Raw genomic sequence first — 56,915 nt, forward strand, 5'->3', positions numbered from 1 at the left:
GGATTGAAGAAAAAACCGGCATTCAGGCCGCCTCGAAGGTCCGGTCGACCCGGGGGCTGATGGTGCATGTGTTCGGACGCTTCGCCGCCGCGATGCTCCTGCTCGCCTTCAACTCCTGATTCGCATTACAATCGCGTGTGTAGTCTCAGAGCGGCCTCAGATCCTGTGCCAATTGCCCAAAACACGGAAGCCCTGATGAGAACCGGCCACCGCCGCCATCCAACGCCACCCTTCTTCGGAAAAGTAGACGTGACGCAGCAGGACCCCGTCAGGTGCAAGGAATGGTTATACAGCCATTCAGTGGGGGCTACACATACAGGCCCCCGATCTCAACGATTCTCAACGATGGTCTCGCCGCCTTCAATCATCTCCATGGCTGGCAGAAGCGTTTGCCTGAGAATCGTTCACGCTGGTTGGAGGTATTTCCACATGTCACCCAGATCACTTTCGGAGGTAAACCGTGTCGATCGAGCAGGTTTAAGAAATCACTGTCCTTGCTCATCACGATAACGTTCGCGTCCCGCACGGCTTGAAATATCTTCTCGTCTTCGGCATCGCGCAAACCAACGGCCTGAACGGATTGGGCGTTGATATCATCGTACGTGCGGTTGATCCAAGCGGCAAGCGCCGGAGAGAGCTGCGCGTCGATCCAGATCTTGGTCATGCCGCCAACACAGGATGATCAACGCGACGACTCGCGTAGCGAAGCGCGGCTTCGATGTCGTTCTCTTCCAGGTCGGGCAATTCTTCCAGCACCTGCTCGCGCGAAAGACCAGCGGTCAACAAGTCCAACACGTCCAACACGCGAATACGCATCCCGCGGATGCAGGGCCGTCCACCGCACTGCTTTGGGTTGATCGTGATTCGTTCTTTCCAGTCTATGGCTCAAGGCAGGTTGGTAGCTGATCACTCTGGAAAAACTAACGGATCAACCCGAAGAATACTTCCGCAGCTACATAACGACGAAGCTCAGGCGCGATCCACTTCCAACTTACAAACGAAGCGCGGGAGACGCTATCCTGTGGAGCGAGCAAGACGGCAAGGTGGCTCGTCGCCTGCAGTCCGGGGTTATGCAGAGGCCTTACGCGGGTCAGTGCGGCACGCGCCCCTTGAATACCACCGCTGCCTCCGTTCTGTCTACTTTGATGACGTGCAGCGGCATCACCGACATCCGGCATGGGCCGAGATCTGGCAATTTTCCGATTTCTACAATCAGCGCGTCAGACTGAGCGGACACGCCCTTAATCGCTTCGGCAAAGAACGAGCACCCGGCGTAGCCATTGTCGCCCCAGAAGACGGCAATCAACATGTTCTCGGCGAAGTTGACCTCCGGCGGGGCAATCTGCTCGCCGTCGGCATTGATTTGCGTTACGTGCTCCTCCCAGAATGTTGTCCAAGTCGCTTCGCCTTTGAAAACGGCGGTCTGGGCGTTCTGAACTTTGAGCGGTTCGGCATCCTCTACGTTTTGAAACACAAGCGGCTCTCCATTTTCGCTCCCGAACAGGTCACAGGAGGCAAGGAGCAAAGCGCCAGATAAGAAGAGCAAAGCGATGCTGTTTCTCATGGCGAACCTCAAGCATTATTTCCGCTTCTGCATAACGTCATAGCTCTGGCGTGAAGGGCACTTCCAATCTACGAAGAAACTTCCGGAGACGCCAACCTCGGAAAACCGGCGTCGGCCCTTCGTCGCCAGCAGCGATTTGTTATGTGCCGTGACAGGGTTAGTGCTTCCCATTCAAATTCATGGCGGCATCGTGAAGTTTACCAAGCTGTTTGTTCGTCTCTTTCAGCGTTTTCGACATCTCGTTCAGGAGCGTTGACACGGACTTCGGCTGCATCATTTGATGCTTCATCAGTGTCAGCCCAACCGAGTAGGATTCCCGGTACTTCTTTCCATCGGCGTCTTTATAGGAAACTGTCGCGATCGTTCGAACCGAAGGCTCCTCCTGATCCAGCCTGTAAACCGTGGTCGTCACCATGCCTCGAACTTCACGACCAGGAGGCATAAAAGACTGCTGCAGAACATTGCGGTACTCAAATCGTGAATCGCCGATCTTGTCAAGCTCCGGATCAAACTCCACTTCCACATTGAGAGCCGCTCGAGCGCCACAGTTCTTTACCACAGCATGAATGGACACACCGTCCGTTTCGAAGCTCGCAACAACGTACGGCCGGACGTGCTCAGTTAGGGCGTCAGCCGCATGACGTAAGGCACTGGCCTGATCACCGAGCAACTCAGCTTGGTACTGCATTTCTTTCTGCTGCTTCGACAACGCTTCGGTGTTGCGTTTCAACTCCTCCCCCTGCTGAAAATAGGCAATGATAAACCAGACGAAGGCCAGCGGAGCTACCATGCCAGCCACGTAGTCTCCGACGACGCTGAGCTTGACGGGTCCAGACTGGATATTGAACCATATCACAGCAGCAAGCCCCAACCACACGGTGGTGAAGATCACACCTGCAGCAAGCCGAACGGAGCTTCGAGTCATAATCGAATGCTGGAAGTCAGTACGGAAGGCACATAACGATTGAACTCTGCCGCGAAGGGCAACGAAAAGTTGCGAACACAGCAACTGAAGCGTTTTCGCGGAAATCTGGCCACAGCCCTTCGTCGGCAGCAGTGGTGGGTTATGCCTTGTTCTCTCAAGTAGGCATGGCCCCGAGCTGCATCATGAGTCCGAAGTTGTCGACGATCCCCTGCTCCTGCTGAATCTTTCCATCGGCGACCTGATACCTCGTCATGCCTGTCACCTCGACCGACTGACCCGACGCCTCCACCCCAAACATTTCGCCTTCCTGGAACGTGCCGCGATACCTCCAGTGGACAACGGCCTGGTCGCCATCTGCCACCACCTCATCGATTTCGATGGTGAGGTCGGGAAAGTACCGGTGGGTCTGCGACAGCATCTTCTTGAACTCCTCGGGCCCGTGGAAGGGCTCCGGAAAATGCGTGTAGGAAACAGTCAGGTTGTCGGCAGCGAGCTCGTCGACAACATGCAGATGACCGGCATTCCACGCCTGGATGAACTGGCGGGCGATGTCTTCCGTCTTCGCGCTACTCATGATCTGGTATCTCGTCGATTAGCAGATTGAGAGAAGTACGAGAAGGCATAACGTTTGTAGCAGGGGCGCGACGTCAGGAGCGTCTCTTGCCTGCACTTGTTATACTTGCCCCAAGACACAATCGATCTCCGTCTCTACGAGCCAGTCCGGATTGATGAAGCGACTCACTTCAACAAATGTGCATGCAGGCTTTATTTCAGAAAATTGCTCACCATGTGCTTTGGCTGCTTCCTCCCAACGAGATATGTCAGTAAGCATGATACGAGTTCTGATTATATCTGTCGGTTTTCCACCAGCTTCCTCAATAGCCCGAATGGACAATTCAAGGCAATACTTGGTCTGCCCATAAACATCCCCGACGCAAGTGGTTTCACCATTTTTTATGGGTGCCGTGCCGGAGACTGAAATCATATTCCCAACTCTGCATGCTCTGGAAAACCCAATTGGTTCTTCCAGAGGTGAGCCTGAACTTACCAGTTTTCTCATGTACTCCTCCTTGAGGTATAACGGACCGAGCTTAGCAGCGCAGGCGTTACCTGTGAATTGGAGCAAAACGTGACGCGGCAGCACCCACGGCTGGATAGAGCGCCCGAGCCCTGCGTCTGCTACAGCGTATTGTTATGCGTACCATAGTCCCTCTAAAACCTGTCCCATCTGCTTCTTCGAGACACAATGTATTTGTCTGGAGCGTCTTTGAAGAGAATTGTGTGCTCCCCTTTGTGCTCTACCACATAATCCCACCTACTGGCCACTCTCTCAATATATTTACGAGTTGAGCCAGGTGGAAGACCTAACTCCTTATCCACTTCGTCATATGTGATTGCACGAGTATTAAGACGAGCGTCTCTGCTTCCCATCCAAGACTGGAGGAGTGCAAGGATATCAGCTTCGCTAAGGTCTTTTGCAGCTGTTTCTTCTACCTCGTCAGGCGTAGGCAAAACACCGAGACTGTCCAGCACTGAACGGAGCCGATTGCATGCAGGACCAAGAGCAGCCTGAAGGTTTTTGTCCCGCCTGTTTGGGTTATACTGAAGAGGAGTCAGACCGAGCAAATCCGAAGGGAGTTGCAGGTCCGTATTTCCTTTAGGCATTACGATAAAACTTCTGTCTCGGCCAAGCCGACCGATAAAGACTCCCAATTCAAACAGGACATTATCGCGTACAGCTTGCTTTTCTTCACCCCTCATTGTCACCACATCATCAGGTGTGAATACGAACACACCAAAGTCAGAGCCTTCAAGTATTTCGATGATGCTTTCGAGGGTGAACTTGCTTGGCTCGAAGGCACCTTGGCTCCAAACAGTTACCTCGGCATCGTGATCTAAGTTGGTTTGTATGGCATATGCCACATCCAACCCTTCAGCTGAGGACCCTACGAAAATTCGCGGTTTCATCTAATTTCTTGGGTTAATTGTACGCATAACGGCAAAGCTCTGTGGCGAAGGTTGGCAATAACTTATCAATGCGGCACCAGAAACGCCACCCGTTCGGGCCTACCGAAAAGCCCTGTGCCCTTCGTCCGCAGCAGCGAAGGGTTATACTGGGCATAGCACAGGACCCCACGCGAGAGCGCAGGACGAGACGCCCGTTCGGGACCGGCAGCGTGAACCAGCAGCACCCGGCGAGGCATCGACCGCAGCAATTGCATGTCAACGGCGTTCACGCATGATGCCCATACGGCCTTCAGACCTTCACAACTCCTCGATGGCCACGATCCGTATCGTCGGCCCAATTTCAGCAACCGTCAGCGCAGGTTCTTCTACAGCCTCCACGCGGACGCGGATACCCTCCCTCTGGTAGCGCTCGTCAAGCTCGACAGGTTCATAACTCTGCCCGTCTTCTGCTCTGATTACGTAATCGGCTATGGCGTCAGGGAATGCGATGACTTCACCGCTAAAAGTGTAGTCCACTTCCTCTGTGTTCTGATCGCATCCAGCAAGCATGACCATCAATGCAAGTAACAAAAGACCAAGTAGGTTGATACGATACATGGCGTTGAAGCAGTTTGCGAAAGGGTTGTGAGCTCGTAGACTGGAGAGCGCAACAAGTCGTATAACGGCAAAGCTCTGTGGCGAAGGCATCAGTAACCTATCAAGCAAGCACCAGAAGCGCCACCCGTTCGGGCACACCGAGAATCCCTGTGCCCTTCGTCCGCAGCAGCGTAGGGTTATACCGCACCTTGACTGGATGCTAACCGCGCTTCGGATAAATATGGTACTCGTATGTCGAAATCCGCTCTATCACCACCTTGTCGCCATCGCTGATTTTGTGAGCGTCGTAGAAATTTTTCGCCCAGCTACGCTCGCGGAAAATTTTTTTGTCACCAGCAATATCAGAACGAACTGGATTCCCAGCACCCCAGAAGATTTTGACTTTCCACTCAGCGGATTTGCCACGATTAGCACCACCAATTGCGTCATTCGGAAAGAAGTTCAGAATGCTGCCCACGGAAAAATAATTGTGGGAGATAGCTCCCTCAGTGATCGTGACCACACGATAGTCATAATTCATGCTGACGACATCAACTGGTGGAGTGCAGTATAACGATCTGGATGCGAACTGCTTCAACGTACGAACGAGGCGATTGAGGCGCTAGCCATACCAGAGCGAGTGAAACGGCAGGCTCGCCTGCAGCGCTGTGTTATTCCACACTTTGGGGCACAGCGTAATTCTGTTGGAGAGCCCACCAACCAGCTGCTCCTCCCGAAATGAAGGAAGTGAGAGCAAAAATAGTTTCTGCCCACTGAGGCTCAAAGTATTCCGGCTTTATGATAATAGACCCGACATATACACCCTGAAACAAGAGATAAAGTCCGATAATCAAGAAAATGAAGGCGCGATTGAATCGAGGCAACACCCACAATGCTGGCAGTAGAAATGCCCATGGTTCCGCTGCTCGTGCAAAGCACTCGGCGAAGAAAGCGGTGCCGGGATTACTGAAACGAATGAGTCCTTGAACAAGTACTGTGGCTGCTAAACCTACGGGGACGAAGGCAATCCAGCGTACCGGTACTGGCCAAGAGCAATCATTCCAAACTCCTCGCCGGTTATTCATGACACTGGTGATTGTGTGGCATAACAAGTAACATGGAAAAAAGGACACCTGCGGCGCTATTCTGGGAGTAGCCTCTCCGTTGAATTTGTCCACAATCGTACTCAGACTACAGCATACCTCGGTTTCGATTTACATGAAACTGCTTGCCGACCAAATGAAAGAGGAAAACACAATTCAGCGGCACCGGGTTGACCCAAGGTACAAAAGCCAGAAAATCAGTTTCGGAATGGTGCGCCGATGAGAAAAGATCAGCTCCGACTTGATAATATCCTTCTTAAAACGGCTATACTGCATCTTATCGGATAGCAGCTTCAGCAAAGGATCTGTTTGGAACCTCTCGAAGCGCTTGTATCGACGAGTAATCTACTCTTTCCTCAAAGTACATTTCAGACATTCGTTCCAGCGACTTCTGTAAACGATCAATCTGCATTTCGTCCAACTTCGGCAACGTCTCCTGAACGAGCGCAAGCCACGAGTGAAGAAATTGGTACTCGAACCACCTGTAGGGAAGCGAAGTGTTGACAAAACGCTCCATAGGATTCATAAAGTAGAGCGTAGCAACAATCGTTTTGTCTTCGGAACCTGCTTCTCCTTTTGTGCAGCCAATTGGTTGACTACAAACTGCCATGACATCGGTTTGATGATTTAGTTCGATGCGAGAGAGCTTCCGGATAGATTCCAGCAGTTGCCTTTGCACGTGCGTTTGGTTTACGTCGTTAGGATCGATTATGTGCAGCATCTTCGCTGCAAAGCAAAGAATCATTCGGACGTGCTCAACGGACTTCATACCTGGATGCTTTTGCTCAAATGTGACCTTGTATCGTAATCCATCCGGCGAGCTAATTGTCGCTTCGAGCAACGGCATCTTGTCGGATCTCCGGTAGAAGTACCATGCAACGAGAGCACCAACAATTAGGAGAATCCAAATCCACCAACTCATAGCTCTGATTTTCGTGTGAGGCTGATGCGGCATAACGGCAAAGCTCTGCGGCGAAGGCGGGCAGCAACCTACCAACGAGGCACGAAAAGCGCCACCCGTGTCGGGCCTACCGAGCCCCCTGCACCCTTCGTCCGCAGCAGCGTAGGGTTATACCGTACCATGAACGGATTGCAGGAATTGCTGCAATTCTGGCTGCCACTTCTCGTATCTGAAATACTGAGAAGGATGCTTCATCGCGTGGTGAGGAAGTGAATCTGGCAGTTCAGGAAGACGCCTTTCAACCTCAATTCCGAGAACGACAATTGCATCAGGAGACGTCTTCTCAATCGTGATAGGAAGTGCTTCTTGAGCTTCCTGCCACATCGCGTCTGTCGGACGCTTCCGGGATTCCGCATCTTCTGCGACAAACGTCTGAATGTAGTTGGCGAACGCCACTCGATCCCAGAAGTCCGCGCGCTTCGAGTTGCTGATGTAACTGCTGCCAAGTCCAAGGACAGCCTTAGCGGTCGTGGTGAAAAACCGGTGCCTGTTCTTTTGTCCCCACTTTCTCACCACGTGACGTGTGAAGCCTGGGCGCTCAGTTCCTTCCTCTCCGTAATGCGACTCGCCCAAGATTAGCAGGTTCAATCCATTCAGTCCTTCGTTTCGATACTTATCACCAATCCAAGGTTCGAAGGTAAGAGACATCGTTTAAAGCTTCTTTGTGCGGTATAACCTATACTTATATCAACACACGTGACATAGCACGCATCCATAATTCCCGCTAACCGACAGAAAATCAGCTGTTAGGTGCAAAGCGGGGTGGAGCTATATCAACTGAGTTGACATAGCACACGGTGCGACAGGATTGGGATGCGTGAAGCGGGTGTCAACATGCGAATGCAGTATATCCAACGGTCCGTCCAAGCGCAAGGAGCAGACTGGAACGAACGATCAGGCGTCCGGGCCCATGAGGGTGAGCATGAGCGTGCGGGGGCCGCCCTGGTTGCGGTGTTCGCACAGGTAGAGGCCCTGCCACGTGCCCAGCGCCAGCGCGCCGTCTTGCACGGGCAGCCACAGGCCCGGACCGATCAGGACGGCTTTGATGTGGGCGGGCATGTCGTCGGGGCCCTCAAGGGTGTGCTGGTAATGGGGCTGCTCCTCGGGCACCATCTTGTTAAGGTGGCGCTCCAGGTCGCCGCGCACGTCGGGGCTGGCGGCTTCGTTGAGGGCGAGCGAGGCGGAGGTGTGCTGGATGAAGACGTGCAGCATCCCCTGGGAGCACGCCTCCAGTTCGGGCACGGCCCCGGTCACGGTGTCGGTGATGAGGTGGACGCCGCGAGGATGCGGGTCGAGCGTAAGCGTGCGTTGCGTCCAGTGCATGCGACGGTTGGTGTGAATGCGGAATGAGAATGGGCGATGGGTCTGCGGGAGCCCACACGAAACGAGCCAACGGCGTGGGCATGGGGGCACGGACTGGGCGCGCTGCATCGGGATGATGGAAGCGGAGCCGCCGACCTCTGGTTTTCCCCTGACTAAACCTCTGACTACATGTGAGATGGCCTGGGAAGGTGCCGCACGTCGAACGGGGGCTGTTCGACGCAGGAAAAAAGCAGATTAGGGCAAGGTGGTTACTCGGTGCCGGGGGGGCGGATGTCGATCCAGACGGGGAAGTGGTCGCTGGCCCGGACGGCGCCGGGATCGAGTGGACGCCAGATGCCGCTGTCTTCGACATCGAGCGAGCGGGCGGGCAGCACGTAGTCCACGCGGCGCTCCCACTCGGCGGTGTGGCCGGGCGAGAGGTCGGGGAAGGCACGCTGCCCTTCGGGCGTGGCCATGGGCGTAACGGCGTTGATGCGCACGTGGTCGAGCACCTGTTCGATGGCCCCATCAACGCTGCCGCCGCCATTGGGATCGGCGTTTTGGTCGCCCATGAGTACGAAGTGGGCATCGCTGGAGAGGCCGCCGGTCTGGGTCGAGTCGTCGTAGATGTAGGGCGCCTGGTCGAGGTAGTCGGCCCAGAAGCGAATCTCGTCGTAGTTGCGGAGTCCGTTGCGGTTTTCGGGGCCGTCGAAGCCGGGCGGCGTGGGGTGGCTGGCCAGGATGTGCACCACGCTGCTATCGGGCAGCATGACAGGAACGTCCCAGTGACTTTTGGAGCTGAGGCGCATGTCGGCCCAGGTGTCGTCGTCGTACCACGAGAGGCCGGTTTCGGGCGTGGTGGGGCGCCGCGCGCCGGGCATGTCGCTCCACTTGAAGAGGCGGAAGGTGCGCACGTCATCGGTCTGGATGTGCAGATCGCTCCGCACGAGCAAGGCCATGCCGTACTGTCCGGGGAAGGTGCCAAAGCCCCAGGCATCTCCGCCGTAGGCGCGTCCGGCGTCGTTCTGCGGGGGCATGGCGGTGTCGGAGGGCGCGGGCGGGATGTCGGGGACCGTGGTGACGGCAGTGCCGTCGTTGTTGAGGTCGCGTCCGCTGGCGATGCCGGTGTTAGTGGGCGCCATGAACGCGGTCATGGAGACGGCCTGTAGCGAGTCGGCCTGTGGGGTGGCCAGGTAGTTTTCGGCGAAGCGGCGGGCGTTCTGTCCGGGGGCGTCGCCGTCTTCGTAGCCGGGGTCGCCGGGCTGGTCGTAGGTGATCTCTTGCAGCATCAGGATATCGGGCTGCAGGTGCTGAATGATGGCAGCAGCACGCTGCATGCGGGCATGGTCGGCGCGCTTCAGATCGCTGGTGCGAATGTCTTCGACGTTGTAGGTCATCACCCGAATGGGCTCAGGTGCCTCGGGCGAACTGGAGCAGCCGCCCACGGCGAGCAGTCCGAAGCAGAACAGGCACAGGCCAGCGAAACGAAGCGGGGAGCACATAGACAATGGGAACCAAGAGACTACAATGAGCAACGGCGCAGGGCCGCTGCGTAGCGGAATAAGCAGTTAGGCGGTGGCGTGGGCGGATTCGGTGCGCTCGCTGGTGTACCAGAGTCCGACGAAGCCAAGCAGGATGAGGCCGACGGAGATGACCTCGGCCTGCGTGACGATGAGGCCGAGCAGGTCGAACTCCACATTCACGCGAATCTGCTCGATAAGCAGCCGCTCAGCGCCGCTGAACACAAGGTAGAGCGAGAACAGCCACCCGGCTTGGAACGGATGCTTACGCAGCATCCACAGCACGGCAGCGAGCACGCTGGCCATGGCCAGTTCGTAGAGCGGGGTGGGATGTACCGGCTCGGGCGGCGCACCAATGATCGCGTTCGGATACGTCTCGGCCCAGAGCCACATCGGGAGCCAGTCGGGCTTGGCCGCAAGGTCGGCAGCAATGCCCCAGTCGCCATCGCCCGCCAGGTGGCAGCCAATGCGCCCGATACCGTAGGCCGCCATGATGCCCGGCGCGCCGGCGTCGGCGAAGCGGGCCGGCGGCAGGTCGTAGCGGCGCAGGTACCACACAATGGCCACGCCCGCCACGATGAATCCGCCGTAGAAGGTGAGTCCGCCTGTGGCGAAGAGCATTCCACTCGGATCCAGCCAGAAGCGGTCCAGGTTTTCGAGGATGTGGAAGATCTTTGCTCCTACGATGCCCGCCACGACCACGATAATCGCGATGGTGCCGAGCAGGACCGACGGGGAGACTTCTTTGCTACGGCGTCGCCCTTCCTGAGGCATCTGCACGCCGGGGATGATGCCTGTGTTGTACAGGCGATCGATTTCGCGTCCGGTCAGCCAGATGGCAAAGAGCACCGCCACGGCGACCATGGCGCCAAACGAGTAGATGGGGAACGGGAGTTGGATCCCGAACAGATCAGCAAAGATGTCGCTGAGGCGAGGGTACATACCGGCAGAGGCGTTGGAGACACAATTGCGGGGTTACGCAGCAGGCGGGGTCGACAGGTAGTCGGCCAGGTCGTCGAACGACACGGCGGTCTGCTCGCCGGTGGCCATGGTTTTGACCTGGGCAGAGCCGTCGGCCAGTTCGTTGCCGCCAATGATGACGGTGTACGGAGCGTCCTGGCGGTTGGCCTCGCGCATCTGGGCTTTCAGCGAGCGGCCTTTCAGATCGTGGGCGGCGTGAATGCCCTGCTGGCGCAGGTCGTGTACCGTTTTGAAGACCCAGGCTTCGGCGTCTTCGCCCAGGGCCGCGAAGAACACACGGGGCGTTTCGGGGGCGGGGTAGTCGTAGTCGATCGCATCAAGCGCGAGGAAGAGCCGCTCCATGCCCGCGGCAAATCCGCACGCAGGCAGCGGACCGTCGTGGCCGAGGGCCGGGGCGAGGCCGTCATAGCGTCCGCCTCCTGCCAGGGCACTCTGTGCACCGAGCGCGTCGTGCTCCAGCTCGAAGGCGGTGTGCGAGTAATAATCAAGCCCGCGCACGAGCATCGGATCCTCTTCGAACGCAATGTCGAGGCTCTTCAGGAGTTGCTTTACGGCGTCGTAGTGCGCAAGGGCTTCGGCATCCACATGATCAAGCAGGGTGGGCGCATCGTTGAGCAGAGCGCGCTCGTGTTCGACCTTGGTGTCGAGGATGCGGAGCGGATTCGTGTCGAGGCGGCGCTGGCTCGTTTCTGAGAGTTCGTCCTTATACGGAGTGAGGTAATCGACGAGCGCATCGCGGAAGGCAGCGCGGTGCTCCGGTTCGCCGAGCGTGTTGATGCGCAGGCGAGCGCCGGTGAGTCCAAACGCCCGGTACACCGCAATCATGGTGGCGATGGTCTCCGCATCCGCCCGCGGGTCGCTGGCCCCGATGATTTCGACACCGAACTGGTGGAACTGCCGGTAGCGCCCTTTCTGTGGCTGTTCGGCGCGGAAGCACGGCCCGATGTAGAACAGTTTCTGGACGCCGCCGCGCTGCTCCAGGTGGTGTTCCAGGAAGGCGCGCGTAACGGGAGCCGTGATTTCGGGACGCAGCACGTAGTGGGTGCCGCGCCGCTCAAAGGCGAACATCTCTTTGCTCACAATGTCGGTGTGCTCGCCCACGCCGCGCGCCACCAGCTCGGTGGGTTCCAGCATAGGCGTGCGAATCTCCTCCAGGTTGTGGCGGGTCATCACCTCGTGTAGCACCGTTTCAACATGCCGCCACTCGTGCGAGGCTGCAATGCGCGTGTCGCCGATGGTGTACGCATCGGGCAGGATGTCGAAGGTGCCTTTAATGTGCTGAAAAGTGCTCACAGGAGAAAACGGAAGATTCGGAAACGAACAAGAATGTAGCGGAGCGCCAGTCAAGTCTGGCTATAGGCCAGCACCGCACGCAGACGGCAATGGGTTTCAGATGCACGGGCCGTGGGCTCGGCATCCCGGCGCAAGTAGTCAGATATCGGGGGTGGAATACCGGGCCACCGGCAGTTACAGGGTGGCTTCGGCGCGTTGCAGAGTATCAACGACGGCCTCGGGCGTATCGGCACGTGTGAGAGCATCGCGCAGGGGCACCTGGTGCACCAGCCGTGAGATGCGCCCCAGCACCTTGATATGCAGCGACGCCTCCGACTCGGGCCCTACGAGCAGCAGCAGCAACTCGACAGGACTGCTGTCAATGGCATCGAATTCGACGGGAGGATGCAGCGTTGCAAGTGCAGCGATCGTCTCTGTTGCCGCATCGGTCTTTGCGTGGGGCAAGCCCAGCCCGTGTCCGACTCCTGTCGACATGGTCGATTCGCGTTCGAAGACGGCGCTTCGCACGTCAGAGAGCGAGGTGATCGCCGGATGATTGGCCAGAAGGTCAACCATCGTGTTGATCGCATCGGCTTTGGTCGCACTCGACAGTCCGAGCCGGATGCGATCGGGATGCAGCAGGGTGTGTAAGGTGGGGGTAGGCACGAAACGGAGCGAACGCGTGGGGGCAAGGAGACAGTGAACAAGGGAACGCAACACCCTCGTATGCATCGACCCGCGTCGGGTTCAACAGCGGGGGATGCAGCCGAAAGCTGCATGGTGTGCCCCTATGCAGTTTGAAAGGTGGCCAGGCGCGGGGGGAGCGGTTTTAGGTGGTTGGGGTGCACTGCATTGATGAGTGCCCGCGCCAAGATCTCTGCCGGATCGATGAGGGGCACCAGATCCATGTCGGCTGCGAGGGGAGCCAGGGGAAGTTCGGTACAGCCCAGCACGACAGCATCGGCCCCACGGTCAATGAGATGCTGAATGGCATCCAACAAATTCTGCTTAGCCTGCGGCGTGGCCGGATGGCTCTGCGCTTTGAGTCCGAACGAGGCATCGAAGATTGTGGTATTCACCAACTCGCGCATCACCGGATCGGGCGTAACGACCGAGAACCCGGCATCTTCGAGTGGGGTGCGGTGCAACTTGAGTTCGTACACGGCCTGTGTAGAGAGCGTGCCGACGGTTTGGATGTGCGGCATGGTCGCCTGCATGAACTGGACCGTCTCCTCAATCATGTGTAAAAGCTGCACCTCGTGGCCGGTGCGGGCCGTTTCCTGCACGATGGTGTCGAAGATAGCCGGCGCGTGCGCAGTGTTGCACGGCATGCCTGCGACCACGGCCCCAGCGTCGTCGAGGCGGCGCAGGATATCGGCCAAGGCGTAGGCCGGATTCGTGTCGATCTCTCCAAACAAGAACGTACTGCGATCAACGAGGCGCTCCGGATATGAAAGCAACGCCACCGGCACGTGCTCCTGGTCGGTGGATGCATCGGTCTGCGCGATGATTTTGTCGACCAGGTCGACACCAGCGTGAGGGCCCATGCCCCCCAGAACACCGATGACTTGCTTTTCAGAAACAGGCATGCCACAGATAAGGTCGTACGAACGTACCGCGAACGCGCGCTCATACGGCGGCATGGAGCGAATGTGCCATGCCCGCATGCAGTCCGGCACACAGCCACGGCATGGGCATCTGCTGCGTTTTGGGCTCCGCCTGGTTCTTCCCCTACCCCGATTCCCATAGACCTGGCCTACTCGGTCCCACTCTGTGTGGAGGTGCGCAGCGATTCGAGGGCTGATAGATCAATTGCCTGAAGGGCCCGGTCGAGCGCTTCATTTGATGTATTTCGCCCTGACACTTTGACAACGAACCGGTTATCCACGAGCACCACTTTCTCGCCGCGTCCGTTTGTTTCTTCGAATTTTTCGTACAGGCGATGATCCTGGTAGGTGCCCGTGCGCTCGAATCCTGTTGAAGACTCCCGGTCAATGTCCATGGCTACCATGCCCATTCCCAACACAGACAGGCCGGGTGCTCCACCAATATCGATGATCTCAATTTCCAGGTGCTCCCGGTTGGTGCCTTCGAACTGGGCTGAAGCCTGCACGAGCGTAAACCCGCCCATGGAATTGCGAGCGCCTTCGCGGTCAATTTCTTCGAGTCCGTTAAGACTGGATGGGATCAGGTCACGCAACGCCCGGAAGTCGACCGGCTCAACGGGCTCGGCATTGTTGTTCTGCATGGCCTGCAGGGAGCGTCCCATCTCTTCGGCGCCTTGCTGCATCTGCTGGGCGTTCTGGGTAAGCTGGGAGATCGATTGCTTTGTGCTTTCGTCGAGGCAACCGGCAGCCAAGAGCGCGCAGGCAAGAATGACAACTGGCAGAGCGATTTGATACACGACTCCACGAAATCCTATTGTACAAGTAATCATCACATCAGAAGAAAAAACAAGGGGAACGCGAAAGAAGGCACACCAAAACACTGCCATGCACGAGATACGGCCGCACAAGGAGTGCGCTTGTATTGCAATCCGTCTATGGTATGCATAGCGTATAGAAAGCCCTGAACCGGTCATCTTGGCATTGCAAGATCGGCCTCACTGGAGATGTCCGCGCCGAGTAGCTCGATCCAGAGACCGCTCATTACAGGAAAAGTTGCTATCAGGAGAGTCGTGACTCGAAGGCCATTCCCTCCCCTGAAAGAAATAGAAGAACTGCTGAACAGCGAACCAAGAGCCGCGCTCTATGTTGTTTTTTACCGAGGCACCCGCTACCATGAGCGACGCACATCTTATTACGTTACTTCTTACATATTGCCCGGTCGTCTAATGGCAGGACAGCGGTTTTTGGGGCCGTGAGTGGGGGTTCGAATCCTCCCCGGGCAACTGCGCTTCGCTACAGCGCCTCGCATCCTGCACATACCTTCTGTGCAGGATGTTTGTATGTGGTCTCACCTGGCAGTGCACAACCCCGTCTGCTACTGTGCACTCTTGCCTGTGCACGTTCACCTGTTTCCCCTCGCACTCCTAATTGCATGACCACCGCTCCTCAGGAAAACCCCGTCGCCATCTATGGCGGTCGATCCAATCCCGCTCTGGCCCGCAGCATTGCCGAAAGCTACGGCACGTCGCTGGGCGAGCTCACCATCCAAGAGTTTGCCGATGGCGAGATCTACGTGCGCTACGAGTCCTCGATTCGAGGTGCTGATCTGTTCATCATCCAGAGCACCTGCCCCAGTGCCGAAAACTGGATCGAGCTACTCATGCTCATCGACGCTGCACAGCGCGCCTCGGCGGCCCGCGTCACGGCCGTCGTTCCGTACTTCGGCTACGCCCGCCAGGATCGCAAAGACCAGCCGCGCGTGTCCATTGCCTCCAAGCTGATGGCGAACGTGCTCACCACCGCCGGGGTCGACCGCATCCTGACGATGGAACTGCACGCGCCGCAGATCCAGGGATTTTTCGATGTTCCTGTTGACCACCTCTACGGCTCGGGCGTGCTTATCGACTACCTGGAGGCGCTCAATATGGACAATTACATGCTCGTAGCGCCCGATGTGGGGGCCCTGAAGATGGTGCGCGCCTACGCTAAAAAGCTGGGCACGAGCATCGCGCTGATCGACAAGCGGCGCCCGCGTCCCAACGAAGCGCGCGTCATGAATATTATTGGCGATGTGGAAGACAAAAACGTGATTCTGATTGACGACATCGTCGACACCGCAGGTACACTGACCCGCGCCGCCGAGGCGCTGCGTGAAGAGGGCGCGCTCGACGTGATGGCTGCGTGCACGCACGGGCTGCTCTCCGGGCCGGCGTACGACCGCATCGAAGCCTCGCCCATCGAGCAGCTCATCATTACCGACACCATCCCCCTGGAGCGCACCTCCGACTCCATCGAAGTGGTGAGCGTGGCCCCGCTCTTCGCTAAGGCCATCCGCCACATCTACACCGACAAGTCCGTCTCGACCCTGTTCAAAGACTGAACGTTTCGGTAGTAGATGGAAGTTGAGTGATAGCTCTCCTGATAAAAACGTTGACTGAGGCGAACGGTCCCCCGTTCGCTCTCGTCAGCCACGCCGGAGACGTCCGCGCCGGGCGGCGCTCCCAGTCTCCGGCTACTGGTATATTTCTTCCATCACTTAGCGTTGAACCGCTACCAACGTTTCAACATATGTGTAGCGCTTGTCGGCATTATCGGCACAAGCCACGCCGTTTTAACAGCCCTTTAGCGGAAGCGGAGGAACCCGAAGCCCCCACCATGGCTTTCCATTCCTCTGCACACACCGCTCGCCGCTTTCTGTTGTGACGCGGTGCGCGTCTCGCCTGATTTACGATTTGTACGGTATTACGCTCCTTCGACACATGGATGCCCCAACCCTTAACGCTGAGCCTCGCGACACCGGAAAGAAAGCGACGCGGGCCGTGCGTAACAGTAACAACGTGCCCTGCATTCTGTATGGACGCGACACTGACCCGGTGCCGTTTCAGGTGAGTGTGCACGACCTCAACCGCCTCATCTACTCACGTCAGACCAGTGTGGTCGACGTGTCGATGAACGGCGACACCTGGTCGTGCGTCCTTAAAGACTTCGATCTACATCCGATTTCGGATGTGCCGGAGCATGCTGACTTCCAGGTCCTCAAAGAGGGCCGCCGCGTTACGCTTACCGTGCCGGTAAGCTACGAAGGCATTCCGGAAGGTCAGAAGAACGGAGGCGATACGCAGATTCTGGTGCGTGAAATTACCATCTCCTGCCTCCCTGAAAACATTCCGTCCGAAATCAGCGTCGATATTTCGGACCTGGAGATTGGCGATGCTATCCACCTGTATGATCTCGACCAAGAGGCGTACAGCTACAAGATGGCGCAAGGCCAAACGCTCGTTACCGTTGTGGCGCCGCACCTCGAAGCCCTCGCTACCGAAGACGAAGAGGAAGAAGAGGAGCTCGAAGAAGGCGAACTGCCCGAAGGCGAAGAAGGCGAACTGGCCGAGGGCGAAGAAGGCGAGGTCGAAGACGAAGAGGCCGACGCCTAATCTATCATACACTTGCATGCGCACCATCCGCCCGCACTGCCCCGCGCAGTGGGGGCGGGTGTCGTTTAGGGCATGGCGACCTCCCGTTCATAGCCCACCTTTCGCTTCGTCGGTCTCGCATCTACTTGCTCCTGTACTCACATGGCTTCTCCTGATCTGCTCGTTGTCGGACTCGGCAATCCGGGTCCTTCGTACGCCAACACGCGACACAATATCGGTTTTCAGGTGGTGGAGGCGCTGTCCGGACGTCTGGGCGCTGCATTGCGTCCGCTAAGCGGGCTGGATGCACGGGCCGGGCACGGGCCGCACAAGGACCAGGTGATTGCCCTGGCCCAGCCGCTCACGTACATGAATCGAAGCGGACACGCCGTCGCTGCCTTGCTCGACCACTTCGAAACCCCCGTAGAGCGCCTGCTCGTCATTGTCGACGATTTGCACTTGGATACTGGCCAGCTACGGCTACGCCCCGGCGGGAGTAGTGGCGGGCACAACGGGCTTGCCGATATTGCCGAGGCCCTGGATACGAGGAACTTTCCGCGGCTGCGTATCGGGATTGGGCAGGATTATGCACACGGCGAGCAGGCCGATTATGTGCTGAGCCCGTTCTCGGCCCAGCAGCAGCCTGTCATCGAAGACGCCCGCATTCGCGCTTGTAACGCTGTGCTGCGTATGGCTACTGACTCGCTGGATGCCGCGATGAACCGGTACAATGGCTAATCCCATTGCCGAGGCGACCCGCCCTGCGCATCCCCTGAGACAGGGCCGATAACAGGGATCACGTAAGCTAATAGAGCATGTACGCACCTAATTTTGTTGAATCATTGCAAGAAATGACGGGCGCCGTTGTTTGTGGACGGCGCGTCCGCTACATTAGAAGCACTACACGAACCGGTGCGTATCTGTAACACGGCGTGGCGCCCCCGTGGCAGCGCTTCCAGTATGCAGAAACACGCCCCTCCATCGACTCCCAGATGCTGAATAGCTGCACTCCGATATGGCGAAGGTAGACGTCTCGATGCCCAAAATGGGCGAGAGCATTACAGAAGGTACGGTCATTGTCTGGCATAAACAGCCCGGCGACGAGGTTGAGCAGGACGAAACGCTCCTCGAAATTGGCACCGACAAGGTGGATACGGAGGTGCCCTCGCCCGCCGCGGGGGTGCTCGATGAGATCCTCGTGGAAGAGGGCGATACCGTAGAGGTGGGCACCATCATTGCCCGTCTCGAAACCGAAGCCGAAGCGGCCAGCGAAGCGGACGCCGCCTCGCCTGCCCCTGAGTCCAGCGCCGACGATGCAGACGCGGGGGCCTCCTCCGATGCCAGCGAAGCGGATACATCTACAGAAGCCGTCGCCGAACCCGACACGCCGTCGGGCAACGGGGCTGCTGATGAAGCCGCTACCGACAGTGCACCGGCCGATGAAGCCGCCATCGAGGATATGGAGGTGGTGATGCCCAAGATGGGCGAAAGCATCACGGAAGGCACCATCATTGCCTGGTTCAAGGACGTCGGCGATCCGATTGACCTTGACGAAACGCTCCTCGAAATTGGCACCGACAAGGTGGACACAGAAGTCCCCTCGCCCGCTGCAGGTGTGCTCAAAGAGCGCCTCGTGGAAGAGGGCGACACCGTTGAAGTTGGTACCGTCATTGCGATCGTAGGCGCAGAAGCATCGGCAGGCGCGGCAGCGGATGCCCCCGCCGACAGCGGCGACGCCGCGCCCGCAAGCGAATCCGAAGCCCCGCAGCCCGATCCGGCTCCCCAGCCTGTGGCCGATGACGGGCGTCCGATTGCACGTCGGGGCGAAGACGGACAGTTCTTCTCGCCGCTGGTGCGGTCCATCGCTGAAACCGAAGGACTGAGCATGAGCGAGCTGGAGTCTATCGATGGCTCTGGGCGCGAGGGGCGCGTCACCAAAGAAGACGTGCTCAGCTATCTCGAAACGCGCACGGCCCCGCCCGAACCGACCGAAGCGAAGCCCGAACCGGCTGCCGACAGCGGCGACACCGCTCCCACGCGCGAGTCGGCCCCCGCACAGCCCACACCCGCTCCGCAGGCGCCGGCGTCTCGCGCCCCGCAGCGCGGCAGTTACACCGTCGAAGCCGGGCCGAGCGAGGAAGAACTGAAGCAGCAGTACGGCGATCGCATCGAAGTGGTCGAAATGGACCGCATGCGCAAGATCACCGCCGAGCACATGGTGCGCTCGAAGGCGACCTCGGCGCACGTCACCTCGTTTGCTGAGGCCGATGTGACCGGACTCGTCAAGTTTCGCGAACGCCACAAGGAGGCGTTCCAGGAGCGCGAGGGAGTCAAGCTCACGTTCACGCCGTTCTTTGTGCAGGCTGCGGTCGAAGCCCTGCGCGATCATCCCACACTGAACGCGTCGGTGGAGGGCGACAAGATCGTGCAGAAGAAAAACTACCACATTGGCATTGCCGTTGCGATTGGACAGAAGGGCCTGCTGGCACCAGTCATCCGCAACGCCGGCGACCTGAACGTGTCGGGACTGGCGCGCAAGATGGCGGACACGGCCAAGCGCGCCCGTTCGAAGCAGCTACAGCCTGACGAACTGCAGGGCGGGACCTTCACCGTCACCAACATCGGTTCGCTGGGCTCGCTGATGGGCACGCCCGTCATCAACCAGCCGCAGGTGGGCATCCTGGCAACCGGCGCAATCAAGAAGCGTCCGGTGGTGGTGGAAGACCCCGACATGGGCGATGTGATTGCGGTGCGCCACATGATGTACCTCTCGCTCTCGTACGACCACCGCGTGGTTGACGGCGCGCTCGGCTCCAGCTTCCTGCACCGCTGCGTGGAGGTGCTTGAATCGTACTCTGCCGACGACGAACTGTAGACGCGCGACCGGTGTCTGTTGCAGCCTGCGCCGCTCCGTGTAGGCTGCGTGGGATGCCGTAGCCACGACAATTTATACCGCCCGGTGCCTTCCTTGCGATGCAGGGAGGGCATCGGTTGTTTGAGGCAACCCTATGGGAGGCGCATCCCTGTCCGTATCCCCCCAAACAGGTTCTTAAACGCGAGAATCTCCCCTGGGCTGGAATGGCATTCCGAGTGCATTCGAGGGATTGCCCTCATATTGATGGTAGCCGTTCATCATGGTCCATTCGGGGCGCTCATCGCCATGCATCCCTACGTGCAATGATGCGTTAGCGACACCCGTCGTGTCTGTGCCTTTTCTTAGAATCTGCCCATGCCGCCTTCTGCTTCTGATGCGCCGCTCGAACTCTCGCTCCGCGAGCTGCGCCGCCACCTCGACGCCTTTCTGACCGAGTACCTGAGCGACAAGAGCGATGAAACGGTGGGCACCTACCGGCGCTCACTCAACACCTTTCAGAAGTGGTTTATTCAGCGGCAGGGGCGCTTTCAGTTTACCGAAGACGATGTGCGCGCCTACAAGCAGTATCTGATGGAGGAGCGCGAGCTCAGCCAGGTCTCGGTGTCTACCTACCTGACGGCGGTGCGGCGGCTCTGCCAGTACCTGGTGGATGCAGGCCATCTGAACGAGAATCCGGCCAAGGCCGTGAAGGGCAACCGGCGCCCCGACACGCACACGCGCAAGGTGCTCACCGAATCCGACATTGAAGCGCTGCTCGACGCGATGGACGACGCCACGCCCATTGACAAGCGGGATGTGGCCATTGTGTACTGCATGCTCTACGCCGGGATGAGCGAGATTGAGCTGGTGCGCGCCGACGTGGGCGACTTCGAGCACACGCTCATGGGCGATGTGTTGCGCGTGCAGGGCAAGGGCCGCACCGTAAAAGACGAGCAAGTACCGCTCGATCCGCCCGTGGTGGAGCGCATCGAAGCCTACCTGCAAGCACGCGAACGTCCGAACCCCGACAAGCCGCTCTTTATCTCGCATGGGCGCCGATCCAAAGGCAAGCGGCTCAAGACGCGCTCCATTCGCGGACGCATCAACCAGCACATGAAAGCCGCCGAGATCAAGCGGCCCGGCATCACGCCGCACAGCCTTACGCACACCGCCGCGCTCATCTGGCTGAACCGCGGCATGCCGCTGGAGCAGGTCAAAGAGCGCATGCGCCACGGCACCCTCGACACCACCATGATCTACTACAAAAAGCAGGGCCTCTTGAAGCGCGATCCCGAGGAGCTCGACGACATGGAGCTGTAGATGAACCGGATAGGAGTAAAGGATTTAGGGGAAAAGTAAAGCTCCCTGCTTCGGGCGCTATCGGGTCCGGATTCCGCCCACTGGTCCGTCAGTTCGAGGCCAGCATGCCTCCGTGCCTGTTCGGTGCATCCACACTACGTTTCGCAAGCGCCAACGTACGGGGCACACGTCTCCAAATTAGCGCTTGTCCCCAGCGCCATGTGGCAGCCTACAACGAATTGATAGTCGGAGCCCGCTCGCGTCCCCGGCAGCCTATTCACCACCGACTTGAGAGATGTATTCTCCGCATCCTGCTTGCCCTGGACACCGATCCAGGGTCACGTGTTTAGCAACTTGTAGCCCGGGACTGGTATTCCGACAGCGGTCGGAAGGACGTCCCGGGCGGTTATTGAACCGCACGTAGCCGTCTCCGAGGGCGTGTCGCAGCGCTCCACTCACGGCTCCAGTTGCAAGCTAATCTGGTGCAGCCCACCGAACGACGACCACGATGTAAACGCATAGTCGGCGCGGAGCGGGCCCAGATCGATGCCAAAGCCGCCCCCGAATCCGGCCCAGTCCAGGCGGTCGTTCAGCACCAGTTCGCGGCTGCGGCGGTGGTTGTAGCCGCCGCGCACATCGAGCACTTCGCCCAGTTCCAGTTCCAGTCCCAGCGTCAGGTGCGCCAGCGCCTGCCCCAAGGGGGGCTCATCCTCCAGCGCGGTGCCAAAGTTGTGCAGGTCGTACCCGGTGACGGAGACCTGGAGCGGCAGATAGGCCAGCTCCTTCGCCACGCCAATGCGCCAATCCACGGGCAGATCGGTCGATGCGGTGCCAAAATCGCTCAGCGTGCGCCCCAGGTGGTGCACCGACGCCGCCACCGACCACTGCTGCTCGGGCCAGTGCGCCTGGATGCCTGCATCCACAGCCGCCGCGGTGGCACGGGCCGACTCGATGGCGGAGTACACGAGATGCACATTCGCACCATAGCGAATGCGTTCGGTGAGTGCGGTCGCCAGTCCCACCGTAAGTGCCACATCGCGTGCTGCAAAGTCGCCGGTGGGCACGCCCTGGGCATCGCGTCCATCGAACGAGCCCCAGTCTACGTAGCGCACCCCGGCGCCTACCGTAGCCAGCCCGTCGATGTGATGGCTATATGCTACGGTGCCCACCTGGCTGTCAGCAATAAAGTTGGTATACGAGGCCATCACCTGATTGCTTGTGGCCTGCGTGCCCAGCGCCGGGTTGTAGTAGAACGCGGCGGCATCGGTGCTGGGGGCAGCGGTAAGGCTGCTGCCCAGGGCCGCACTACGCGCTGATGTATCCAGCCGCAAGAAGCCAAACTCCGACAGCGAACCGCCCAGCTGGCCGTGTGCTGCCGGGGGGCCTATGAGCAGGCCGAGTAGCAGGCTCAGCATCCATCCAACACGAAGCATCATAACACACCAGGAAGTCAGCAGTACAAATCAACATCGTATACCTACATGCTACCGTGCGGTTTGGTTGAGTCCCCTTCCCTGCAGCAATCCATCGGGGAACGGACAAGTGTTGGTTGCGTGCCACACACGGCGCATCAGCCCGACGGCTCTATTGTGTTCGAGCCTGCTCGACCACCCCAGTGCCGCGGGCCCGTTCCATTCGTTACTGCACTCGTTTTTCCTTCCCTCTATGTTTGAGTGGCTCAAGAACCTGTTTGGCGATCCGAATGAGCGTAGGCTGAAGAAGATTTGGCCTGTCGTTGATGAGATCAACGAGATTTACGATACGCTTCAGGATCTGACCGACGACGAGCTCCGCGCCAAGACCGAGGCGTTTCGGGAGCAGCTCCACGAGGCGGTCGCAGACATCGAGGCGCGTCAAGACGAGATCAACGAGCGCTTGCGTCGTGCCCCCAGCGCCGCCACCGCTGAGCTGATCGAAGAGGCCGATGTTGGCGGCGACGGCCAACCTGGCACGGACCCGCGGGCTGATTTTGATCCAATTACGCTGGAAGAACGCGAGGATCTGTACGACGAGCTCGATGAGCTGGAGGAAGACTGGCTCGCCATCACGGAAGAAGAGATGGACGCGCTCTTGCCCGAGGCCTTCGCTGTCATGAAGGAAACCTGCCGCCGTATGCTCGGCGAAACGTGGCAGGCGGGCGGTGCCCAGATCGAATGGGATATGATCCCGTACGATGTGCAGCTTCTGGGCGGCGTGGTGCTGCATCACGGCAACATCGCCGAGATGAAAACGGGCGAAGGGAAAACGCTGGTCGCGATCCTGCCGCTCTACCTGAACGCACTGGCCGACCGCGGCTGTCACCTCGTAACGGTGAACCCGTACCTGGCCGAGCGCGATGCCGAATGGATGAAGCCGCTCTTCGAGTTCCACGGCCTCAGCGTCGACGTCATCGACCGCTACGACCCGCACTCCGAAGAGCGCCGCGCCGCGTATCAGTCCGACGTCACCTACGGCACCAACAACGAGTTTGGGTTCGACTACCTGCGCGACAACTCATTCGTCGTGCGCCCCAGCCAGTTGCAGCAGCGGGGGCATCACTTCGCGATTATTGACGAGATTGACTCGGTGCTGATTGACGAGGCCCGCACGCCCCTCATCATCAGCGGGCCCGTGCCCGACCAGGAGAACGATCAGTACCAGGAGTGGCGCGATCCGGTGCAGAAGGTCGTGCAAGCGCAGAAGCGCCTCGTTAAGAAGCTGACGCGCGAAGCCAAGGACCTGCTTGAAGCGCGCGATGAAGCGCAAGAAGCAGGCAACAAGAGCGAGGCCAACGAGCTGGAAGAAGAGGCCGGACTGTCGCTCCTGCGCGCCTCGCGCGGCTACCCGCGCCTGGATGCGCTCAAGTCGCTCTTGCAAGAGCAGGGCGTAGAACGGCTCCGCCAGAAAACGGAGTACTTCTACCTGCAGGAAAACGCGAAGAACATGCCCTTCGTGGATCAGGAGCTCTACTTCGCGCTCGATGAGAAGCAGCGCACAGTCGAACTCACCGCGAAAGGGCGCGAGTATATCGCCCAGATTCGCGGCGAAACCGAAGACCTCTTTGTCCTGCCGGAAGTCGGCCAAGAGATTGCCGAGCTGGAAGATGAGCACGCTGAGCGTGTGGCCGAACTCGAAGCCGATCTCCGCGGTCGCAGCGACCTGTCGAGCGAGGAGCGCGACGAGCGCCTCGTGGAGCAGAAGCAGGAGCTGCAGATGGAACTGCAGGAGCAGAAACGCAGCATCTACAACACGTACTCCGAACGAGCCGGGGTGCTGCACGCCATTGAGCAGCTGCTGAAAGCATTCACGCTGTACGAGCGCGACATGGAGTACATCGTGCAGGATGGCAAGGTGCAGATCGTTGACGAGCATACCGGACGTGTGCTCGACGGACGACGCTATTCGCAGGGCCTTCACCAGGCTATCGAGGCCAAGGAAGAGGTCGAGGTGCAGTCGGCCACGCAGACGTACGCGTCGGTCACGCTGCAGAACTACTTCCGCATGTACGACAAGCTCTCGGGCATGACCGGTACCGCCGAGACCGAGGCCGAAGAGTTTGGCGAAATCTATAACCTCGATGTGGTCGTGGTGCCAACCAACGAGCCCATCCGCCGCGACGATAAAGACGACCTGGTCTTCCGCACGCGCCACGAGAAGTACGACGCCGTCGTCAACAAAGTCAAGGAATACAACGAGAACGGACAGCCTGTCCTGGTGGGGAGTGCCTCCGTCGAGGTCTCCGAACAGATCAGCCGCATGCTCAAGCGCGAGGGGCTGCGCCACAACGTACTCAACGCCAAGCAAGACCGCGCAAAGCAAGAATCGCAGGTCGTGGCCGAGGCCGGGCAGAAAGGCGCCATCACCATCGCTACAAACATGGCCGGGCGGGGTACCGACATCAAAATTAGTGACGAGGTGCGCGAGCTCGGCGGCCTCGCCATCATCGGCTCCGAGCGTCACGAAAGCCGACGCATCGACCTGCAGCTTCGCGGGCGTGCCGGACGCCAGGGCGATCCGGGCGAGAGCCAGTTCTACGTCTCGCTCGAAGACGACCTCATGCGCATGTTTGGCTCCGACCGCGTAGCCAAGATCATGGACCGCATGAACTGGGAGGAGGGCGTCCCAATTACCCACAAGTACATCAACAAGAGCATTAAGCGGGCGCAGAGCAAAGTCGAGCAGAACAACTACGCGATTCGTAAGCGCCAGCTCGAATATGACGATGTGCTGAACGCACAGCGCGAGGTCATCTACAAACGTCGCCGCCAAGCGCTCACCGGCGAACGGTTCCACGGACAGATGCTCTCCATGCTGCACGAGCTCTGTGAAGCCATCGTCGCCGAGTACTACGGCGACGGCAACATTGCCGGGCTCCGCGAAGAGCTGCTGCGCGTGTTGGCGTTCGACTTCGAGATCGACCGCGAAACGTTCGTGCAACTTGGCGAAGACGGCGTGGCCATGCGCGTCTTCGAGGAAGCCAGCGAGCACTATCACCAGAAACGCCAGGCGCTGGCCCAGCCGTTCTACGAGCGCCTCAACGGCCTCAAAGAAGAGCGTGGCGAGGATACACCTAACCAGGTGTACGTCGACTTTACCGACGGCCAGCGCCTCTTGCGCGCCGTGGCCGATGTCGAAGCCGCTCTCGAAACCGACGGCCAAGAGATCAACGACGCCCTCGAACGCAACGCCATGCTGTCCACCATCGACAGCAAATGGACCGACCACCTGCGCGAGCTCGACGAGCTCAAAGAAGGTATTGGCCTGCGCTCCTATGGGCGCAAAGACCCCGTCGTCGAGTACAAGATGGAGGCGTTCGACCTCTTTGCCGACATGATGGAAGAGATCGGCAACGACGTGGTCTCGCTCGCCTTCCGGTCGGGCCCCGTCGTCAACGATGCCACTCCGCAAGACAGCACCAGCGAGCCCAAGAGCCGCCTGGACCGCCGCCGCGCCAAAACGCAGCACGACAGCGCCGAACCCTCATACGGCGTGCAAGCCGGACAGGGCGAGGGCGGAGACGGGGCCGCCGAGCGCGACCCAAGCGTCGACAAGCAAGCCCCTGTCACCGTAGCCGACGAGCCCGGGCGCAACGACTACGTCAAAGTCCGCAACAACAGCACCGGCGAAACGGCAGAGATGAAGTATAAACACGCCAAGAAGAAAATCAAGCAGGGCTGGTCGCTCGTTTCATAAGCCGCCCCAGGCAGCCATGCCGGGTCGTCCAGGTGCTTCATCTGCAACGGCCCCGTGATTGCGTCCGAAATATGTTGTAGGTTGGAAGCAAAGGGCCGCCGCTGGGCCCCTCCGTATCGTCCGCTCCCCGCTTGGCTGCGCGCTGCGTGCAGCTCCGGGCGTCTCGGAGGTCCAGGGTGCGTGCCCCCTCCCGTGTGGATTCCTGATTCCAATGCTGCCCCGGTCCTATGCTTCGATCCTTATACGTCAAGGATTACGCGCTCATCGAAGAGCTTGAGGTCACCTTCGACAGCGGGCTCAACATCATCACCGGCGAAACCGGCGCAGGCAAATCCATCTTGATGGGCGCACTCAGCATGATCCTGGGCGATCGTGCTTCCACCGACCGCCTCCGGGAAGGCGCTAAGAAAGCCATCATCGAGGGCATCTTCGACGAGGCCGACACCCCGCGCATCCGCAAGCTCCTTACCGAGCACACCATCGACACCGAGCCGCTGCCGCGCATCATCTTGCGCCGTCAGCTCACCGAATACGGAAGCCGAGGCTTTATCAACGACACCCCGGCCACGCTCGACGTGATGCGCGGCGTGGCCGCCGAACTTATCGACCTGCACGGCCAGCATGAGCACCAGTCGCTGCTCAAGGTCGAAACGCACCGCGCCATGATCGACAGCTTTGGCGGACTGGGTGGGCTCATTGACCAGTACGAGGCGCGCTACCACGAGGTGGACCAGCTTATTCAGGAGCGCACCGAAATGGCCGAGCGCAAGCGCGAGCTTAGCCAGCAGCGCGAGCTGTACGAGTTCCAGATCAAAGAAATCGACGAGGTCGACCCCCAGCCCGGCGAGGAAGACGACCTGAAGGCCGAACGCCGCGTGCTTGAAAACGCGGAGCACCTCTACGCCTCCACCTCGCGCCTGTACGACATGCTCTATACCGATGAGCACGCCGTACACGACAAGATTGTGGTGGCGCGCAATACACTGCAAGACCTGGCGCGCATCGACCAGACGTTCGAGGAGCAGCTTGACGAAATCAAGTCGGTGCAGATTGTGGTGAGCGAGCTGGCCAGCTTTCTGCAGGACTACAACGCGCACGTCGAGTTCGACCCCGACCGGCTGCAGCGGATTCGCGAGCGCATTGCTGAGCTGGAGCGCCTGAAGCGCAAGTACGGCGGCACGCTCCAGGCGGTGCTGGAGCATCGCGAGGAGATCGGCGAGAAGTACGCGCTGGCCAACGACTTCTCAGGAGCGCTGGAGCGTCTCACCGAGCAGATCAACGATGCCCGCGCCCGCCTCTCCGATGCCGCTCAGCGCCTCTCTGACAAGCGCAAGGAAGTGGCCGAACGCGTCGAAGAGGCTGTCGAACGTGAGCTGGAGGCGCTGGGCATGCCCGACAGCCAGTTCGAGGTGCGCTTCGAACGCACTGCCGACGCCGATGGCTGGATCACCATCGACGGCACATGCTACCGCGCCTTTCGCCATGGCATTGACCAGATGGCGTTCTACATCTCGACCAATGTCGGCGTAGACCCCAAACCGCTGGTCCAGGTGGCCTCGGGCGGCGAAATCAGCCGCATCATGCTGGCGCTCAAGACCATTTTAGCCAAGAGCGAGCGCCTGCCCATTCTTGTGTTCGACGAGATTGACACCGGCATCTCGGGCGATATGGCGCGCCGCGTGGGCGAGAGCATGTACAACCTGGCACGCTACCACCAGATCATCACCATTACGCACCTGCCCCAGATTGCGGCCCTCGGCGATGTGCACTTCCGCGTCGAGAAAGAGGTAGTCGACGAGCGCACTCGCAGCACCATCGTGCGGCTGAGCGACGACGAGCAGGCCGAGCAGGTCGCCTCGCTCATCAGCGGCACCGACGTCACCGACGCCGCCCTGACGAACGCCCGCGAACTCATGGACACCCGCCCGGATGCGTAGTGCTGCGTCAATGCTTATTGGAGTGGTCAACTTGGAATGATCCTCCGACGAAGCCTGTCATGGTGAGCTCCGTCGAACCATCTCCTCGGTGTTTGGCGGCTCCCGTTCAGGACGAGCACTTCCTGTGTATCCACCTGTATTTGATAGTGGATACGGTAGCATTTGGCACGCGATACAGCTATGTTTGAGAATCGTATCCATGTATCCGACACGCACCATTCCTTCCTGCTTATGCCTACCCCCTCCATCACATTTGGCACCGACGGCTGGCGCGCCATTATTGCCGACGGCTATACGACCGAGACGCTCGACCGCGTCGCCTGTGCAACAGCGGCCTGGGTGCGTAGCGAATACGGCGATACCGCTTCGGTCGTGCTCGGCTACGACACGCGCTTCATGAGCGATGTGTTTGCCGGGCGCACTGCCCGGCGTCTGGCGCAACACGGCGTGCAGGTGCATCTGGCCGATGGATTCGTGCCTACGCCTGCCGTAAGCTGGGGCACGCTACAGATGGAGGCCGACGCGGGAATCGTCATCACCGCCAGCCACAACCCGCCGCACTACAACGGCTTTAAGCTCAAAGCCGACTTTGGCGGTCCCGCCCCGCCTGCGATGGTGAGTGCAGTAGAGGCCAAGATCCCGGGCGTTGAGGTGCCCGCCACCCTGCCTACACGGGACGCGCTGGAGGCCGACGGCATGATCATGCCCTTCGATCTGGGCGCACAGTTTCAGGACGCCCTCCGCAACGCGCTCGACATCAACGCGATTGCCGCATCAGGCGTGCAGATTGCACACGATCCCATGTTCGGCGCCGGGCAAGGACTCGTAACCGGGCTCTTGGGGGAGGCGCAGGTCACCACGCTGCACCACGAGATCAATCCCAGCTTTCAGGGCACGCCGCCCGAGCCCATTGCGCGCAACCTGGAGGCCCTGGGCGCGCTCATCCGCGACAACGACCTGGATGTGGGCCTCGCCAACGACGGCGACGCCGACCGCATCGGCATGTTCGACGAGCAGGGCCGCTTTGTGACGTCACATCTCATTCTGTCGCTGCTCGTGAAGTATCTGCATCAGGAGCGCGGGCTGAGCGGGTCTATCGTCAAGACGTTCTCGACCACGCACATGCTCGACAAGATGGCGGCAACCTACGGTCTGCCCATCGAGACGACGCCCATTGGGTTTAAGCATATCGCCTCGAAAATGGCTGAAGGCGATGTGCTGGTGGGAGGCGAAGAGTCGGGCGGTATTGCCGCGAAGGGACACATCCCCGAGCGCGACGGCGTGTACATCGGGCTGCTGATTGTAGAGATGATGGTGAAGCGCGACAAGACGCTCTCCGAACTGGTGGATGAACTCTACGACGAATTCGGTCCGCACCACACCTACCGCGACGACCTACGCATTACCGATGCGCAGAAAACCGCTGCGCTGGAGCGCCTCTCTGAACACGGCGGTCTTGATGCGGTGAACGGCCACGCCGTTACCGAACTGCAGACGCTGGACGGCTACAAGCACATCACCGCCAACGGCTGGCTGCTCATTCGTCCGTCAGGCACCGAGCCGGTGCTGCGTGTGTACTCCGAAGCCGAATCGGAAGACGCCGCACGCGCCCTCGTCAAAGACGCCAGCCGCCAACTGGGTTTGGCCGATGCAGCGCACTAATCGCCCGGTGCTGAGCAAAAGAGCGGCCCCCGTTACGCTGCCGCTTGTTGCGGAGCCGGGGCCGCTGTCGAAGCGCTTTGGGAACGCGCAGCATTCAAGATCTGCTGCACAATGTCTTGGTGGTGGTCGGAGTGGATACGGGTGAACCGGAGCCACTCTGAGGCACACAGCAGGCCAAACGCCGGGTGCGGAATGCGGGCATTGGCCTCGGGGAGCGCGGGCAGATGCTCATGTAACGTCTCAAACTGCTCGCGGCTCTTCTCATAGGTAGCGCGCAGGTCCGCCCGGCTCACGCCCTGTGGCGGACGCACGGACGAACGTGCCTCGGCTTCCAGATCGCCGAACGACCCTTCTTCGAGTATACGAGCGCCGATGTCGTTCGGCGCACCTTCTTGCACAGTTGGACCGCGATTGAGGGCTGCCAGGCGGGCAGCTTTCAGCGATTTGCTGTTCGACTGCAGAATGTGATACAGGTGCTCGGCAGGCGACCAGCCCGAAATCGTTTCGTGTATGCTAAAGAGCACGTGCTGGGGCGCATCCAACAGCGCTTCCACTGCATCATAGAAGCCGCGAAGCATGCTGTACTCATCCGACATAATAAGCGTCGGATTACTGGAGTAAGGAACCATGGGAATGCTGTCGATCAACAAACAATACAAGTACGGACAGATTTACAGTGCATCCACATTATTTTCACCGAAATCCTGTACTACAATCGAAGATCGTGTGCAGAGATCCGTAGTTGGTCACAAAAAATCCACAACTCATCTATTAACTCCCAGTGTTCGCTTTTTTGTTACCCAATGCGTACACTTTTGGAGTGGGTAAGGACGGAATACACAATCTCTTTCACGACACCACACGTCAAACGCATGGCTGAACAAGGATCGGGCGGAAACGTCATCGCAGCACTGGCCAGCTTTTTCATTGCAGGACTGGGTCAACTTCTACAGGGACGTCTGGTACCGGCTGCTGTTCACGTAGTAGCTTCGGTTGCTATTTGGGTTGTGTCCTTTGGGACGATGGGCTGGGTCGTACACCTCTATTCAGCCTACGACGCGGCTACCTGGTCGGAATGAGTCGGATCTCGTATGGCAATATCATACGGCGAAAGTTGTGCTTAGAGCGTGCCCAAACACACAAAACCCCCTGCTGGTCAGCCGATCAACAGGGGGTTGTGCCATGCTGCGAATGCAGCACAGCAAGTGCAAATAGATGTGGAGATGCCGGGAGTCGAACCCGGGTCCGAATGGCCGCTCGTGTCGAGCATCTACCTTCATAGTGGTTCTATTTCAATGTCGCGGCTCCTCTCCAGCCAAACCACGAGGCCAGAGGAGTGCCAAGGCTGATCAAGTTTCACCACAGTACATCCAGCCGGAATATGTGTGGCTATTCTGTCTAATATGATGTCTCAGGCAAACCGACAGACAAGCCTGACAGGAGACAGATGGGGGCTGTTACGCCGCCATCGCGTACGTGTAATCGTCCGCATTTACAAGTTCCTAACGAGATTAACGAGCATATTAGGCAGCTCGGAAGGACAGCCCGCCGCGCGATTACCACCCGTCGAAGCCGTGTCATCCCCATATGTGAAAGAGCAACCCGCCAGCAGAATGATGTACTCTCTGCCTTTGGGATAGACAGTCTAATCACTTCTACATCCTTTGTTCCAGCGTCTACGCAGATGCACCGCCCGTTACTGGACAGGGGCATCTGTGAAGCTCCGATCGAGCAACCGTCTTTGGTGCGATTCGTTATGCACCTTTCCACACGCACGCTACTCTGTTTCGACCTGCTCTGGCCTCTCATGCCAACCCACCCCGACGATTCGCCTCGCAACGGTTCGCCGCGCAACGATTCGATCTACGATGCGCAATACCGTGAGCCTAAGGCGCACACCGAGCGCTACGCCGACCTTGCATCCATTGTGCGACAGCTGCGCCAGGACTGTCCGTGGGACCGCGAGCAGACCCACGTATCCGTTAAACATCTGCTTATCGAAGAAGCCTACGAGGTCGTCGAGGCCATCGAGTCGGGCGATCCGACGGCGCTGCAGCAGGAATTAGGGGATGTGCTGCTGCACGTACTCTTCCACAGCACAATTGCCGAGGAGGCCGGGCGCTTTACCGTGCAAGACGTCATCGATGCCGAAATCGATAAGCTGGTGCGGCGCCATCCGCACGTGTTTGGCGACCTGGAGACCGACGACCCCGACGCGGTGCTCGCGAATTGGGAGCGCATCAAGCAGCAGGAATCCAACCATGAGGACGCTGATGATGCTCTGAAGTCAGCGCTCGACGGCGTGCCTGCGCAGCTTCCCTCGCTCTTGCGCGCCTTTCGGATGCAGGAGAAAGCCGCAGGCGTGGGCTTCGACTTCCCAAACCCGCAGGCCACCTGGGCGAAGGTCGAGGAAGAACTTGCCGAGTTTGAGGAGGCTGATGCGTCCGATGATGACAAGGCGCGCGCGCAGGAGTTTGGCGACCTGCTCTTTGCGCTGGTCAACTACGCACGGCAGGTTGGAATAAACCCGGAAAACGCACTGCGCGGCACGAACGCGCGCTTCCAGGAGCGCTTTCAGTACATCGAAGCGCAGTTACACGCCAACGACCAGTCGTGGGACGATGTCTCGCTCGCTGAGGCCGACACCCTCTGGGACGAGGCAAAGACCGCGCTGCGCTCGCCTTCTGCTTCCAACGCCTCCTGACACATGCCTACGGTGCTCGACACCATTGCCACGGCCAACCCGCCGACGCGCAAGCCACAGCCCGACGCAGCGGCCTTCATGCAGCGCATCACCTCGCTGCCCGAACGGCTACGCTCCCGCATCCCCGCCATCTACCGCGGCACGGCCATCGACCAGCGGCACTCGGCTATTGCCGACTTCGCCAAAGACGATCCGTCAGAGTTCACGTTCTTCCCACCGACCTGGTCGCTTGAACCGGCCCCCTCTACGTCCGATCGCAACGCCAAGTATCGCGAGGCGATCCTACCGCTCACGCAGCGGGCCGCCCGCCAGGCCCTTGCGCAGTCGGATACCGCAGCCGAAGACATCACCCACGTCATCGGCGTAAGCTGCACCGGGTTTTTTGCGCCCGGATTCGACATCCATCTCGTCAAAGAACTGGGGCTGCCGCCCACCACGCAGCGCACGTTTATCGGATTCATGGGCTGCTACGCGGCGTTCAACGCGCTCCGTGTAGCCCACAGCTTCTGCCAGTCGCAGCCCGATGCGCGCGTGCTCATTGTGTGCGCCGAGCTGTGCACGCTCCACTTTCAGGTGAACGATGCGCTCGAAACCGCTGTTGTCAACGCGCTCTTCGCCGACGGATGCGCCGCGGCCATCGTCTCGCAGCGCGACACGGTGCCTGCAGGCGTGCTTGAGTACGTCGACTCCCGCACCACGATGGACGACAACTCCATGGATCACATGACATGGGATATCGGCGATACGGGCTTCCAGATGGGTCTCTCCTCCCGCGTGCCTCGCGTCATTGCCGACCACCTGCCCGGCTACGTGGATGCGCTCGTGCCCAACGAGGCCACCGTTGACTTCTGGGCCATTCATCCCGGCGGACGTGCTATTGTCGATAAAGCGCAGAAGGTCTTGGGGCTATCGGATGCGAAGGTGCACGACTCGCTGGAGGTCTTGCGCAACTACGGCAACATGAGTTCGCCCACCATTCTGTTCGTTCTGAAGCGCATGCTGGAGCGCGGTCCACAAACCGGCACGCATGGCGTGGCCATGGCCTTCGGTCCGGGTCTCACGATTGAAGGCGCGCTGTGGAAGTGGGGTGGGTGAAGGATGGATGGATGGACGGGGAGATTAGGAAACTAACGCCTACCGAGCCAGCGTTGAAGATCGAAAGAATGCAATTTCGCATTGGTAGCACACCGTTATGGCCGCAAAAGCAACGACATGCCGGATTGACGAGGAGGCAAAGCTAACGCTTCCTGAAGAGATGATGACGCGAAGTCGCATCACAAAGGGAGATCGCGTCCAAATCATTGAGACGGATCAGGGACTTCTCATTACGCCGTACGATCCCACACTGGAGGAAGCACTGGAGCTCTACAAAGAAGGAGCTGAATCGTACAACGATGCCCTTCGTGATTTAGCGTGACCATGCCTGATTCTTCTCCTGATGAACCACGTTGGTTGTCGCGTACCATTGTAGATGCGATCCACGATGATCAGATCAACTCGCATGGTGGACTGCCGGGCATCAACAACGACGGATTGATCGAATCCGCATTGGCCCGCCCGCGCAATCGGTGGGCTTACGGAGGCCCCGAAACAGATCTTGCAACACTTGCGGCAGCCTATGGCTTTGGGATTGCGAAAAACCACGGCTACCGCGATGCGAACAAACGAACGGCGTTCATGAGCATGTACGTCTTTCTGGGGCTCAACGGCCGCCGTATTGTTGCTGAGCAAAAAGAGGTTGTCTCGTTAATGGAGGACATTGCGGCAGATCGCTGCGCCGAAGAAGAGTTGGCTTCCTGGCTACGTAGTCATACGGAGCCTCGATGACAGCGCAATACCCGCGCCTGTTATCTTACATTGTCCAACTGCTTTGGACACTCCGGCACGAGTTCAGACCGATCGATCTCCGCATCACGGTAGAACCGGATGTGCCCGTCGTCGGTCACGATCCACACTTCTTCGGCGCCGATGGAGCGGTACAGAGCGCGCTTATCGACGATTTCGTCGGGCGTGTTGCCGGGACTGAGCACTTCGACGCAGATCTCGGGGGCCAGCGTTGAGGGGTCGCCCGTGGCATCCATTTCGGCGAGTCGCTCCGGGCTCATCCAGACCACGTCGGGCACCTTGACGCCTTCAGGCGTGGCAAGGGCGAACTCGGAGTAGCTTCTTCCAGTAGCGGTGTGGCGTTCCAGCAGAGCCATGATAGCAGCCTGACGCACCGAGTGGCGATTTGAGCGAGGCCACAAAAGGAGCTGCCCGCGGGCGTTCGTCTCAACAATGTACGGCAGATCATTCAGGCTCTGGTCACTGGCTACATCGTGCCAGTAGGACTGCACGTCGGTAAGCGTTGTGGTCGCCATAGCTATGCCGCGGTTGAATGAGTAAACGCTTGGTGTTCATACGTCCTTTACCAGTCGAGGTTGGCGCTGCGGAGTGCGGACGTCAGATCGCCAGACTTCGCGACCGAACCCGTCTCCGGCTGTGGCGGTACGGATGAGCAGCCCTGATTGTACACGCTCCACGCTTTGTAATGCCTACACCCGCTCTCAACCCTCCTGTGCCGCCTGGCGACGTCGATGCACTCCGCCGCCATTTTCCGCACACGGAGGATCGCATCTACCTGAACCATGCCGCTACGAGTCCGCTGAGTCGGGCGGTCACTGAGGCCATACAGCACCACGTGCAGCAGCGGCAGGGTACCACACGCACCGCACAGATCGACGACTTTGAGTCGCTGCTTGCCGTGATTAAGGCTACACGCACCCAGGTCGCCGAGCTGCTTCAGGCGGATACGGAGCGCGTCGATTTTGCGCCGAACACCTCGGCGGCACTCAATCTGCTGGCCGACGGACTCGACTGGCAGCCGGGCGATCGCATTGCGGTGCCCGACTGCGAGTTTCCGACCAACGTGTTTCCGTTCAAGAAGCTGGAAGCCCAGGGCGTGACGCTCGACTTCATTCCCACCGAGCGCGGCACGTTTAGCGTAGACGACGTAGCCCGCACGCTCACGCCCGATACCCGCCTTGTGTCGGTGTCGTGGATTCAGTTCTTATCGGGATTCCGCGCAGACCTCGAAGCCATCGGGGCGCTCTGCCACGAGCGCGACGTTCTCTTCTGCGTGGATGCCATTCAGGGCCTGGGGGCATTCTCGCTGGATGTGGAGGCCGCGCACATCGATTTTCTGGCGGCGGGCACCCACAAGTGGCTCATGGGTATTCAGGGACTGGCCGTGTTCTACGTGCGCGAGGCGCTGCAAGAACAGCTCACGCCGCCCACCGGCTGGCTGCACGGTCCGGTGAATTGGACGGAGCTGGATGCGTACGAGCTCACCCTGCACGACGACGCCCGCCGCTTTCGCACCGGCACCATGAACGCGCTGGGCATTCTGGCGCTGCATGCGTCGCTGACGCTTCGTGATGCCTTTGGCGGTGCCCGCGTGGCGGAGCGCACCCGGCACCTGGCGCGTCGCCTGGCCGATGGCTGCCGCAATCTTGGTTTGGACGCCTACCTGCCGCATCCCCCCGAAAGCGGAATCGTGACGCTTGACGTGGACGATGCCGAATCCGTATACGAAGCGCTGGCCGATGAACGCATCATCGGGGCGTGCCGGAACGACAAGCTGCGCCTGAGTCCAGCGTACTACGTCACCGACACCGAAATCGACCGCACGCTCGCTGCCCTCGAACGCATCTGTGCCCCCACCCATGCCTGACGCCCCTACCATCGACTGGACCGCCCACACCAAAAGCGACGGCGACGTGGTTGAAATCCGCGTGCCCGATTCGTTTACCGCGATGCCCCGCATCGACAAGTTCCTGACCCCCTTCTTTCCAGATGCCTCGCGCACCAAAATCCAGCGCAGCATCAAAAAGGGGCATGCGAAGGTGAATGGCGCGGACGTCAAGAAGTCGTATCCGGTGGAGCCGGGCGACCGGATTGTGTGTCGCGTGATCGAGAAGCCGCCCATGGAGGCGGTGCCGCAGGATCTGCCGCTGGCAGTGGTCTACGAAGACGACGACCTGCTCGTGGTGAATAAGTCCGCCGGACGCGTGGTGCATCCGGCGCCCGGACACCGCGATGGGACGCTCGTGAATGCGCTCTTGCACCACGTACAGGGCGAGCGCATGAGCAAAGACACGCCCGAGATGTCGGATGACGATGTGGGGCTTTCGGTCGTGAACGCGCTGCCAAGCCGCCCCGACCACCCGGTGATTCGTCCGGGTATTGTGCACCGCCTGGATAAGGGCACAACGGGGCTGCTGGTGGTGGCGAAGCACGACGTGGCGCATCGGCATCTGGCGAAGCAGTTCAAGGCGCACACCATCGACCGGAAGTACGTGGCGCTGGTGTGGGGCACGCCCGATCCGCTCGAAGGCACGATTACCGGGGCCATTGGCCGCGATCCGCATCACCGTACGCGCATGGCGGTGGTGGATGCGGAGCAGGGCAAGCCGGCCACCACGCATTACGCAGTAGAAGAAGGGTTGGGCGATGTATCGCAGGTGTCGTTTACGCTGGAGACGGGGCGCACGCATCAGATTCGAGTGCATGCGGCAGAAGCCGGGCATCCGCTCCTGGCCGACGACACGTACGGCGGCACGCACATCCGCTACGGACGGCAAGGCGGCAAGCGGCAAACGTTCTTCGACCGCCTCTTCGACACGCTCGGGCGCCCAGCCCTGCACGCGGCGCACCTCGGCTTTACGCATCCGACGACAGAGGAGCGCCTTACCTTCAACGCGCCGCTGCCCGACGACATGCAGGCGGTGTGGGCACGGCTTCGTGACGTGGTGGTGTAGCACCTGCCTCATGTCTGCCGTTGCTCACGAGGCAATTTCGCCCTGCATATCATACTCTACATACCTCACCACCGGCTCACACCGAAGCCCGTCGAGAGCCTCCGCGGAGAAGTTTGCACTGAAGCCTGAAACCCTGGATGCCGTATAGATATGTTCTGGCATAAACTCATACTGTGTAGCCAGTTCATTTGTGGTAGATTCCACTTCTTCCTCGGTCCATGCTCTATCGTCTTGGTAGACTACAATGAACCCTTCAATCTCCTCACTCGGGCTGCCGTGCAGCGGTGCCGGATCTGAGCAGGGCAGGTCGTTCTCGACGTTTGTGGAGCAGCCTGCAAACGAAAGGAAGGAAAGGGTAGCAGCAATTGGAATTACGCAATATGGTAAGCGCATAGCTGGTTGTGTTTTTAGTTTAAGAGTGAGTTACAGAGCCAAACCTAAGCCTCCCTCCACATGGGGTATCCCGATCGCGGTACGGGAAGACTACTCCTCTTTTATATGTGGTGCTCAGGACAGGGCGATTGCATCTTAAAGTTCTTCGATCCGAGCCGGGGTGAGATATCTGCCCTCAAGTGTCATAAATCCGGTTCAGCAAGACAGCCATCCGGTTCCGCCACCGTGATTTGCTTAACATGCGATTGCCCTGTTGCCCATTAGAACGCCTCGACTTTTGCGTTGTACGACACATACTCGACTACCGACTCACATCGAAGCCCGTCGAGGGCCTCCGCAGACAACTGATTAACGCCGAATCCCTGGAGTACATAGCGATAGGTGCTTCGTACATCAAATCCGTACTTCGAAGCCAGTTCGCTGGTGGTTGTCTCTATTTCGTCTTCACTCCATTCTCTATCACCCTGGTAAATCACGAAAACGCCTTCAGCCTCCTCACTCGGGCTGCCCTCCAGCGGTGCAGGATCTGAGCAGGGCAGGTCATTTTCGACGCCGGTGGAGCAGCCTACAAACGAAAGGAAGAAAAGGGTAGCAGCAATTGGAATTACGCAGTACGGATCAGAAAGAGATTGGGAAATCATGACAAACAGGATGAAAGGAGAAGTTTAAAATAATGATTAATCGAAGAATACCCAGAGGATGGGAGCTTTAAAAGATTTGGTTTAGAACATTTTGTGAACTCAGGTGTCTTGATATACTTTTTTTGGTAGTGGGTAGACGTTAAATGATACGATGCATAACGGGATGGGCCCGTGTAGCCGCTATCGTCATGGGGAGCGCAGTGAAGCATCTCAGGTCACGCGGACGGAGCCCCTGCTTCGGGGACGCGCGATGCGGTGCTCCGGTGCAGGGCGCGATTTCAAGCGTGCGAGGTCAGCGTTGAGATCCTTCCCCCCGACCGTGGTCGGGCGTCAGGATGACCGGCGGATGAGGCTTTCAGTAATCACTAACCTTCTATCCACTACCCTTTTTTGAAGCGTGCAGAGTGCAGGAATAGTGGGAATGTGTTGCGTCTCCCGATGCCTGTACAGATCTGCGTGCGCTGTATCTTGCGAACAGATATCACGAACTCATGACCGAACCGCCGGGGGATCCTCGTCTACTTAGCGTGCTAAAGCTCGGTCTCAAACTGGTGGTAGACTACGTGCGCTGGCTGCACCTGGGACCAGTGGTCTTTGCCGTGGTCGTGGTCAGTTCGTTTTTTCTGCTGGCGCTGGGCGGTTTCGCGCTGGGTCCGCTCTTTGAAGTACCGGGCGCTCCGACCCTGCTGGAGCCGTATCTGGGCACGGGGATGCAGGTCGATGCAGAGGACATGACGCGGTTCTGGCACGGGGTCCTGCCCTATTTGTACACGGGAGCGGCGGTCGCTGCGATGCTTGACGAGGCCATGCGCATGCTCGTTGGTACATCTATACTGAGCGCACTAAGCTGCACGCTGGGACTGAATGGGCCGTGGACGCCCCTCCGAAAGTTTAGCTACGTTCTGGCGGCGGTCATGAGTCCAATTCTGATTCTTTTCCTTGTGCTGGGCGTCAACGCTGGTGATCTTCCGCAGATGATTGGTTTTATAACACTCGTAGCGGTGCTCCCCGTCGGATGGATTGTGCTTGTGGATCACGTGGCGGGTCGCCTGCATCGCACGATCGACCGCCTGGAGACAGACGATTTCGTCGAGCAATGGAAGGGAAACCCGCCATCCCGTTGACACTTCTTCAGTACTCAATACGATCCTCGTACTCAGTCCAGGTCTCGAAGGGGGCCCAGCTTTCGTCTTCGAGCACGCGCCGCATCGGAATGGAGCGTTCCTCGGGCGTACGGTCGATCTCTTCGTAGATGTGCGAGTCGTCGAATCCCACTTGAGCCGCTTCGGCATGGGTGGCGGCGTAGTACACGCGGTCGAGGCGCGCCCAGTAGACGGCGCCAAAGCACATCGGGCAGGGCTCGCAGGAAGTGTAGAGCGTGTAGCCCGACAGGTCGAACGTGCCCAGTTTATCGCAGGCCCGCCGGATGGCGGTAATCTCGGCGTGGGCAGTGGGGTCGCCCGCCGACGTGACGACATTGGTGCCCGCGGCAATGATTTCGTCGTCGCGGGTGATGAGCGCAGCAAAGGGGCCGCCGCGCTCGGACTTTACGTTTTGAACGGCCAGGGCAATAGCCCGGCGCATCAGATCGGGATTCATAGTGCAGTTGAATTGAGGTAAGAGGGATGCGAGGGCCTATCGCTCGTAGTCGGCGAGGGCCTGGATCACGTTGTCGTGGATGGCGCCGCTGGTGGCAACCACGCCCGTGTTTTCGGAGAGCAAAGGCGCGTGGGTAAAGTCGAGCGGCTCGCCGTGCATGTCGGAGACGCGTCCGCCTGCAGCTTCCACCACGAGGCGTCCGGCGGCATGATCCCAGATCTTCTCGGTGTAGTCGGATCCGGGGCGGGGTAGACGGAAGTAGATGTCGGCATCGCCACGGGCTACGATGGCGTACTTGGCCTGGCTGTCCATGCGGATAGGCGGCGCGCTGATGCCGAGCATATCGCCCACCTCCTTGGCTTTGTCGTGCGCGCTGTGGGCCGAGACAAACGAATCGCAGAAGCGGGCCTCCTCGGCCTGGGCGGTGTCGCGGGTGTGGATGGGCGTGCCGTCGGCATCTGGATCGGACAGCGGGAACTGCATGGCGCCCTCATCACGCACAGCGACAAACACCTGTCCGTGCGAGGTCGGATCGTCGAGGTTATCGGGCAGATTCGGGCAGCCGAGCGCCGCCACGGTGGGCACGCCGTCTTCAACGAGGGCAAGCGCAATCGCGTACTGGTCGCCGCGGACGAACCCTTTGGTGCCGTCGATGGGGTCGAGCGTCCAGAAGCGATCGTGGTAGCGATCGGCGTTGCCGTGGTCGATCCAGCGGCAGATGGATTCGGCAGTGGCGGCTGGTTCGTGGGCCTGTACGCGCGCTACGACCTGCTCCAGAATGTGGGCTTGCTCCTCGGTCTGCAGCATCGCGCTGTCTTCTTCGGCAATGACCGGCGTATCCGGAAATGCCTGCTGCAGCGCGCGGCAGATAAGCGCCTGGCTCCCAAAGTCGGCGACCGTCACGGGACTGCGATCATCTTTCGTGGCGACGGTGTCGTCAATATCCGCCTGTACCGTTTGGCATAGAGCAGCCGCAGCGCGAACAGCGCGCAGAGCAACGGAGCGAGTCTCGGCAGTGGCATCCGAAAACATAAGTGGGAAGCGGAGCGATTAGAGCAAACAAGCGAGTTACAAGAAGCCAATATACAAGTCAGCACCGGAAGTGTGTAGCTGTATGCTACGCCGCAGACGCCTTTGCGCACAATTCGTCGTATGCGGGCAGCTCGTCTAAGAAGGTGGTCTCGCCCGCCTCCAGGTCAACGCGGCAGACATAGTGCAGGTGGCCGTTCGAGGCGATCCAGAAGGGCGCCTGCAGCACCTGATTGTACCGGCTCGTTTGGTCGAACACATCTTGCGTGAGCGGCACCGACGGGGCTTTGCATTCCAGCAGCACCAGCGGGTTGCCACGACGCGTGTGCACCACGAGGTCGGCGCGATGGGTGCGCCCCTGCCACGTAAATCCCTGCTCCACCGCCATAAGTCCCATGGGCACGCTGCGGCTGGTATGCAGGAAGCGGACCCAGTGCTGACGCACCCACTCTTCAGGCGTGCAGCGGACGTATTTTGTACGCACGGGGTCGTGGATGTGCACCGCTCCGTCGCGCTCAGTCATCTGTGCGTTGATGGCGGGAAGGGTAAGGGCTTCCATGGCGAGAGATTTTTTGGCTTTTGGTGGGAAGCAATGGCTGGATACGGGTGCAATAACCGTTCGCAGCAACACAGGCTTCAACGGGGCGGAGCCCCTCAATGGGTGCGTCACGAGGCAGAGCCTCGCGACGAGAGATTCAGCAGAGGAGGGAATACGGGAATAAGAGAGCAAATGATGCCGGAGCCGCCGCGTCTGGGGACGCTCCCGGTTTCCGGCTACTGACGAACAGTGTGAAGCGCGCCTCCCTAAGTCGCTCCTCTGGAGAGGGGAGCTGTCGCGTGAGCGACTGAGGGGTGGATACGGAGCATCCTTGACGCTCGTGCCGAATGCGGTCGGCACCGTCGGCGCCAGACGTTCAAGGAGATCCTTCGGCGTTGCCCAGGATGACATCGCACGTGAGGTTTGGACTCAGACGTTCCAGGGCGAACGGTGGGAGGTAGTGGGTAGACGCTAAGTGATAAGGCTATCGTAGAATGTAGGTTTGTCTTGTTCGAACCCCCTCTCCCTTCGGGTTTCTCCCCCTTTTCCAAGGGGGAGATGTCGATAGACAGAGGGGGTTGTCTGGCTCCGATGATGTCGGCCATATGACAATCACTTACCATTGAACCGCTACCCGGTGGGAGGCACGCTACGACATCGGCCCTGGCACCGACGGTCCCCCGTCGGTGCGGTGGTAGAGGACGCTCCTGCGTCAGTCCAGCACCGAAGCCATGACTGGACAGGAGTGCGATAACCGCTCGCAGCAATACAGGCTTCAACGGGGCGGAGCCCCTGAACGGGCGCGTCACGAGGCAGAGCCCCGCGACGAGAGGTACAACTGCGATAAAACTACGACATCGGCCCAGCTGAAGCCCCGTCGGCGTAGCCGGTGAGTTCGACGTAGCCACGCCCCGAGAGGTCCGCCCCACCAGCGGTGCCGTCAATCTGCACCGCGCCCTCCCAATAGCGCACCGACACGTCCATCTCTTGCCCCGGAAAGTACGACGTGATGGTGAGGTCGAGATCGTATTCGGGGATGCGCATCTGCCAGGCCACCGGGTACGTGCTTTCGCCGTCGAGGTCGCTTGTCCACGTATCGGTGACCTCCAGCTCCACATCTTCGCGTTCGATCAGGGTCGAGGAGCCGTCTTCCTCCACCAGAAGCCCTTTGCTGAAGGGGCTTGGCATGCCGTTGTCGTTGCGGAGCTGGTAGTACATGAGCTCGCGTCCGTCGTCGAACTGGAGCGAGAACCAGTCCCACCCTTCCTGATCCTCAGCGAGGGCGCTGGTGCTCCACTCGCGGTCCATCCAGCTCTGGCCCGTGACGTTCACCGTATCGCCCTCGACCATGACCTGGCCTTCGGTGTCCAGCCGCGTGTACGAGTAGTAATACGACGCATTGCCCGAGCCGGGCCCCTTCTGACTGAGGCCACGGTCCCCCTGAAAAACGGGCGGTTTCTGCGGCGTGACGGTCAGGTCGAAGCCCATCTCGTCGTCGCTCATCTGCAGGCGGAGCGGAAAGGTCGCGTCGTTGGGCGTGGCGGCAGGCGTCTGCTCAACGGGCGCGGCGCTGCGCATTTCCCAGTCGTTGAGCCAGACGCGAAAGGGCTGGGCGCGGGCCCCGGCGAGTCCGGCTCCGCCCCGCGCAAAGCGTTCAGCGCTGCGGTGCCAGGCGCGATCCATGGCACTCACGCCTACGTGGCTCATGTAGAACTGATTGGTGCGCCAGTCGGATGCCGTGGCGGGATCGCTGGACACGGGCGTGACCGTCGCCGAATCGGGCGGCGAGAGCGCAGAGCGGAAGATGGTAAACTTGAATCCGTACGCGTTGCCGTCGGCACCATCGAGATTGCCGGTAAAGTACCACCACTCGGTCTGGAAGCCGGGGTGCGGACCGTGGTCCTCGGGAAACGCGAAGTCAATCACGCGGTCGGCGCGGTCGTAGCCGGTGGTGTCGCTGCTGCCCATGGCCTCGGCGACGGAGGTGGTGGTGCGGACGGAGCTGTCGTCAACGCCCGGCTCCGAGAGCCAGTACGCGCCCAGCCCCAGCAGCAGCGCGATGGCGATGAGAATGAGTAAGGGACGGTTCATGGGCAGGCATTATGTGATACATTGGCGGATTGCTCGTCTGCAACGTTGTACCCTGGGCGCACGTTGGGCTGCAACGTCGGGGTCCCATCGGTTATACACAAACTGTTGCAATTTCGGGGTATCCTGACCAGCTTATCCCTCAATCACAATCAGGCCGAGACAAACTGCTTCACACGGATATTTTCTTCCTTCTCTCGGGCCCGAGATAGATCGTAGGCCATCTGGAGTTTTAGCCATGTTTCGGGCGTACTGCCAAACGCACGGGCCAGTCGAACAGCCATGTCGGGCGATACGCCGGCATGGCCATTAAGAATCCGAGACAGGTTCTTGCGGTGAATTCCAAGTCCTTCAGCAGCTCCCGTGATGGTCAAATCCAATGGTTTGAGGCATTCCTCACGGATGATTTCTCCAGGATGCGGTGGATTGTGCATCGGCATAATCGTGGGCTTCGCTTTGTTCTGGTTCAGTGGTAGTCAACATAGTCAACGTCCGTTACATGACCCTCTACGAAGCGGAATATGACGCGCCAGTTTCCCGATACCTGTACGGCATAAAAGTCCTTGTACTCACCCTTCAAAGGATGAAGCCGGAATCCCGGAAGATCTACCTCAGCGGGATAGGATGCCTGATCCAACACTCCAAGGATCCGTCTTAGCTTATTGGCATGGTCAGGATTGATCTTTGCTGCACTGTCATCCTTGTAGAGCTTTTTTAGTCCCTTGTGGCGGATTTTCTGAATCACGGACTGCTGATTTATTTAATCCGCTGTTTCTCTTTTTGGGCTGCGTAACGTAACGCGTTACACTTGTGCTTTACCCTTGAGGTTTCAGAAAAAGAAGTCGGAGGTGGCTATGTCTCGTTCACCCCTTACTCCTCTTTCAGCGCCAGCGCCGGGTTCGCGTTCGCCATCTGCCAGGCCGGGTAGAGGCCCGCCAGGAGCGCCGCCGCCACCGCTAAACCTACGGCCTGCAGGAGGATGCCGAGATCAACGTCCATCTGGAGCGTCCATCCAAACGAGCGCAGGTTGATGACGTAGATCAACACGTACGCCAGCGCATAGCCCAGCGGAAGCGATAGCAGGCCCGCAAACAGCCCCACGAGCCCCGTCTGCATACTTACGAGGCCGCCCACCTGCCCCGGCGTCATGCCCGAGGCGCGCATCACCGCAAACTCGCGGTTGCGCTCCAGCTGCAGCGCCATCAGCGCCGTAAGCACGCCGATGAACGCCACCACAATGGCCAGCAGGCGCAGCACATTCGTGACCGCAAACGTGCGATCGAAGATGTCGAGGGAGGCCGAGCGCAGCGCTTCGTTCGATTGGATGATCACATTCTGGATGCCACTTGCCTGCGTGCGCAGCTCCGCAATCAGCGCGTCGGTGTCTACGCCCGCCGCCGTGGTGACCGCCACCCCCGACACGCGCTCGTCGTCGTAGAGGCGGTCGTACACCGGGCGACTCATCATCACGCTGCCGGTGTCCGAGGCGTAGTCGAAGTAGACCGCCTGCACGAATACCTCATGCGGACCCCGATCGGTTTGCAGGGTCAGCGTATCGCCCACACCCACGTCGTAGCGGTTGCTGTACGGCTCGGAGACCAGCACCACGTCGTCGGTGGCAAATGCCGTCCACACCGCGCCGGTCTGCGCTTTGAGCGTGTAGGTGTCCGGGGTTTGCGGACCCGGCGTGATGGCAATGAGATGCGTGGGGCCCACATCGGCGCTGATGTCCACGTGCCGCACGGTGTAGGCATTGCCCACGCCCTCGGCATTGCGAATGGCCTCTACCAGTGCGGGGTCGATGGTCGAGGTGGACTGCCGGAAGCTGGGACTGGGCGCCTGGATGTACACATCCGCCTGAAGCGACTGCTGCAGCCACGTCTCGACCGTCCCCCGAAAACTGTCGATCATAATGCCCACACCGATGGTCGAAGCCACCGCCACCGTGAGCGCGGCAATCGCCACGCCCGTGCGACTGAGCGTGCTCACCACGCCGCGTGCGGCCATGCGACCGAGCACTCCGGCTGCCGCATCCATAATCGGACGCGCCGCTTTGGCGAGTCCAAGCACGGCCAGTGGCGTCGCTGCCGTCACGCCCAGAATCAGGAAGAGCAAGCCCACGTAGCTCCACGCCAGACTGCCCTCGGCCAGTGCCAGGAGGGCTACGCCTGCGCCCACGAGTCCGGCACCGAAGAGTGCAAGCCACGGCGCCCGTCGTTGTATGTCGGATTCGGAGGTGGAGCGCTGCAGCACCATGCTTACCGGCGCATTGGCCGCCTCACGGGCCGGAAAGAGGGCCGCTACCAGCGTAAGTCCGAGCCCGAGTCCAGCGCCTTTCGCAAGCGTGAGGGGCGCAATTGAGAGCTGCTGCACGGTCACCACAAAGTAGAGGTCCGTGAGCGTGCGCGTGATGATCTGCACCAGGCCCTGCGCCAGGACAATGCCCGTCAGCACGCCGAGAATGGTGCCCGCCAGGCCGAGCAGCAGCGCCTCCGACAGCACCAGTTGGAAGATCTCGCGCCGTGTAACGCCCAGCGCCCGCAGGCGCCCGATGAGCGGACGCCGCTGCACGACCGAGAACAGCATCGTGTTGTAGATGAGAAACGCCCCCACCACCAGCGCGAGCAGACTCAGAGCTGTCAGGTTCAGGTCGAAGGCGCGGGTCATCTGCGCTACGGTGTCGGTGCGGGTGTCGGAGCGCTGGAGTTGCACCCCATCGGGCAGCGCCGCCCGTAACCGCTGTTCGGTGCCTTCGTCGTCGATGATCGCGTCGATGCGAGAGAGCTGGCCCTGCGCATCCAGCAGACGCTGAGCCGTAGCAATGTCGGTCACGATCAGGTTCTCGACAGCGCGGCGGCTGCGTTCGTCGTCGGGCTGCAGCACGCCCATGAGTTGCACGGTGCGGGTGCGGCCCTCTACCGAGAGGGCCAGCGAGTCGCCCGGTGCCACGCCGATCTGCTCGGCGGTCTGCGCGCCCAGCAGCACGGTGGAGCGATTCAACAGCGGCTCCAGCTCCAGATCGCTGTCGGGCCCGAAGCCCGCGTACGGACGAAACGGGCCCTCGGCGAACGGGTCCACGCCCAGCAGCTGAAACGTGCGCGACTCAGCGGTGCCCTCGACCGTGGCGTATCCTTCGACCACCGGTGCGATGGTGCGAAAGCCGTGCTCGGTGCGCAAGTCGCGATACACCGACTGGTCGAGTCCGGCCCCTGCGCCCACCACCTGATGCGTGGCCTCGCCGGTTACGGTGCTGGTGGAGAGGCGGAAGGCGTCCGAGGCGCTGGTGTTGGCCAGATCAATCGCCACAACGATCGCGACGCCCAGCGCAATGCCCAGCACCGAGAGTGCCATCAGCCATGGGCGGCTGCGTAGGTATTGCAGGCTGGAGCGCGAAAGTAGAGACGTCATGAGGGGTGGGCTACGCGGCGAGAATAGCGCTGAGGGGACCGTCGTGCAACAGGCCGTTATGCAGGGTGAGGGTGCGGTCGGCCTGCTGAGCCAGCTGCTGATCGTGCGTGGCAATGAGCAGCGTGGTGTCGTGCTCATCCACCAGGTCGGTAAGGAGGCGCAGCACCTGCGTGCCGGTTTCGTAGTCGAGGCTGCCGGTGGGCTCATCGGCCAGGATGAGCAGCGGATGATGCGCCAGAGCTCGTGCAATCGCCACGCGCTGCTGCTCGCCGCCCGAGAGCCGGTCCGGATAGCTGTCGCCGCGGTCGGGCAATCCCACGCGGTCGAGCAAGTGCGCCACGCGGTCGGTGGCGGTGTCAGACTGCCCGCTTAGCTCCAACGGCAGCGCAATGTTTTCGGCGACGGTGAGCGTGGGGATCAAATTGAGCGACTGAAAGACGAAGCCGATTTCGCTGCGCCGGAAGCGCGTGCGCTCCGTATCCGAGAGCGTGGTCAGGTCCGTGTCGTTATACTGGATGCGCCCGCTATCGGGCCGGTCGATGCCGCTAATCAGATTCAGCAGCGTACTCTTGCCCGCGCCGCTGCGTCCCATAAGCACCACGAAGGCGCCCGCGTCGATGGTGGCCGCTACCCCGTCGAGTACAGTCCGGCGCGTGGTGCCCTCGTCGAAGGATTTTCGGACATCGGAAAGCTGAAGCAGCACGGCCATAGGCAGATAGAAAAAGGCGGAGGCAATTGCAGTCGTATGTGACCTTACGGTGTGCCGGTAGGTTCAGGGGGAGGCGAAGGCGTGTGCGCTTCGTTACAGAGATTCGCGGCGCCTTGATCGATCCCAATGGCAAAACCCGGACAGGTAGTGGATAGACGTTAAGTGATCGCTCTCCCAATAATAATCTTTCCTGCGGCGAACGGTCCCCCGTTCGCTCCCGTCAGCCGCGCCGGAGACGTCCGCACCGGGGGGCTCCCAGCACCGATAGCGTTCGGTGCAAGTTCTCCGGCTACTGGTATATTTGGTCCATCACGTAGCGTTGAACCGCTACCCTCGGACACTGCGTTTCCTATGTATCCAGTGCAGATTGCCTGCAAATCCGTGAACTCAAATCTCAAGAGCACCTGCTCCAAATTTCGGTTCTGGCAACAGTTCGGGTCTATCGGCGACTCAAGGGGGCGTTCCAGCTGTTTTACGGCCTGGAAACGACCTGGACTCTTGCGAACTACTACCGCCAACTCTATAATCTCAGGACTCAATCAAACATACAGGCCCGTCGCGCTTTATCATCGCGTTTTGGAACGCACCGAAACCGGTGGAGGTTTGACACGCTTGTACCGGTTTTCTGCATTGCATTCTCCCTTCGCTATGGGTCTGTTTACCGCCGGGCGCGGTCCACGCAGCTATGAGTATGAACCGCGCCGCTACGACTCTTCCGATGATGACGACATCAAGCGCCGCATGCGCAGCGGACGTCGCGACCGCCGTCGCCGTCCTACCGATCTGCTTTATCTGGCCGGGCTGCTGGCGCTCTCGCTCTTTATCTACTTCTCGTTGTAGCGTCCCCGCATGGCTGATTCTTCTGCACCAGATGCCCGAGACGCTCCCCCCGACGCGGGCAACCGAGACACGAGCAACGACGGTCTCATTCGGCAGCTGCCCGACGTGCTCGCCAACAAAATTGCCGCGGGCGAGGTCGTGCAGCGCCCCGCCTCCGTCGTCAAAGAGCTAATCGAGAACGCGCTCGACGCCGGGGCCTCTCGCATCACCGTGCGCATCAAAGACGCCGGACGCACGCTCATCCAGGTCACCGACGACGGCTGCGGCATGAGCCGGGCCGATGCCAAGCGCTCTTTCCAGCGTCACGCCACCAGCAAGATTCGAGGCATCGACGACCTGGAGCGCATCCGTACGCTCGGGTTTCGCGGCGAGGCCCTCGCCTCCATCGGCGCCGTCGCGCAGGTCGAACTCAAAACGCGCCGTGTAGAGGACGACATCGGCACGCTCGTGCAGATGAACGGCGGTACGATGGAGACCCATCGCCCGTGCGCCACCCCGGCGGGCACCACCATCTCGGTGCGCAACCTCTTCTACAACGTGCCCGCGCGTCGCAACTTCCTAAAAACGCCGGCCACGGAGATGAAGCACATCTCCGACACCATCTACCAGCAGGCCCTCGCCCATCCCGGCGTGCACATCGAACTCGACCACGACGACCGCTCCATCGTGCAGTGCGAAGCCGCCACTGCGCAGGACGACCACGAGCGGCTCCGCTTTCGTATCCGCCAGCTCTGGACCGAAGACCGCGCCGCCACCCTCCTGCCCGTCTCCGATGCATCCAGCTACCTGCGCGTGTGGGGGCTTGTGGCGCACCCCGAGCGCGTCAAATCCACCCGCGAGGACCAGTTTCTTTTCGTGAACGACCGCGCCATCCAGGATCGCTACCTCAGCCATGCCGTGCGCAAAGCCTACGGCGACTGGCTCCCCGACAAGGCCTTCCCGTTCTTCACCCTGTTCCTGGAGCTCGACCCCGAACGCGTTGACGTCAACGTGCACCCCACCAAGGCCGAGGTCAAGTTTGAAGACGAAAGCGGCATCTACGGCCTCCTCCGCAGCAGCGTGCGCGAGGCCCTCAAAACACAGTTCACCACCCCGCAGTTCGACCCGTGCGAGGCCGACGCGTCCGCAACAAGCGGAGGAGCGTCCGGAGCCCCGTCGTCCTCACGCCCCACGCCCGTATCGTTTGGAGATGCAGAGCCGTCTGCCTCCCCCACCACCTCGTCACGGTCGTCTTCAGGATCGCGCTCCGCCCCATCATCGGGCAGCGCACCCACCGGTTCCCGCGCCAATGCAGGGGCCACAGCATCGCAAAGCGGCCCGCTCGGCCCCCTCACCGACCGTCTGTACCGCCCCGAAGACGAAGTGGATGCCGACGCATCTGATGAAGACACAAGCGCTCCCAAGTCCACGCCCGGACATGGACCCGTGTGGGTGCTGCACGGGCGCTACCTGCTCGTGCCCATCGACGAAGGGCTGATGGTGGTCGATCCACGGGCTGCGCACCGGCGTATTCTGTACGAGCGCTATCAGGCACGCCTGCAGCAAGAGAGCGGCGAGTCGCAGCAGCTGCTCTTTGCCGAAACCATCGACCTCTCCGTGCAAGAAGCCGAGCGCTTCGAGGGGCTGCAGGACGAACTGGCTCACGTTGGCTTCGATGCCGAATCCCTCAGCGGACGCACCGTGGCCCTCCGCGGCATCCCGCCCAAGCTCGACACCGAGCGCGCTGTCGACGCCTTCCGCGCGCTCCTTAGCGATGACGACAGCACTCCCGAATCCGCCACCGAAACGCGCCACAAAGCCTGGGCCCGCACCCTGGCCAGCCGCCAGGCCCTCGACCGGGTGGGCGACTGGGCGCTGGAAGAGCGGCGCGCGTTCATCCGCACGCTCTGGCAGTGCGAGGTCCCCTACGTTGACCCCAGCGGCACGCCTACACTCATCCGTCTCTCCCTCGACGAAGTCGGCGCGCTGCTGAACAAGGCGTAATCGGGCGCTGGATACGTTGGGTAGTGTGCTAACTTTTCGGCATACATTGCGCCTCCTCTCTGCAGTCTCATTCCGATCCCGACGGCAGTCGTGAGAGGAACCTCCTGCACCTTTGGAACGCTCCTTCGGGCGCTCGTCACGTAATCATGCCCTTTCCATTAATCAATATTCCGTCCCTCCTCCCCAATTGCGCTCAAATGCAAGCTCAGTCCGATCTGATTTTACACCGGGCACAATGGGGCCACGGGCATCCACAATGCGTAGAGCCTCGCGCGAATGCACCCAGTAGAGATCGCCACCTGCATTGCGCACCGAGTCTACCTGCACACTTGCGCTAATTGACGGATAATCGCTTCGCATGGGCCCTTCTTCGAGCACCACGCGCCAGGACTGCTCGAAGAGACGGTCGGCCTCAAATTCAGCCCGCGCCGAATCTGTGGAAAGAGACGTTTCCACGCATAGCGCCGGTTCGCTGCTCTGGAAGCATCCGGTGGAGTCTTGAACCGGGGCAATTGTGCGTAGCATGTAGGCTTGGCTAACCAGATTGACCCGCCCAACCCCCGACACAGTTGGATACGCGCGCACCGTCACGGTAAACGTATCCCGGTCGGCTACAAGGCCCGGCATATCAAGGGTTGCTTCGTCATCCTCGAACAGGGTTACAGGCGCGGCGCGATGGCAATCGTCGCATGCGCTGAACTCGCATCCAGTCAGCAGTGCAAGCGAAACGACCACGGCCCTCAACGCCCATGAAATGGACTGATGCATCGTATTTAACGGCATGTGCAGGTTTCCTTCCTCCTTTGTTGATCGCCGCCTTGTGGCAGAGTGCACGGTCCTGACATCCCCCATTCCCTCACGCTGTTCGGGCGTTTCCCCCTTCGCGAAGGGGGAAATGTCGCGCAGCGACAAAGGGGGATGCCCAACCGGGAAGGACCATCGAAAAACCCGCACACTGCGTTATTTAAGTTTGATGTGCTGAAAATGGCACCCGGTACCAACATATCAAATCCGCGGCAAATACGCTAACGCGCCGAAAAGTGTGCTCCCAGGTTCATGATCCAACAGGGATGGTTATCGGGCAGTAGCGCAGTTCTATGTGATGGTGAACGTCCTCAGTAGCCGAAGACGGGGGCACGAGACGCTCCCCTACCCCCACTCAACGCCGCACGCCGCGGCTCACCGATTGGGGCCGAACGGCTGGCTGGGCCGCGCATGAATCCAAGCACCTCGCTGTTCTCTGGTGCTCCCGCCATGCGCTATGCGTTACTTGCTCTCACTTGTCCTTCTTGTTGCCTGCATCGTTTGGGGATCCACAGCTTCGGCTCAACCCGTAAGCCCACCTGCAGTGGTTACAGGGCGCGTCGTAGATGCCGACGGCCAGGCGCTTCCCTACGCCAGCGTTCGCATCGACGGAACAGTAGCAGGCGCGGCTACCGATTCCACCGGGCGCTTTCGCTTTACAACGCGCCGTAGCGAACGCGTCACGCTGCGCGCCTCCATGGTCGGATACGCTGATGACACGCAATCCGTCATGCTCGCACCAGGCGATACCACGTCGGTACGCTTTCAGCTATCACCACGCGACATCGAGCTCAATGAAGCGCTCGTCACTGAGGCACACTTCACCACGGGGACGGATGCCCAGGCTTCGCTTTCAACCCTGGAGGCGGTGACCACCCCCGGCGCCTCGGGCGACGTGCTGCGAGGATTGCAGGCATTTCCGGGCGTGGCTGCTCCTGGCGACGGAGCCGGGCTGTTCGTGCGCGGCGGCGACGTCTCCGAAACCCAAACGCTGCTCGATGGCGCTCCGCTTGCGCATCCCTACCGCTACGAATCGCCCAGCGGCGGCTCGTTTAGCACGGTGCCAACGTTTCTGGTAGACGGAACGCAGTTTGCCACCGGCGGCTTCTCGGCCAAGTACGGAAATGCGCTCTCGGGCGTCCTCTCCATCGAAACCCTCGATCGTCCCCAAGCCGCGCAGCAGCGCATCAACGTGGGACTGGCCGGGGTCGGGCTGCGCATCGACCAGCCGATTGTATATGATGCCCTCGGACTCCGGGTCTCGGGCAACCGCTCGTTCACCGGGCTCTTGTTTCGCGTCAACGGCCAAAACGATGACTTCGATACGGTGCCCCAGGGGTGGGACGGGACAGCGAGTCTTACGTGGGACCACGACCGGCTCGGGCAGCTCAAGGCGCAGTCGTTTGTGCGGAAGAGCCGCCTGGGTGTGCAGACGCAAGAGGGCGCGTTTGTCGGGCGCTACCGCACCGAAGCGACCAACCAGCTTCATAGCCTGCACTGGGAAACGAGCGCCTCCGACTGGACCGTGGAAAGCAGCTTGTCGTGGAGCCGGTTTGCCTCGGAGCGGTCGTTTGGTGTGCTCGACCTGTGCCCCATCGACCGCGCAACCACGTTGCGGGTGGATGCCACACATCGCGGCCTCCCGCAGTTCGAACGCGGACGGTGGCGGGCTGGTGCCATCGTGCAGCGACGCACCTACGAGATTCGCGGCACCGTACCCGTCCAGCCCGATGTGCTAACCCCCGGCGCGCCCACCAACACATTCCGCGAGGCTCTTACCGTTCGCCGTGCGGGTGGCTACCTGGATGCCGACGTCCCCATCGGCCCCCGCCTCACGGCCACCGTCGGACTCCGAGCCGATCATCACAGCGATGCAGGCACCGTGGCCGATCCGCGTGCTGCGCTGGCCATGCAGCTTGGCGGATCCACGACCCTGCGCGCCGCCTGGGGGCGCTATCACCAGTTCCCGGAGCCCTCCACGCTGGGCGAGCACAGCGGTCCGAACGCGCTCGGGGCGGAGCAGGCCCAGCATCTCGTTTTGGGGCTACAACACGACCGCGGCCCCTGGCTGGCGCGCATTGCCGGGTACTGGAAGCCGTACCGCGACCTCGTGGTGCGTACCGGCAGTGCCACATTCGCCAATGAGGGCACCGGTCACGCACGCGGTGCCGACGCCTTTCTGCGCTATGGTGCTTTCCTCGAAACGCCCATCAGCGGGTGGATCAGCTACAGCCTGCTGGATGCCGAGCGCACGCAGCCTCGCGACGTGGGCTCCGTAGTGCAACTGGACGACGGCCCCGCGCCATTCGACCTGACGCATCAGCTTTCGGTGGTGGGCAAGGCAGAGGTGCTGCCCCGCGTCTACCTGGGCGGCACGTACCGTGTCACCTCGGGGCGGCCCTTCACGCCGGTGGTAGACACCGAACCGACCGCCAGCGATGCTCTGCTCCCCATCGACGGCCCGGTGGGCAGCATGCGCCTCCCGCCCTACCAGCGCCTCGACATGCAGGTCAGTTACTTCTGGCCATTTGGCAATCAGCAACACGCAATCGTCTACGCGGCCATCAATAACCTCCTCGATCGCGCCAATGCCACCGGCGTGAACTACACGGCGGATTACAGCAACCGCTCGCTCCGCACGACCAATTTCCGACGCTCGTTTTACATCGGAGTAAGAGTGCAGCTATAGCGGGACGCAGAGCCCACCGATATCCATCGCCCCCTCTTTGCGGTTTCATTCCGAGCGAAGTCGAGAAATCTCCGGCACCCTGATGCATCCTTTCCAGCCATCGGTCACTTAATTGTGCTCCACCCTCTACGCTAATAACTCCGTCCCCCCGCATCCCCAACGACAATGCGAACGCCCCGCCCATCGCCGCCTTACGCGACTCACCGATTGCCTGCCAACTCCGCAGAAGGTCGTTTATTCGTCATCTCACCATCACGTACTTCTTTTCACAGCCCTATTGACGTCCTATGTCTCGCCTGATGCACAGCCTCTTACTCGCGCTTTTGCTTGCACTGTGGATACCACTGGCCGCCGCGGCCCAGCCTGTCGATTCGCTGCTTACACAGGGCATCAGCCAGCTTACTGACGGCGTCACACGAGGACATGCGCCTACCGTGCAACAGGCCCGGGCCCTCTTTGAGCGCGCCTCATCCTCTGATGCACGCCCCGCGCTTAGCCATTACTACACCGCCCTGGCCAGCTACCGCCTGATCGATCTGGTGGATGATGAAGACCGCAGCGACGCCTACATGGATGATGCACAGACGCATCTGGAGGCTGCGCTCGACCATCGGTCGGGCTGGGCGGAGGCGAATGCCTTGCTTGCCCTCGTGTACGGACGCAAAGCCGCGGGCGGCATGATCAGCGGCATGCGCTACGGTTCCAAATCAAACAATGCCATAGAGCGTGCCCGGGAGGCTGCGCCCAATAATCCACGCGTGCTGCTTGCCCAGGGCATCAGCCTGTACAATACCCCCAGCATGTGGGGCGGCGACACCGACGAAGCCATCGCGCGCTTGCAAGAAGCCACCAATCGCTTTGCCAACACGTCCCCCACAGATCCGCTCCAGCCCAACTGGGGCCATGCCGATGCGTATGCGTGGTTAGGCATTGCGCATGCAAACGACAACCGCCCGCGCGAGGCCCGCGCCGCGTTCGAGAATGCCCTGGACGTGCGTCCCGGCTACGGATGGGTGCAGCACGTGCTGATGCCGGAGCTGGCCGCGGCTGAATAGCGGGCTGCTGGGCTGCATCGGTGTCCACTGGCCTCGTCTCCATCCTGCTTTCCATCTGTCTGCTGTTTCATGACTTCAGGTGCTCCTGTCACCGGATCCCCGTCGCCTCCGCGAATTACGTGGCCCGGCGTGGGACTGGCGACAGTCTGCTGGCTGCTCTATACTCTGTTCTATACGTTTTTTGTGATCCGACAAGCACCTGAGGCGCCTCTTGGGGGCATTCTTATCGGTCAGACGCTGTTCACAATCCTGATGGCTGCGGCCAGCGTGCCTGCCTGGTGGGTCACCGTGCGCCGCATGGACGGCATGCACTGGGGGCAGATCTTGGCCGTTCACGCAGTGCTGGGGCCGCTCTATGCTTGGGGAACGCTTAGCCTTTACCTTGCCAGCATGGAGGCGTTCTTTGGATCAGCCGTTGCGACGGACATCCGCAGCAACTTCCAGTGGATTCTGTTCGGCAATCTCACAGTATACGCGGTGCAGTTTGCCATCTATCATCTGGTGCGCTCGGTGCAGCGGCTGCGATGGCGCGAGCAGCAGGCCGCCGAGTATGCCGCCCTGGCGCGCGAGCGCGAACTCGCCGCTCTCAAAGCGCAGGTGCAGCCGCACTTCCTGTTCAACACGCTGAACTCCATCAGCGCCACCGTGCCGCTGGATCCCGAGCAGGCCCGCGAAATGATTGCTGACCTGGCGCACTTGCTGCGCCATGCCCTTGACAGCACCGAGCGCCAGCGCGTGCCACTCCGCGACGAAATCGCGATGGCGAAGTCCTACCTCGACCTGGAGGCGCGCCGCTTCTCCGACCGCCTGTCGGTGGCCTATCACATCGACGCGCCCGAGGATGCTCTCGACACGCCCGTGCCGCCCGTGGTATTGCAGCCGCTCGTGGAGAACGCAATCAAACACGGCATCGCCCCGCAGGCACGCGGCGGAACGGTTACGCTGTATGTAAAACAGGACACCGGCATCCTGCGCGTGTGTGTCGAAGACACCGGGGCCGGCCCGTCTTCGGCCAGCGCTGTGCCTGAAACCATTATCAACGGCAACGATGCTGCGCCCCATACTCCCACCGAAGAGGGCGCCGGCGTCGGACTTACGAACACCGCTCGGCGGCTGACGCACGCCTTTGGCTCCGAGGCCGCCCTCCACACCGAAGCCGTCGACCCGCACGGCTTTCGGGTCTGGTTTACCCTTCCCCTCGACACAAACTGACGCTTCTTCGCCATGCCTGATTCGCTAACAGCTGTCATCGTAGACGACGAACCGCCCGCACGCCAGCTGGTGCGCGAGTACCTGTCGGACTTCGAGCACATCGACGTGATAGATACAGCAGGCACCGGCACCGATGCCGTCCGCGTGATCGAAGCCACCACGCCCGATCTCGTCTTCCTGGACGTGCAGATGCCCGAAGGCAACGGATTTGACGTGCTGGAGCGCATCGAGCTGGATCCACCGCCGTACATCATCTTCTCGACCGCCTACGACGAGTACGCCATCCAAGCCTTCGAAACTGGCGCGGTGGA

54 protein-coding genes, 1 tRNA gene, 1 other RNA gene and 1 pseudogene (1 of these 57 running past the window's edge) are annotated in these 56,915 nt (G+C 60.3%); 24 read left to right on the forward strand and 33 right to left on the reverse strand.

The window, feature by feature from the left end; genetic code table 11:
• Positions 1 to 119 (forward strand): annotated as a pseudogene (locus CRI93_RS15700) (IS982 family transposase); the annotation flags it as partial.
• A 245-nt stretch (positions 120 to 364) separates the two neighbouring features.
• On the opposite strand, the gene CRI93_RS12385 reads toward CRI93_RS15700, so the two are convergent.
• The 18 genes from CRI93_RS12385 to CRI93_RS12470 form a co-directional block, all read right to left on the reverse strand.
• The gene (locus tag CRI93_RS12385; RefSeq protein ID WP_217992542.1) at positions 365 to 664 is read right to left on the reverse strand and encodes a DUF5615 family PIN-like protein; all 300 of its coding nucleotides are present in this window, start codon (positions 662 to 664) and stop codon (positions 365 to 367) included.
• On the reverse strand, positions 661 to 882 hold the full coding sequence (locus CRI93_RS12390) for a DUF433 domain-containing protein (RefSeq protein ID WP_098062959.1): 222 nt from the start codon (positions 880 to 882) through the stop codon (positions 661 to 663). Before CRI93_RS12390 ends, CRI93_RS12385 begins: the two co-directional genes overlap by 4 nt.
• 208 nt (positions 883 to 1,090) lie before the next feature.
• Positions 1,091 to 1,564: a hypothetical protein gene (locus tag CRI93_RS12395; RefSeq protein WP_098062960.1), complete on the reverse strand. Its 474-nt coding sequence runs from the start codon at positions 1,562 to 1,564 to the stop codon at positions 1,091 to 1,093.
• Between the two features lie 157 nt (positions 1,565 to 1,721).
• Positions 1,722 to 2,489 carry a hypothetical protein gene (locus CRI93_RS12400; RefSeq protein ID WP_141491701.1) on the reverse strand — a complete coding sequence of 256 codons (768 nt, stop codon included), beginning with the start codon at positions 2,487 to 2,489 and terminating at the stop codon, positions 1,722 to 1,724.
• A 154-nt stretch (positions 2,490 to 2,643) separates the two neighbouring features.
• A complete protein-coding gene (locus tag CRI93_RS12405; RefSeq protein WP_098062962.1) occupies positions 2,644 to 3,063 on the reverse strand; it encodes an ester cyclase in 420 nt (139 codons plus the stop codon).
• Between the two features lie 99 nt (positions 3,064 to 3,162).
• On the reverse strand, positions 3,163 to 3,549 hold the full coding sequence (locus CRI93_RS12410; protein ID WP_098063032.1) for a RidA family protein: 387 nt from the start codon (positions 3,547 to 3,549) through the stop codon (positions 3,163 to 3,165).
• 152 nt (positions 3,550 to 3,701) lie between these two features.
• Positions 3,702 to 4,457: a TIR domain-containing protein gene (locus tag CRI93_RS12415; protein WP_098062963.1), complete on the reverse strand. Its 756-nt coding sequence runs from the start codon at positions 4,455 to 4,457 to the stop codon at positions 3,702 to 3,704.
• Positions 4,458 to 4,754: 297 nt separating this feature from the next.
• A complete protein-coding gene (locus tag CRI93_RS12420) occupies positions 4,755 to 5,054 on the reverse strand; it encodes a hypothetical protein (RefSeq protein WP_098062964.1) in 300 nt (99 codons plus the stop codon).
• A 199-nt stretch (positions 5,055 to 5,253) separates the two neighbouring features.
• On the reverse strand, positions 5,254 to 5,574 hold the full coding sequence (locus CRI93_RS12425) for a hypothetical protein (RefSeq protein ID WP_098062965.1): 321 nt from the start codon (positions 5,572 to 5,574) through the stop codon (positions 5,254 to 5,256).
• Between the two features lie 839 nt (positions 5,575 to 6,413).
• Positions 6,414 to 7,058, reverse strand: coding sequence for a hypothetical protein (locus CRI93_RS12430; RefSeq protein ID WP_098062966.1), 645 nt, complete (start codon positions 7,056 to 7,058; stop codon positions 6,414 to 6,416).
• A 147-nt stretch (positions 7,059 to 7,205) separates the two neighbouring features.
• Positions 7,206 to 7,745 carry a hypothetical protein gene (locus CRI93_RS12435; RefSeq protein ID WP_098062967.1) on the reverse strand — a complete coding sequence of 180 codons (540 nt, stop codon included), beginning with the start codon at positions 7,743 to 7,745 and terminating at the stop codon, positions 7,206 to 7,208.
• A 246-nt stretch (positions 7,746 to 7,991) separates the two neighbouring features.
• Positions 7,992 to 8,420, reverse strand: coding sequence for a secondary thiamine-phosphate synthase enzyme YjbQ (locus CRI93_RS12440; RefSeq protein ID WP_098062968.1), 429 nt, complete (start codon positions 8,418 to 8,420; stop codon positions 7,992 to 7,994).
• Positions 8,421 to 8,668: 248 nt separating this feature from the next.
• On the reverse strand, positions 8,669 to 9,901 hold the full coding sequence (locus CRI93_RS12445; RefSeq protein WP_098062969.1) for an endonuclease/exonuclease/phosphatase family protein: 1,233 nt from the start codon (positions 9,899 to 9,901) through the stop codon (positions 8,669 to 8,671).
• 66 nt (positions 9,902 to 9,967) lie between these two features.
• Positions 9,968 to 10,861 (reverse strand): prolipoprotein diacylglyceryl transferase, encoded by an 894-nt coding sequence (locus CRI93_RS12450; protein WP_098062970.1) that lies wholly within the window; start codon positions 10,859 to 10,861, stop codon positions 9,968 to 9,970.
• Positions 10,862 to 10,894: 33 nt separating this feature from the next.
• A complete protein-coding gene (hisS, locus tag CRI93_RS12455; protein WP_098062971.1) occupies positions 10,895 to 12,193 on the reverse strand; it encodes a histidine--tRNA ligase in 1,299 nt (432 codons plus the stop codon).
• 174 nt (positions 12,194 to 12,367) lie between these two features.
• Positions 12,368 to 12,838: a PTS sugar transporter subunit IIA gene (locus CRI93_RS12460; RefSeq protein WP_245850514.1), complete on the reverse strand. Its 471-nt coding sequence runs from the start codon at positions 12,836 to 12,838 to the stop codon at positions 12,368 to 12,370.
• Positions 12,839 to 12,960: 122 nt separating this feature from the next.
• Positions 12,961 to 13,761 (reverse strand): aspartate/glutamate racemase family protein, encoded by an 801-nt coding sequence (locus tag CRI93_RS12465; RefSeq protein ID WP_098063033.1) that lies wholly within the window; start codon positions 13,759 to 13,761, stop codon positions 12,961 to 12,963.
• A 167-nt stretch (positions 13,762 to 13,928) separates the two neighbouring features.
• On the reverse strand, positions 13,929 to 14,531 hold the full coding sequence (locus CRI93_RS12470) for a hypothetical protein (protein ID WP_098062973.1): 603 nt from the start codon (positions 14,529 to 14,531) through the stop codon (positions 13,929 to 13,931).
• A gap of 460 nt (positions 14,532 to 14,991) precedes the next feature.
• Between CRI93_RS12470 and CRI93_RS12475 the strand changes: the two genes are divergently transcribed.
• The 6 genes from CRI93_RS12475 to CRI93_RS12500 all read left to right on the forward strand — a co-directional run bounded on the left by CRI93_RS12475 (position 14,992) and on the right by CRI93_RS12500 (position 21,363).
• Positions 14,992 to 15,062: transfer RNA gene (locus CRI93_RS12475), tRNA-Gln, on the forward strand.
• A gap of 149 nt (positions 15,063 to 15,211) precedes the next feature.
• On the forward strand, positions 15,212 to 16,159 hold the full coding sequence (locus CRI93_RS12480; RefSeq protein WP_098062974.1) for a ribose-phosphate diphosphokinase: 948 nt from the start codon (positions 15,212 to 15,214) through the stop codon (positions 16,157 to 16,159).
• A 379-nt stretch (positions 16,160 to 16,538) separates the two neighbouring features.
• A complete protein-coding gene (locus tag CRI93_RS12485; protein WP_098062975.1) occupies positions 16,539 to 17,210 on the forward strand; it encodes a 50S ribosomal protein L25 in 672 nt (223 codons plus the stop codon).
• A 141-nt stretch (positions 17,211 to 17,351) separates the two neighbouring features.
• Positions 17,352 to 17,927, forward strand: coding sequence for an aminoacyl-tRNA hydrolase (pth, locus tag CRI93_RS12490; RefSeq protein ID WP_098062976.1), 576 nt, complete (start codon positions 17,352 to 17,354; stop codon positions 17,925 to 17,927).
• Positions 17,928 to 18,204: 277 nt separating this feature from the next.
• Complete coding sequence (gene sucB / locus CRI93_RS12495) at positions 18,205 to 20,064, forward strand: 2-oxoglutarate dehydrogenase, E2 component, dihydrolipoamide succinyltransferase (protein WP_098062977.1); 1,860 nt, start codon at positions 18,205 to 18,207, stop codon at positions 20,062 to 20,064.
• A gap of 354 nt (positions 20,065 to 20,418) precedes the next feature.
• Positions 20,419 to 21,363: a tyrosine-type recombinase/integrase gene (locus tag CRI93_RS12500; RefSeq protein WP_098062978.1), complete on the forward strand. Its 945-nt coding sequence runs from the start codon at positions 20,419 to 20,421 to the stop codon at positions 21,361 to 21,363.
• A 434-nt stretch (positions 21,364 to 21,797) separates the two neighbouring features.
• Here CRI93_RS12500 and porQ read toward each other — a convergent pair whose 3' ends face one another.
• Positions 21,798 to 22,778 (reverse strand): type IX secretion system protein PorQ, encoded by a 981-nt coding sequence (porQ, locus tag CRI93_RS12505; RefSeq protein WP_141491702.1) that lies wholly within the window; start codon positions 22,776 to 22,778, stop codon positions 21,798 to 21,800.
• A gap of 229 nt (positions 22,779 to 23,007) precedes the next feature.
• Between porQ and CRI93_RS12510 the strand changes: the two genes are divergently transcribed.
• From CRI93_RS12510 to CRI93_RS12520, 3 genes are all read left to right on the forward strand, one after another.
• Positions 23,008 to 26,514: a preprotein translocase subunit SecA gene (locus CRI93_RS12510; RefSeq protein ID WP_098062980.1), complete on the forward strand. Its 3,507-nt coding sequence runs from the start codon at positions 23,008 to 23,010 to the stop codon at positions 26,512 to 26,514.
• Between the two features lie 227 nt (positions 26,515 to 26,741).
• Positions 26,742 to 28,451, forward strand: coding sequence for a DNA repair protein RecN (recN, locus tag CRI93_RS12515; protein ID WP_098062981.1), 1,710 nt, complete (start codon positions 26,742 to 26,744; stop codon positions 28,449 to 28,451).
• A gap of 231 nt (positions 28,452 to 28,682) precedes the next feature.
• On the forward strand, positions 28,683 to 30,113 hold the full coding sequence (locus CRI93_RS12520) for a phosphoglucomutase/phosphomannomutase family protein (RefSeq protein WP_098063034.1): 1,431 nt from the start codon (positions 28,683 to 28,685) through the stop codon (positions 30,111 to 30,113).
• A gap of 32 nt (positions 30,114 to 30,145) precedes the next feature.
• On the opposite strand, the gene CRI93_RS12525 is transcribed toward CRI93_RS12520, so the two are convergent.
• Positions 30,146 to 30,742 (reverse strand): DinB family protein, encoded by a 597-nt coding sequence (locus tag CRI93_RS12525; RefSeq protein ID WP_141491703.1) that lies wholly within the window; start codon positions 30,740 to 30,742, stop codon positions 30,146 to 30,148.
• 243 nt (positions 30,743 to 30,985) lie between these two features.
• Between CRI93_RS12525 and CRI93_RS12530 the strand changes: the two genes are divergently transcribed.
• Positions 30,986 to 31,192, forward strand: a complete 207-nt coding sequence (locus CRI93_RS12530; protein ID WP_098063035.1) for a hypothetical protein — start codon at positions 30,986 to 30,988, stop codon at positions 31,190 to 31,192.
• Positions 31,193 to 31,328: 136 nt separating this feature from the next.
• On the opposite strand, the gene ssrA is transcribed toward CRI93_RS12530, so the two are convergent.
• Positions 31,329 to 31,698: a transfer-messenger RNA gene (gene ssrA, locus CRI93_RS12535) on the reverse strand.
• A gap of 222 nt (positions 31,699 to 31,920) precedes the next feature.
• Here ssrA and mazG point away from each other — a divergent pair.
• The 4 genes from mazG to CRI93_RS12555 all read left to right on the forward strand — a co-directional run bounded on the left by mazG (position 31,921) and on the right by CRI93_RS12555 (position 34,644).
• Complete coding sequence (gene mazG / locus CRI93_RS12540) at positions 31,921 to 32,817, forward strand: nucleoside triphosphate pyrophosphohydrolase (protein WP_098062983.1); 897 nt, start codon at positions 31,921 to 31,923, stop codon at positions 32,815 to 32,817.
• Between the two features lie 3 nt (positions 32,818 to 32,820).
• The gene (locus CRI93_RS12545; RefSeq protein WP_098062984.1) at positions 32,821 to 33,912 is read left to right on the forward strand and encodes a type III polyketide synthase; all 1,092 of its coding nucleotides are present in this window, start codon (positions 32,821 to 32,823) and stop codon (positions 33,910 to 33,912) included.
• A 97-nt stretch (positions 33,913 to 34,009) separates the two neighbouring features.
• The gene (locus CRI93_RS12550; protein ID WP_098062985.1) at positions 34,010 to 34,234 is read left to right on the forward strand and encodes an AbrB/MazE/SpoVT family DNA-binding domain-containing protein; all 225 of its coding nucleotides are present in this window, start codon (positions 34,010 to 34,012) and stop codon (positions 34,232 to 34,234) included.
• Between the two features lie 2 nt (positions 34,235 to 34,236).
• Positions 34,237 to 34,644 (forward strand): type II toxin-antitoxin system death-on-curing family toxin, encoded by a 408-nt coding sequence (locus CRI93_RS12555; RefSeq protein ID WP_098062986.1) that lies wholly within the window; start codon positions 34,237 to 34,239, stop codon positions 34,642 to 34,644.
• A 20-nt stretch (positions 34,645 to 34,664) separates the two neighbouring features.
• On the opposite strand, the gene CRI93_RS12560 is transcribed toward CRI93_RS12555, so the two are convergent.
• Positions 34,665 to 35,177, reverse strand: a complete 513-nt coding sequence (locus CRI93_RS12560) for a Uma2 family endonuclease (protein WP_098062987.1) — start codon at positions 35,175 to 35,177, stop codon at positions 34,665 to 34,667.
• 170 nt (positions 35,178 to 35,347) lie between these two features.
• Here CRI93_RS12560 and CRI93_RS12565 point away from each other — a divergent pair, with 170 nt between their 5' ends.
• Complete coding sequence (locus CRI93_RS12565; RefSeq protein ID WP_098062988.1) at positions 35,348 to 36,529, forward strand: aminotransferase class V-fold PLP-dependent enzyme; 1,182 nt, start codon at positions 35,348 to 35,350, stop codon at positions 36,527 to 36,529.
• Positions 36,522 to 37,616, forward strand: a complete 1,095-nt coding sequence (locus tag CRI93_RS12570) for an RluA family pseudouridine synthase (protein WP_176521863.1) — start codon at positions 36,522 to 36,524, stop codon at positions 37,614 to 37,616. Before CRI93_RS12565 ends, CRI93_RS12570 begins: the two co-directional genes overlap by 8 nt.
• Before the next feature lie 24 nt (positions 37,617 to 37,640).
• Here the strand turns inward: CRI93_RS12570 and CRI93_RS12575 are convergent, their stop codons facing one another.
• Together CRI93_RS12575 and CRI93_RS12580 are read right to left on the reverse strand one after the other, a co-directional pair.
• Positions 37,641 to 38,009, reverse strand: coding sequence for a protease inhibitor I9 family protein (locus CRI93_RS12575; protein WP_098062989.1), 369 nt, complete (start codon positions 38,007 to 38,009; stop codon positions 37,641 to 37,643).
• A gap of 260 nt (positions 38,010 to 38,269) precedes the next feature.
• A complete protein-coding gene (locus CRI93_RS12580; RefSeq protein ID WP_098062990.1) occupies positions 38,270 to 38,650 on the reverse strand; it encodes a hypothetical protein in 381 nt (126 codons plus the stop codon).
• Between the two features lie 491 nt (positions 38,651 to 39,141).
• Here CRI93_RS12580 and CRI93_RS12585 point away from each other — a divergent pair, with 491 nt between their 5' ends.
• Positions 39,142 to 39,774, forward strand: coding sequence for a hypothetical protein (locus tag CRI93_RS12585; protein ID WP_098062991.1), 633 nt, complete (start codon positions 39,142 to 39,144; stop codon positions 39,772 to 39,774).
• Between the two features lie 7 nt (positions 39,775 to 39,781).
• Here the strand turns inward: CRI93_RS12585 and CRI93_RS12590 are convergent, their stop codons facing one another.
• The 8 genes from CRI93_RS12590 to CRI93_RS12625 all read right to left on the reverse strand — a co-directional run bounded on the left by CRI93_RS12590 (position 39,782) and on the right by CRI93_RS12625 (position 48,021).
• The gene (locus CRI93_RS12590; RefSeq protein WP_098063037.1) at positions 39,782 to 40,234 is read right to left on the reverse strand and encodes a nucleoside deaminase; all 453 of its coding nucleotides are present in this window, start codon (positions 40,232 to 40,234) and stop codon (positions 39,782 to 39,784) included.
• Positions 40,235 to 40,285: 51 nt separating this feature from the next.
• Entirely contained in the window at positions 40,286 to 41,281 is a 996-nt protein-coding gene (locus CRI93_RS12595) for a 3'(2'),5'-bisphosphate nucleotidase (RefSeq protein ID WP_098062992.1), read from the reverse strand.
• A gap of 85 nt (positions 41,282 to 41,366) precedes the next feature.
• Positions 41,367 to 41,837, reverse strand: coding sequence for a type I restriction enzyme HsdR N-terminal domain-containing protein (locus tag CRI93_RS15410; protein WP_176521865.1), 471 nt, complete (start codon positions 41,835 to 41,837; stop codon positions 41,367 to 41,369).
• Between the two features lie 828 nt (positions 41,838 to 42,665).
• Positions 42,666 to 43,907 carry a lipocalin-like domain-containing protein gene (locus CRI93_RS12605; protein WP_098062994.1) on the reverse strand — a complete coding sequence of 414 codons (1,242 nt, stop codon included), beginning with the start codon at positions 43,905 to 43,907 and terminating at the stop codon, positions 42,666 to 42,668.
• Between the two features lie 149 nt (positions 43,908 to 44,056).
• On the reverse strand, positions 44,057 to 44,344 hold the full coding sequence (locus CRI93_RS12610) for a HigA family addiction module antitoxin (RefSeq protein ID WP_098062995.1): 288 nt from the start codon (positions 44,342 to 44,344) through the stop codon (positions 44,057 to 44,059).
• 26 nt (positions 44,345 to 44,370) lie between these two features.
• A complete protein-coding gene (locus tag CRI93_RS15560; RefSeq protein WP_098062996.1) occupies positions 44,371 to 44,649 on the reverse strand; it encodes a type II toxin-antitoxin system RelE/ParE family toxin in 279 nt (92 codons plus the stop codon).
• Between the two features lie 125 nt (positions 44,650 to 44,774).
• Positions 44,775 to 47,312, reverse strand: a complete 2,538-nt coding sequence (locus CRI93_RS12620; RefSeq protein ID WP_098062997.1) for an FtsX-like permease family protein — start codon at positions 47,310 to 47,312, stop codon at positions 44,775 to 44,777.
• Between the two features lie 10 nt (positions 47,313 to 47,322).
• Positions 47,323 to 48,021, reverse strand: a complete 699-nt coding sequence (locus tag CRI93_RS12625; RefSeq protein WP_098062998.1) for an ABC transporter ATP-binding protein — start codon at positions 48,019 to 48,021, stop codon at positions 47,323 to 47,325.
• A 648-nt stretch (positions 48,022 to 48,669) separates the two neighbouring features.
• Here CRI93_RS12625 and CRI93_RS12630 point away from each other — a divergent pair.
• Both CRI93_RS12630 and mutL read left to right on the forward strand, forming a co-directional pair.
• Positions 48,670 to 48,861 (forward strand): hypothetical protein, encoded by a 192-nt coding sequence (locus CRI93_RS12630; RefSeq protein WP_098062999.1) that lies wholly within the window; start codon positions 48,670 to 48,672, stop codon positions 48,859 to 48,861.
• A 9-nt stretch (positions 48,862 to 48,870) separates the two neighbouring features.
• Positions 48,871 to 50,844, forward strand: a complete 1,974-nt coding sequence (gene mutL / locus CRI93_RS12635; protein WP_098063000.1) for a DNA mismatch repair endonuclease MutL — start codon at positions 48,871 to 48,873, stop codon at positions 50,842 to 50,844.
• Between the two features lie 162 nt (positions 50,845 to 51,006).
• Here mutL and CRI93_RS12640 read toward each other — a convergent pair whose 3' ends face one another.
• A complete protein-coding gene (locus tag CRI93_RS12640) occupies positions 51,007 to 51,627 on the reverse strand; it encodes a hypothetical protein (RefSeq protein WP_141491704.1) in 621 nt (206 codons plus the stop codon).
• A gap of 478 nt (positions 51,628 to 52,105) precedes the next feature.
• Between CRI93_RS12640 and CRI93_RS12645 the strand changes: the two genes are divergently transcribed.
• The 4 genes from CRI93_RS12645 to CRI93_RS12660 all read left to right on the forward strand — a co-directional run.
• On the forward strand, positions 52,106 to 54,337 hold the full coding sequence (locus CRI93_RS12645) for a TonB-dependent receptor (protein ID WP_098063002.1): 2,232 nt from the start codon (positions 52,106 to 52,108) through the stop codon (positions 54,335 to 54,337).
• 287 nt (positions 54,338 to 54,624) lie between these two features.
• Positions 54,625 to 55,392, forward strand: a complete 768-nt coding sequence (locus CRI93_RS12650) for a tetratricopeptide repeat protein (RefSeq protein ID WP_098063003.1) — start codon at positions 54,625 to 54,627, stop codon at positions 55,390 to 55,392.
• A gap of 69 nt (positions 55,393 to 55,461) precedes the next feature.
• A complete protein-coding gene (locus CRI93_RS12655) occupies positions 55,462 to 56,604 on the forward strand; it encodes a sensor histidine kinase (RefSeq protein WP_098063004.1) in 1,143 nt (380 codons plus the stop codon).
• Between the two features lie 12 nt (positions 56,605 to 56,616).
• Positions 56,617 to 56,915 carry the 5' end (the start) of a LytR/AlgR family response regulator transcription factor gene (locus tag CRI93_RS12660; protein ID WP_098063005.1) on the forward strand. Its footprint extends 469 nt past the window's final position, so 299 of the gene's 768 nt are visible here — the first part of the coding sequence; its start codon is at positions 56,617 to 56,619; its stop codon lies off the right edge, out of view.

This window comes from Longimonas halophila, from assembly GCF_002554705.1.
GTDB lineage: Bacteria > Bacteroidota > Rhodothermia > Rhodothermales > Salinibacteraceae > Longimonas > Longimonas halophila.

Coding starts and splice junctions, on each gene's coding strand:
- CRI93_RS12385 (WP_217992542.1), bottom strand. CDS start 664: ATGACCAAGATCTGGATCGACGCGCAGCTCTCTCCGGCGCTTGCCGCT.
- CRI93_RS12395 (WP_098062960.1), bottom strand. CDS start 1,564: ATGAGAAACAGCATCGCTTTGCTCTTCTTATCTGGCGCTTTGCTCCTT.
- CRI93_RS12400 (WP_141491701.1), bottom strand. CDS start 2,489: ATGACTCGAAGCTCCGTTCGGCTTGCTGCAGGTGTGATCTTCACCACC.
- CRI93_RS12405 (WP_098062962.1), bottom strand. CDS start 3,063: ATGAGTAGCGCGAAGACGGAAGACATCGCCCGCCAGTTCATCCAGGCG.
- CRI93_RS12410 (WP_098063032.1), bottom strand. CDS start 3,549: ATGAGAAAACTGGTAAGTTCAGGCTCACCTCTGGAAGAACCAATTGGG.
- CRI93_RS12415 (WP_098062963.1), bottom strand. CDS start 4,457: ATGAAACCGCGAATTTTCGTAGGGTCCTCAGCTGAAGGGTTGGATGTG.
- CRI93_RS12420 (WP_098062964.1), bottom strand. CDS start 5,054: ATGTATCGTATCAACCTACTTGGTCTTTTGTTACTTGCATTGATGGTC.
- CRI93_RS12425 (WP_098062965.1), bottom strand. CDS start 5,574: ATGAATTATGACTATCGTGTGGTCACGATCACTGAGGGAGCTATCTCC.
- CRI93_RS12430 (WP_098062966.1), bottom strand. CDS start 7,058: ATGAGTTGGTGGATTTGGATTCTCCTAATTGTTGGTGCTCTCGTTGCA.
- CRI93_RS12435 (WP_098062967.1), bottom strand. CDS start 7,745: ATGTCTCTTACCTTCGAACCTTGGATTGGTGATAAGTATCGAAACGAA.
- CRI93_RS12440 (WP_098062968.1), bottom strand. CDS start 8,420: ATGCACTGGACGCAACGCACGCTTACGCTCGACCCGCATCCTCGCGGC.
- CRI93_RS12445 (WP_098062969.1), bottom strand. CDS start 9,901: ATGTGCTCCCCGCTTCGTTTCGCTGGCCTGTGCCTGTTCTGCTTCGGA.
- CRI93_RS12450 (WP_098062970.1), bottom strand. CDS start 10,861: ATGTACCCTCGCCTCAGCGACATCTTTGCTGATCTGTTCGGGATCCAA.
- CRI93_RS12465 (WP_098063033.1), bottom strand. CDS start 13,761: ATGCCTGTTTCTGAAAAGCAAGTCATCGGTGTTCTGGGGGGCATGGGC.
- CRI93_RS12480 (WP_098062974.1), top strand. CDS start 15,212: ATGACCACCGCTCCTCAGGAAAACCCCGTCGCCATCTATGGCGGTCGA.
- CRI93_RS12485 (WP_098062975.1), top strand. CDS start 16,539: ATGGATGCCCCAACCCTTAACGCTGAGCCTCGCGACACCGGAAAGAAA.
- pth (WP_098062976.1), top strand. CDS start 17,352: ATGGCTTCTCCTGATCTGCTCGTTGTCGGACTCGGCAATCCGGGTCCT.
- sucB (WP_098062977.1), top strand. CDS start 18,205: ATGGCGAAGGTAGACGTCTCGATGCCCAAAATGGGCGAGAGCATTACA.
- CRI93_RS12500 (WP_098062978.1), top strand. CDS start 20,419: ATGCCGCCTTCTGCTTCTGATGCGCCGCTCGAACTCTCGCTCCGCGAG.
- porQ (WP_141491702.1), bottom strand. CDS start 22,778: ATGATGCTTCGTGTTGGATGGATGCTGAGCCTGCTACTCGGCCTGCTC.
- CRI93_RS12510 (WP_098062980.1), top strand. CDS start 23,008: ATGTTTGAGTGGCTCAAGAACCTGTTTGGCGATCCGAATGAGCGTAGG.
- recN (WP_098062981.1), top strand. CDS start 26,742: ATGCTTCGATCCTTATACGTCAAGGATTACGCGCTCATCGAAGAGCTT.
- CRI93_RS12520 (WP_098063034.1), top strand. CDS start 28,683: ATGCCTACCCCCTCCATCACATTTGGCACCGACGGCTGGCGCGCCATT.
- CRI93_RS12525 (WP_141491703.1), bottom strand. CDS start 30,742: ATGGTTCCTTACTCCAGTAATCCGACGCTTATTATGTCGGATGAGTAC.
- CRI93_RS12530 (WP_098063035.1), top strand. CDS start 30,986: ATGGCTGAACAAGGATCGGGCGGAAACGTCATCGCAGCACTGGCCAGC.
- mazG (WP_098062983.1), top strand. CDS start 31,921: ATGCCAACCCACCCCGACGATTCGCCTCGCAACGGTTCGCCGCGCAAC.
- CRI93_RS12545 (WP_098062984.1), top strand. CDS start 32,821: ATGCCTACGGTGCTCGACACCATTGCCACGGCCAACCCGCCGACGCGC.
- CRI93_RS12550 (WP_098062985.1), top strand. CDS start 34,010: ATGGCCGCAAAAGCAACGACATGCCGGATTGACGAGGAGGCAAAGCTA.
- CRI93_RS12555 (WP_098062986.1), top strand. CDS start 34,237: ATGCCTGATTCTTCTCCTGATGAACCACGTTGGTTGTCGCGTACCATT.
- CRI93_RS12560 (WP_098062987.1), bottom strand. CDS start 35,177: ATGGCGACCACAACGCTTACCGACGTGCAGTCCTACTGGCACGATGTA.
- CRI93_RS12565 (WP_098062988.1), top strand. CDS start 35,348: ATGCCTACACCCGCTCTCAACCCTCCTGTGCCGCCTGGCGACGTCGAT.
- CRI93_RS12570 (WP_176521863.1), top strand. CDS start 36,522: ATGCCTGACGCCCCTACCATCGACTGGACCGCCCACACCAAAAGCGAC.
- CRI93_RS12575 (WP_098062989.1), bottom strand. CDS start 38,009: ATGCGCTTACCATATTGCGTAATTCCAATTGCTGCTACCCTTTCCTTC.
- CRI93_RS12580 (WP_098062990.1), bottom strand. CDS start 38,650: ATGATTTCCCAATCTCTTTCTGATCCGTACTGCGTAATTCCAATTGCT.
- CRI93_RS12585 (WP_098062991.1), top strand. CDS start 39,142: ATGACCGAACCGCCGGGGGATCCTCGTCTACTTAGCGTGCTAAAGCTC.
- CRI93_RS12590 (WP_098063037.1), bottom strand. CDS start 40,234: ATGCGCCGGGCTATTGCCCTGGCCGTTCAAAACGTAAAGTCCGAGCGC.
- CRI93_RS12595 (WP_098062992.1), bottom strand. CDS start 41,281: ATGTTTTCGGATGCCACTGCCGAGACTCGCTCCGTTGCTCTGCGCGCT.
- CRI93_RS15410 (WP_176521865.1), bottom strand. CDS start 41,837: ATGGAAGCCCTTACCCTTCCCGCCATCAACGCACAGATGACTGAGCGC.
- CRI93_RS12605 (WP_098062994.1), bottom strand. CDS start 43,907: ATGAACCGTCCCTTACTCATTCTCATCGCCATCGCGCTGCTGCTGGGG.
- CRI93_RS12610 (WP_098062995.1), bottom strand. CDS start 44,344: ATGCCGATGCACAATCCACCGCATCCTGGAGAAATCATCCGTGAGGAA.
- CRI93_RS12620 (WP_098062997.1), bottom strand. CDS start 47,312: ATGACGTCTCTACTTTCGCGCTCCAGCCTGCAATACCTACGCAGCCGC.
- CRI93_RS12625 (WP_098062998.1), bottom strand. CDS start 48,021: ATGGCCGTGCTGCTTCAGCTTTCCGATGTCCGAAAATCCTTCGACGAG.
- CRI93_RS12630 (WP_098062999.1), top strand. CDS start 48,670: ATGGGTCTGTTTACCGCCGGGCGCGGTCCACGCAGCTATGAGTATGAA.
- mutL (WP_098063000.1), top strand. CDS start 48,871: ATGGCTGATTCTTCTGCACCAGATGCCCGAGACGCTCCCCCCGACGCG.
- CRI93_RS12640 (WP_141491704.1), bottom strand. CDS start 51,627: ATGCCGTTAAATACGATGCATCAGTCCATTTCATGGGCGTTGAGGGCC.
- CRI93_RS12645 (WP_098063002.1), top strand. CDS start 52,106: ATGCGTTACTTGCTCTCACTTGTCCTTCTTGTTGCCTGCATCGTTTGG.
- CRI93_RS12650 (WP_098063003.1), top strand. CDS start 54,625: ATGTCTCGCCTGATGCACAGCCTCTTACTCGCGCTTTTGCTTGCACTG.
- CRI93_RS12655 (WP_098063004.1), top strand. CDS start 55,462: ATGACTTCAGGTGCTCCTGTCACCGGATCCCCGTCGCCTCCGCGAATT.